The organism is Sphingomonas cellulosilytica (genome assembly GCF_052321755.1).
GTDB lineage: Bacteria > Pseudomonadota > Alphaproteobacteria > Sphingomonadales > Sphingomonadaceae > Sphingomonas.
In genome coordinates, this window is the sequence record NZ_JBQRTT010000005.1 from 165349 (window position 1) to 220728 (window position 55380).

Sequence of the window (55380 nt, forward strand, 5' to 3'; positions counted from 1 at the left end):
GTGGCCTGGTCCGCGCTGTTCCTGCTGTTCGGCGCCGGCGGCCTGCTCGCCGGGCATCCGGCGGCAAGCCCCGAGGAGGGCGTGCCGGTGCTGCGCCGTGCCGACGCCCATCCCGACGCACCGGCGCGCCGGCCGCTGTCCGCGTCCGATCTCGGCGCGCCGCTGCCGCCGCCGCAGGAGCTTGCACCGCCGCCGCCGGTGGAGCAGCCGATCCCCGCCGACCTCGACCTGCCGCTTGCCGCCTTTCATCCGGGTGCGGTGCCGGCGGTGCCGCGCGAACCGGTGCGGGCGGTTGCTTCGCTCCGCACGCCGGTGGCGCTCGCGGCCGGCGAGCGGATCGCCACCGTGCAGCTGCCGCGTTCGCCCGCCGAATCGACCACGGCGCCTTCGATCGAGTCGCTGCTGCGACGCCTGGAGCAGGGCACGCGCCGCCCGCTTCGCGCCTGAGCGAGACACACCCTCGGCAACACTTTAGAATATCGGGTATCGTTTTCGGGCTTACCTGCCCGGCGGCCCTCTGTTAGCCTTCCGCACAACGATACAGCGGAGAGGGCGATGGCCAAGCGTGAAGCGGACGGGCAGCAGGCGTCGCGATATGCCTGGTACGTGCTGTCCATCCTGTTCGTCGTCTATGTGTTGAACTTCGTCGACCGGCAGGTGATCTCGATCCTGGCGGAGGACATCAAGCGCGACCTTCATCTGAAGGACGAGGATCTCGGCTTCCTCTACGGCACGGCGTTCGGCGTCTTCTATGCGCTGTTCGGCATCCCGTTGGGGCGGCTGGCGGACAGCTGGCACCGGGTGCGGCTGATGACCGTCGGCCTGGCGCTCTGGTCGACGATGACCGCCCTGTCCGGCTTCTCGCGCACCGGCGGCCAACTCGCGGCGGCGCGCATCGGCGTCGGGGTCGGGGAGGCGACCGCCAGCCCCGCGGCCTATTCGCTGATCTCCGACTATTTCCCCAAGCGCCTGCGCGCGACGGCGCTGTCGATCTATTCGGCCGGACTGTATGTCGGCGGCGGCTGTTCCCTGTTCATCGGCGGGCTGATCGTGCAGGGCTGGAACCGCGCCTGGCCGGGCGGCGGCCCGCTCGGGCTGGTCGGCTGGCAGGCGGCGTTCCTGGCCGTGGGGCTGCCCGGCCTGTTCGTCGCCGCCTGGATCGCGACGGTGCGGGAGCCGATCCGCGGGCTGGTCGAGGGACTGCCCGAGCCGGACAAGCATCCCGCGCCGTTCCGCGCCTTCTTCGCGGAGCTGCTGACGATCATCCCGCCGCTGACGCTGATCGGCGCGGCACGGGGCGGCACGCGCGCCCTGATGATCAATCTGACCGGCCTTGCGGCGGTGGTGGCGGTGGTCGCCGCGCTGATCGGGCTGGGGGAGCCGGTGCCGCAGTGGCTGGCGATCGGGATCGGCGTCTATGCCGTCTTTTCCTGGGCCTGTGCGCTGAAGCGGCGCGATCCGGCGACCTTCGCACTCATCGTCGGTACGCCCGCATTCCTGTGCACGGTCGTCGCTTATGGCCTCAATTCGTTCCTCAGCTATGCCGCCAGCTTCTGGGGCGCGCCCTATGCGCTGCGCGTGCTGGGCGAGACGCCGGCACGCGCCGGGCTGTTCCTGGGCAGCAGCGGCGCGCTGGCGGGGTTCCTGGGGCTGACGATCGGCGGGATCGTCGCCGACCGGCTGCGCCGCAGCGATCCTGCCGGTCGGCTGATCGTGGTGATCTTCGGCGCCACCGTGCCGGTGCCGTTCCTGATCGGCGCCTTCACCGCCAGCAGCACCTGGGTGTTCTATCCCTGCTTCTTCCTCGCCGGCCTGACCGCGAGCGGCGCGCTGGGATCGGCGGCGGCGACGACGCAGGACCTGGTGCTGCCGCGGATGCGCGGCACGGCGACCGCCACCTTCTTCATCGGCACGACGCTGATGGGGCTGGCGATGGGGCCGTATCTGGCGGGCCGCATCTCGACTCTGTCGGGCAGCCTGTCGGTCGGCATGCTGTCGCTGCTCGCCGTGATGCCGGTGACGCTCGCCTGCGCGATCGCCGCCTACCGTCTGGTGCCGAAGGCCGAAGCGTCACGCGAGGCCCGCGCCCGCGCCGCCGGCGAGGTGATCTGACGCGCCTTAGTCTTCATCAGAACGCCGCAGCAGATCCGTTCTGCGACAGGTCAGGGCAAACGGAGGGGGATCGTGTGACGCCCCCTCCGTTCGCCGATCTCGGGGTCAGGCGGCGGTGAACACGCCGCAGGCGATGCGGCCACCGCTGTTGCCAGAGGGGTCGGTCATCAGGTCGTCGGCACTGGCATGGACGACGATCGCCGAGCCGTCGGTGTCGAGCAGACCGGCCATGGTCGCGCCGGGCACCGTCACGCCCAGCGTGCCGCGGCCGTCGCTGCCGACCATCAGATTGGGCAGGTCGCCTTCGTGCGGACCCTGCGGGTTCATGGTGCCGTGCTTCATCTGCGTCGGGTTCCAGTGCGCGCCCGCGGTGGTGAAGTCGGGGGCGTCGCAGCGGCCGACGGTGTGGATATGGGCGCCGTGCGTGCCGGGCGGCAGGCCCTTCACGTCGAGCGTGTAGCGGATGCCGCCGGCGACCTCCGTCGCGGTGGCGCGGCCGGCCTCGGCGCCGGCGGATGTCTTCAGCATCGCGGTCGCGCGGGCGCCGCCGGGCGTCGGGCTGCCGACGGCGATGTCATCCTTTTTCTGGCAGGCGGCGAGCGCCAACGTGGACAGACCGGCGAGGACGAAGATGGCGCGCATGATGAATCTCCCTGGAAGTCCTTACGAACCCGGCACGACTGCCCGAGGTTCCGCAGGCGGCGCAAGCGGCCAGCGCGCGACCGGTTCGTAGGATGCGCCGCCGCGGCCGAGGTGGCTTTCGTACAGCAGCAGGTGCGGCATCGTGAAGGCAGGGCTGGCGAGGCCCGCATGCACCGCCAGCCACCCGTCGATCTCCGGCCCGGCGCCCGCACTGCGCGGCAGCCGCGCGAGCGTGACGTGCGGCAGATAGGCGCGGCGTTCCGGCGGCAGCCCGGCGCGCACGCACGCCTGCTCCACCTTGCGTGCGACATGGTGCAGCGCCTCGCTGGGGGCGAAGCCCGCCCACAGGGTGTCGGTCCGCCCCTTGTGCGCGAAGCGGCCGGCCCCGGCGATGCGGACGAGCGGGGCAGGCGCGTAGATGCCGGCGAGCGCGGCGGCGATATCCTCCCCCTGCGGCCGGTCGACCTCGCCGATGAAGCGCAGCGTGCAATGCAGCTGCGCATCGTCCTGCCAGCGCGCGGCGGGCACGCCGCCCGTCGTCGCGAGCAGCGACTCGCGGATGGCAGGCGGCGGACGAAGCGCGACGAACAGGCGGGGCATCGGGAGCGAAACGACCTATTGTAATGTTCTGTTGCGTGTTCGCCGCAGCTTAGCCGGTTTCGCTTGAAAACGCGCGGGCAGGCGCCGATATTTCGATCAACCGACATCATGTCGGCAAAGGAGTTTGGGATACCATGGCAAACTGGTCTGACCCCCGGCCGAGCGCCGCGCCGTTCGGAGCCACGCGCGCCGATGCGGCGCGCAGCGGCGCCTATGACGCGGGTCTGCGCTCGTACATGCTGTCGGTCTACAATTACATGTCGTCGGGCGTGCTGCTCACCGGCATCGTCGCCCTGCTGTTCGCGGCGAGCGGCGCGGTCAACGCGCTGGTCGGCCCGACCGGGCGCACCAATGCGCTGGGCCTGATCGTCGCGCTGTCGCCGCTGGCGATCGTGTTCGCGATGAGCTTCGGCCAGGGGCGCATGAAGACGCAGACGATGCAGCTGCTGTTCTGGGCGTTCGCCGTGCTGATGGGCGTGTCGCTGTCGACGATCTTCCTCGTCTATAGCGGGACTTCGATCGCGGGTGCGTTCTTCGCCACGGCGGCGGGCTTCGCCGGCCTCAGCCTGTACGGCTATACGACGAAGCGCGATCTGTCGGCGTTCGGCACGTTCCTGGTGATCGGCCTCGTCGGCCTGATCGTTGCCAGCCTCATCAACCTGTTCCTGCAGTCGGGCGTGATGAGCCTGGTCATCAGCGCGGTCGGCGTGCTGATCTTCGCCGGCCTCACCGCCTATGACACGCAGCGTACCAAGAGCCTGTATTTCCAGGTCGCGGGCACGGACATGGTCGGCAAGGCGGTCATCATGTCGGCGCTGTCGCTCTACCTCGACTTCATCAACATGTTCCTGTTCGTGCTGCGTCTGTTCGGTTCGCAGCGTAACTGAGCCGCAGCCGATACGTTCATCATGCGAGCCCGGTGGCCGATGCCGCCGGGCTCTTTCTTTTGCGCCGAAGGGATGGCCGCCATGCGGGTGCGGATCGCCGTGGACCTGGACTATGCGATCACGGGGCCGCCGTGCGACGTGCTGTTGCAGATCGAGGCGGCGGCGATGGCCGACCAGCATATCGTCGCCGAGGCGCTGACCGTCTGGGGCGATACGCCGATCACCGCGGTGCGCGGCGAGGACGGCATCGGCCAGCGCTGCTGGGTCCGCGCCGATGGCTGGCTGAAGGCGGAATATCGCGCGACCGTCGCGGTGGCGCGGGCGCCGGTCGATCTTGCGACCTATGGCGCGACGCCGGTGCGGGCGCTCGACGGTGCCCTGGTGCCGTACCTGCTGCCGAGCCGCTATTGCCAGTCCGACCGGCTGGAGGGCTTCGTACGGCGCCGCTTCACCGGACTGGAAGGCGGTGCGCTGGCGGCGACGCTGGCGGAATGGGTGGCGGACAATCTCGACTATCGCGGCAACGCCAGCACCGGCGAGACGACCGCTCTGGACACCTTCGCGAGCCGGTCGGGGGTGTGCCGCGACTATGCGCACCTGCTGGTGGCGCTGGCCCGCGCGGGCGAGATCCCGGCGCGCTGCGTCGCCGCCTACGCCCCCGGCGTCGACCCGCCCGATTTCCACGCGGTGGCGGAACTGTGGCTCGACGGTGCGTGGCGGCTGGTCGATCCGACGCGGATGGCGCGGGCGGATACGATCGCGCGCGTCTGCGTCGGGCGCGATGCGACCGACATCGCCTTCATGACGATCTTCGGAAGCGCGCAACTCGTGCGGCAGACGGTGCGTGTGGTCGAGGACTGAAGGGGTGGAGGAACGGAAACGAGCCAGCAATCGTTGCTAACCTGTAATCACAGGAGGGTGTCACGATGACCGGTATCGACGAAAAGGCGCTGGACAGCCTGTCGGTCGCACCGAACGCCGGCAACCAGGAGCGCGACCCGCGCCAGGACGCCGGGCAGGACAAGTCGATCAACAAGCGCTTGGAAAAGAACCCGGAAAGCTCGGACGCGCGGCTGGATGCCGGGCTGGACGAGTCGATGGATGCCAGCGATCCGCCCGCCTCGACCCAGCCGGTGCACAATCACGGTCCGGCGCCGTCGTCCGGCTATGACGAGGAGGCGGAGCGCGCCCGTCAGGGTTGAGGCTTCCGCTTCCGACACTATCGAACAGGCAAGCGGCGGTCCCGACAAGGGGCCGCCGTTTCGCTGTCACTGCCGATCGGCCGACAGGTCTGTCTCCTGCCCGCGCACGATTGTTGCTCCGGAGCCGCGATGCGCGGCTTTGCGACGAAGCGCACTCGGCTCGCCGCATTCGATGTTGCGGCGCAGCAGGTTTCGTGATGCTTTTGTGACGGCGCTGCCGATGCGCCGTTAAGGTGGCTGTTAACCATCTTGCGGTATCGTCGCAGCCACAGTCACTGGCGGGGCGGGGTAACGATATGGGTGCCAAGATGAGACCGGCCGAAGGCGCGATGACGCTGGCGGAAATGAAGGAATTCGCGAGCTTTCCGGCGGCGACGCAGCGCTATATCCGGCGTAGCCTGGATATCGGGCTGGACCGCGACGACGCCATGGCCCGCTGGTCGCGCGACGTGGTGGAGGCGGCCAGCATCCGGGCGCAGGCGCGGCTGTACCGCTCGCTGCCCGAGCTGCGCCAGCTGGTGCCCGACGACGCCGATCTGGGCGCGGTGGAGCCGTTCCTCGCGCCCCTCGTGACGCTGGCCGGTTTCGATCTGGGGCAGGGGCGGCTGACCAGCTTTTCGGCATTCCGCTTTCTCTACGAACGGCTGATCGGCGCAGAGGCGCGGCCGTGGCTGCCCAGCGCCTTTTGCGCGGCGGCGGCGCTGCCCCATCTGCATCCCGAACTACGCCGCAAGCTGCTCCAGTCGATCAGCGAGGCTGCCGCGACGGCATCGGGCTGGTCCAACCGTCAGCCCGCCTTCTTCCCGCATTGGGTGGAAAAGGTGGATAGCGGCTCGGCGGCGCTGCCGCATTGATCCCGACGGCGTGCCGCCTAACGGCACGCGCGCCAACCGGTGCTGCCGCGGTTCGCCTGGTCGAGGTGCAGGTGATCGCGGTGCGCCGCGTTGTAATCGGGCGATAGCGTCGTCGCGAACAGGCGGCAGGCGCCGTCGCGCACCTCGCGCAGGAACCTCGCCTTGGCGCCATCGCCCTGCCAGTCGCCCGCCACCGTGATGCGGGTGCCGTCCGCCAGGCGAAAACCGGCGATGTCGACGGCATCGGCGGTGGCATGCTCGCTCCACGTTCCGGCATCGCGTCCGTAGATGCGGCGACAGGAATAACTGCCGAAATGATCGATGGCGACGACGCGGCTGCCGAAGCGGGCGAGTGCGGCCGGTTGCACCACGTCCCATTCCCACATCGATAAGGCCGCCGCGACCGGGCAGGCGACGCCGAGCCCCGGCGGGCGGTAGGCGATTGCCTGCGCACCGCCGGTGGCGAAGCGCACGCCATCGGCATAGCCGCAGCGCCCGCCGCCATCGCGCGCCGGCAGCACCGTGTAGCGGACGCCGGCACGGGTGAGCAGCGCCCGGCATTGTGGAAAGTCCTGCGTCAGGCCGGTCAGCTTGCGCCCGGTGAACAGCCCGATCGGCTCGGCGAGGTCGAGCGGCGTCCAGGGCAGATCCTGCGGCCGCCCCTTCGCCAGGCCCCAGAGCAACAGGGCGCCCGCCGCCAGCACGACCAGCGCGACGATCCAGCCGATCGCAAGGCGCAGGCTGCGCATCAGCCGCGCAGCGCCGCGCTCATCGGTTCGGCGGTGACCGGATAGCCGAGATCGTCGGGAATGCAGAGGTGCGGGCGGCCGTCGCGATCCTCGACGACTGGCGTGATCGTGCGCACGGGATGCGCGACCGCCTGCGCCACGGCCGCATCGAAGCTGTCGAACAGCGCCAGCCGTTCCAGGGTCCGGCGCGTCGGGAAGATCACCGTCGTGCGTCCGGCATCCGCATCGGCGAGCGCGGCGGCGGCGCTGCTCCAGGCGAGGCGCACCGTTTCGGTCGCATCGACGCTTGCGATCCCGCTCTCGGGCGCACGCGCCAGGAAGAAGAGCGTGTCGAAGATCCGCATATGGGCATGTGCCGGCCGCCAGCGCGCAAACGGCACCAACCGGTCGAGGCTGAGCGTGGCGCCCTCGTCCGCAAGGATGGCGGCGAAGGCATCACCGGCGTGCAGTCGCGCGCGGATGCGGGCGAGCACCTCGGGCGAGGGCAGGGGATCGATCCCGACGGCGAGGCCCGCCTCCTCGATCGTCTCGCGGATGGCGGCGATGCGGGCGGCGCTATCGTCAGCGGCATCCAGGGTGGCGGCGAGCGCATGGTCGCCCGGATCGATCCGCCCGCCGGGAAAAACCATCGCGCCGCCGGCAAAGGCCATCGCCTTCGCGCGTTCGACCATCAGCACGTCGGGCGGCCCGTCGATCCGGTCCCGCAGGAGGATCAGCGTCGCGGCGGGGATGGCGGTATCGGTCATGCGTGGTTTCAACGCCCGAACAGGCGGTTGGTCGCGACGATGGATGACGGAGCAGGTGCGCGCGGGGTGGTGGTGGAGCTGAGGGGAATCGAACCCCTGACCTCTGCAGTGCGATTGCAGCGCTCTCCCATCTGAGCTACAGCCCCGCACCCCGACCGGGCGATGCCCGGGAGCGACGCCATTAGCCGCCCCGCCGGGGCGATGCAACAGCCCTCGTGTCGCCGCCATTCAAAAATCGTCCTGCGACCGGCCGTTGGATCGCCACGACGCAAAGTCGTTGCGCGTCGGCAACGACAGGAACGAAGCGGCGGCTTGACCTTTATCAAGGGCGGAGCAGAGGCGCGCAGCAACGACGCGCCCCGCACCCGCAGGACTTGCCTCTCAGGAGACGATCATGGGCTACGAACGCTATCCGCGCGGTACCAATCCGCAGGGCGACTATTACGGGCGCACCGATCCGCAGGACTATGGCCGGGATTACGGCTCGGGACGCGATTACAGCTATTCGAGCGCGCGCGATTACCAGGCCGCCGGCCAATCCGATCGCGACGACCGCCAGCGCTATCGCGGCCGCGACGACCGGCAGAGCTACGGTTCGCAGGACTATGGCAACGAGCGCTACGGTCAGCGCGACCAGCAGCAGGGCTATTACCAGTCGGGCCGTGGCGGCTATGATCGCGACGACCGCGGCTATGGCCGGTACGAAGGCCAGTCGGAAAACCGCTATGTCGAGCGCAATCGCTATGGCGCCGATGCCAACCGCGACCAGGGCGGCAGCCGCGAATATCACGGCAGCTATGGCTCGGGCAGCCGCCGTTTCGAGGATTTCGGCCGCACCAAGCATGCCGACGACGACAATTACCGCGGTGGCGGCTACGAGCGCGGCGGCGATCGCGGGCGCCAGTCCTACGGGCGTCAGCCGCAGGGCTATGACTATGAAGACCGCGGCTTCTTCGCCCGCGCGGGGGACGAGGTCCGCTCGTGGTTCGGCGACGAGGACGCGGAGCGCCGCCGCGAATATGATTCGCGAATGGATGAGCGCGCGTACAACGACCGCGACGATGACTATCACAGCTGGCGTCGTGGCCAGATCCAGTCGCTCGACCGCGACTATGACGAATATCGCCGCGAGAACCGGTCGAAATTCCACAACGAATTCGGCACGTGGCGCACCAACCGCCAGGGTCAGCGCGATGCGCTGAACAAGGTCGAGGAGCATATGGACGTCGTCGGGTCCGATGGCGAACATGTCGGCACCGTCGACAAGGTGCGTGGCGATCGCATCCTCCTGACCAAGAACGATGCCGATGCCGGCGGCCGCCACCATTCGATCCCGTCGAGCTGGTTGCAGACCGTCGACAGCAAGGTGACGCTGAGCAAGTCGGCCGCCGACGCCAAGGCGGCGTGGCGCGACGAGGAGCGCAGCCAGGCGCTGTTCGGCGATGACAGCGACGACGGTTCGCAGCGCAGGTCGCAGACCGGCACGTCGCAATCGGGGCAATCCGGCGCATCGGCAAGCGGGCAGGCGAGCAGCCAGGCCGGCAGCCAGAGCGACGGCAAGGCGCTGGGCCGGAGCTTCTCGGGCACCTATTGAGCCCGATAGAGCACAGGCAGGAAGAGGCCCGGACGGCATGTCCGGGCCTTTTTCGTTGCTATTTGCAACTGATGCCCGCAGATTGCCGGTGGAATGGATCAGGAGAGTGACATGGCGCGTGCGTGGACCCTCAAATCGCGGCCGCAGGGGCTGCCGACCGCGGACAATTTCGAGCTGGTCGATCTCGGCCGTCGCGACCTCGGCGAGGGAGAGGTGCGCATCGCCAACAGCTGGCTGTCGGTCGATCCGTACATGCGCGGCCGCATGAACGACGTCAAAAGCTATACGCCGCCGTTCGAGCTCGGCGCCCCGATGCAGGGCGGCGCGATCGGCACCGTGGTGGAAAGCCGCTCCGACCGGTTCAAGGAGGGCGAAACCGTTCAGCATTTCGCCGGCTGGCGCGACGAAGCGGTGTTGCCCGCCGATCAGGTCCAGCCGCTGCCGCAGATCGATGTCGATCCGCAGGCCTATCTCGGCCAGTTCGGCATGCCCGGCATGACCGCCTATTTCGGCCTGATCGAGGTGGCGGGCGCGCAGGAGGGCGATACGGTGTTCGTCTCGGCCGCGGCCGGCGCCGTCGGATCGACCGTGGTGCAGATCGCCAAGGCGAAGGGATGCCGCGTCATCGGCTCGGCAGGCGGGGCGGAGAAATGCGCTTGGGTCGAATCGCTGGGTGCGGATGCGGTGATCGACTACAAGAGCGGCACGCCGGTGGTGAAGGCGCTGGGCGAAGTCGCACGCAACGGCATCGACGTGTATTTCGACAATGTCGGCGGCGAGCATCTCGACGCGGCGCTGGCCCATGGCAAGCAGGGCGCTCGGCTGGCGATCTGCGGCATGATCGACGTCTACAACAGCGGCAAGGCCACCGAATTGCGCTATCTGGCGCGGCTGATCGGCATGCGGATGCGCGTGCAGGGCTTTATCGTCAGCGACTATATGGATCGCGCCGCCGAATTCTACCGCGACATGGGCGGGTGGTTGAAGGACGGCAAGCTCCAGCGCCACGAGACGGTGCGCGACGGGCTGGAGGCGACGCCGGACGCGTTCCTCGGCCTGTTCTCGGGCGGAAACACCGGCAAGATGCTGGTGCGCCTCTGACCGAACGCCCTGCCCGGCAATCGGGCAGGGCGCTTCCCGTCATCAATTGCGCAGCGAATCCGGCACGATGCCGCCGTTTTCGGCCAGTTTGGCCATCACCGCCTTGTGCAGGGCGATATTCTGTTCGGCGCTCCCAGCCTCACCCGCATGCACGCCCAGTTCGTCGGCCAGTTCCTTGCGCGCGGCGAGGCTGGAATCGAGGTCGAGCAGCTTCAGCAGGTCGACGATCGAGGTCTGGTAATTGCCGCCGCCGTTCTTGAGCGACGCCATTTCGCCGAGCACCGCGCCGACGTCGACGGTCTGCGGCGGTGCGGCCGGCGTCGGGGCGGCGGCGGGAGCGGCAGGCGCTGCAGGTTGGGCCGGGGCAGCGGCGGGGGCGGCGGGTGCCGGCTGCGCCTGAGCGGCGTCCTGCTTGTGGTGAAAGATCTTGCCCATGATGTTGCCGAAGATGCTCATCGTATCCCATGTCCTCTGCTGGAACGACCGCCGGTGCGGTGCCCGCCACCAACGATGCGGGCGGGCGAACGGGTCCGCGATGGGAACGCGGCGGCGCGACAAGCGCTTATCCCCCTCAGGCGCGCCGATGCGCTATCGAGGGAAGCTGCTATGATCCTGCGCAAGACCATCATCACCTCCGCCGCACTGCTGGCGCTCGCCGCCTGCGGGCGCAACAACCAGGCCGATCAGACCAACACGGCGGCGATGACCAACGGCATGGAGGCGACTAACGTCGCCGACACCGCGCCGATGGCCACCCCGGCGAGCGGGGCGCAGAGCTTCGCCAACACCGCCGCGGCGAGCGATGCGTTCGAGATCGCGACCTCCAAGCTCGCGCTGACCAACGGCGCCTCGCCCGCGGTCAAGGCCTTTGCCCAGAAGATGATCGATGCGCACACCGCATCGACCGCCAAGCTCAAGACCACCGCCGCCGCCCTGACCCCGCCGATCACGCCCGATCCGACGCTGAATGCCGAGCAGCAGCAGAAGGTGGACGCGCTGAAGGCGCTGAACGGGGCCGCCTTCGATCAGGCGTACAAGGCCGAGCAGACGGCGGCGCACCAGCAGACGCTCGACATGCTGAGCGGCTATGCGGCGACGGGCGACGTGCCGGCGCTCAAGACCTTTGCGAGCGGACTGGTGCCGATCGTCACCGCGCACCTCAACATGGCCAAGGGCCTGAAGGGCTGAACCTGACCATCGGGGCGGCGCATCGGCTGGTGTGATCGCCGCCCGCACTCAACAGGCGTCGCCTTGCCCGGCCTATGGGGGATCGATGGCAACGAAGCCGGTGAGGGCAGGGCGCTATAAAGTCGAACTTACCCTGATCCGCTGGCCCTGAGCCTGTCGAAAGGCACCGTGCCGCAAGCGTGCGGCCTGTGGCGATCCGCCCTTCGACAGGCTCAGGGCGAACGGGAATTACAGTGAGCCGGTTTTTCAACTCGACGCCCTAGCAGCGAGCCTTCACCCCTCTCAGTGCACGCTGAGGTGCTTTCGCTCTTTGGCGCCAAGCCGCTGCTTTAAGGATCAAGGCCGAGCCTCGCTCGGCGTCACGAATCGAAGGAAAGCCGTTGCGTCATTCGGCAGATTAAGAAGATCATGCAGGCGCACCGATATATCCAACCTGCCGAGCTGTCGGGTTCGTCCCTCATGAGCCCTGTCCGATCAGGGCGTCGCCACGAACGTGCAGATCGGCGTTCTCCGCGCCGTCGCGCGACCGTCTTTGCATGTAGCAGCGACGCTGCCGCATAAGAAAAACCCCTCCCGCACCGGTGTGCGGGAGGGGTTCGTCGTCACGCGCCGAAGGTGCGCTGCCACCAGCCGCGGCGGGGCGGTTCGCCATCGGTGGCCTCGGAAGCGTCCCCGGCCTCGGCAGCTTCGGCGGGCGCCGTGCCGTCCTGGGCCACGGCGAGGGTCGCCTCCGGCTGCGGTGCCGGCTCCTCGGCGGGCGCGGCGTCCTCCGCTACGGGCGCTGCTGCAGGCGCCTTGCGCGTGCGGCGGCGCTTGGGCTTCTCCTCGGCAGCGGCCGTGTCCGCCGGGGCGTCGACCGGAGCCGGAGCGCTCGCCGCAGCCTCTTCGGCGGGGGCGGGCGTCGCCTTCTTGCGGGTGCGCTTGGGCTTGGGCGCAGGCTCGGCGACAGGCGCTTCCGCCTCCACCACCGGCGCTTCCACCGGCTGCGGGGCCGGCTCCGCGATCGGCTCGGCGACCGGTGCCGCAGCGCGCGCGCGCGGGCGGCGGCGGGTACGCGGCGCCTCGACCGGAGCGGCCTCCGGCGCTGCGGGCTCGGGCGCATCGAGGCCGGTGGTCACCGGCCCTGCATCGCCCGCTTCGGCGATCGGCTCGAGTTCGGCCACAGGCTGGCCTTCTTCCGCCTCGCTGCCGGCGGCATCGCCCGGTGCTTCGGTCGTGCCCTCCGCCTGGCGACGACCGCCACGACGACCGCGGCGACCGCGACGGCGGCGCCCTTCGCCCTGCGGCTGCTCCTCGGACGGCTCGCCCGCCTCGACGGCGGCACCCTCGTCCTCGTCGTCGCTCTCGCTGTCTACCGGCTCTGCGGCAGGTGCGGCGTCCGCCTCGTCGTGCGAGGCCTCGCCGGCCTCTTCGTCACGGTTGCGACCGCGGCGACCGCGACGGCGGCGACGGCGGCCACGACCGCGACCCTCGCCGTCGTCCTCGCCACGCTCTTCGCGCGGACGGGCGTCGCGACGCGGCTCGTCCTCGGCCTCGACGACCTCCTCTTCTTCGTCCTCGTCCTCGATCTCCTCGGGGACGTCGTCATAGTCTTCTTCGATCAGCGCCTCGATCTTGGGCGCATAGGCCGGCGGCGGGCCGGACGCCTCGACCGACATGCGGGCGCCTTCTTCCTCGCGATCCGGGATGATCTCGACGGTCACGCCATAGCGGTCCTCGATCTCGGCGATATCGGCGCGCTTGCGGTTGAGGACATAGATCGTCGCTTCCTGGCTGGCGCGCAGCGTCAGCAGCGAGCCGCGGCCGCGTGCCGCCTCGTCCTCGATCAGGCGCAGCGCGGAGAGGCCGGCCGACGAGGCGGTGCGGACCAGGCCGGTGCCCTCGCAATGCGGGCAGGCGCGGGTGGAGGCTTCGAGCACGCCGGTGCGCAGCCGCTGGCGGCTCATCTCCATCAGACCGAACGACGAGATGCGGCCGACCTGGATGCGGGCGCGATCGTCCTTCAGCGCCTCCTTCATCGCCTTCTCGACCTTCCGGACATTGGAATTGTTGTCCATGTCGATGAAGTCGATGACGACGAGGCCGGCCATGTCGCGCAGGCGCAGCTGGCGGGCGATTTCCTTGGCCGCTTCGAGGTTGGTCGCGGTCGCGGTCTGCTCGATATTGTGTTCGCGCGTCGAGCGGCCGGAGTTGATGTCGATCGACACCAGCGCCTCGGTCGGGTTGATGACCAGGTAGCCACCCGATTTCAGCTGCACCACCGGATGGTACATCGCGGCGAGCTGGTCCTCGACATGGGCGCGCTGGAACAGCGGCACGGCGTCGGCGTACTGCTTCACCCGTCGGGCGTGGCTGGGCATCAGCAGCTTCATGAATTCGCGGGCGTGGCGATAGCCTTCCTCGCCCTCGACCAGCACCTCGTCGACGTCCTTGTTGTAGATGTCGCGGATCGCGCGCTTGATGAGGTCGCTGTCGCCGTAGACGAGCGCGGGCGCCGCCGAACTCAGCGTCGCTTCGCGGATGCCGTCCCACAGGCGGGCAAGATAGTCGAAGTCGCGCTTGATCTCGACCTTGGTACGCTGGAGGCCGGCGGTGCGGACGATGCAGCCCATCGATGGCGGCAGCTGCATGTCGGCCATGATCGACTTCAGCCGCTTGCGATCGGCGGCGTTGCTGATCTTGCGCGAGATGCCGCCGCCGTGGCTGGTGTTGGGCATCAGCACGCAATAGCGGCCGGCAAGGCTCAGATAGGTGGTGAGGGCCGCGCCCTTGTTGCCGCGCTCTTCCTTGACGACCTGGACCAGCAGCACCTGGCGGCGGCGGATCACGTCCTGGATCTTGTAGCGGCGACGCAGGTTCATGCGGCGCTGGCGCAGCGCCTCGACCTGATCGTCGTTGCCGCCCCGCGGCTTCTTCGACGTGCCGTCGGACGTGCCGGTGTCGCTGTCGCCCTCGTGCGCCTCGTCGTGCTCGCCCTCGTCGGCATCGTCGAAGTCGTCGTGGTCGCCGTCCTCGGCGTCATGCTCGTGGTCGTCCTCGTCGGCATCCTGCTCGGCGCGCAGCGCGGCCTCTTCGGCGGCATGCTCCGCCTCTTCGCGCAGCAGCGCGTCGCGGTCTTCCTTGGGGATCTGATAATAATCGGGATGGATTTCGCTAAAGGCGAGGAAGCCGTGGCGATTGCCGCCGTAATCCACGAACGCCGCCTGCAGCGACGGCTCGACGCGCGTCACCTTGGCAAGATAGATGTTCCCCTTGAGCTGCTTGCGCTCGGCGCTTTCGAAATCGAACTCTTCGATCCGGTTACCCTTGACGACTGCGACGCGGGTCTCTTCCCGGTGGCGTGCGTCGATCAGCATACGCGTGGTCATTGAAATGTCTCCGCGCGCGTGGCGCTCCGCCGGCCGGTCCCGAAGGGAGGGGGCGGGAGGGCGCGCATGCGCGTTGATAGATGGCGCCGGGCGGACCGGCGCGATGGTGTGGCAAAGATGCGTCTGCTCGCCCGGCACGTCGGGGGGCACGGCCCGCCCACACGTCCGACACGCCGCCGGCCGAGGCCGGGCGGTGTCGAACGTGGGAAAAGTGCGTCATGCGAGCGTCAACCTGGTTAAGGCCGCGCCGGGAAGGCGCGGGGACCCGCCGCGTCGCCTTAGCCAAAAGGGGCGACGCACGGGTGCACGGCATGACTAGCATCGCTCCCGGCGCATCGCAACTGGCAGGAACTTGCCGCGGCGGCGGCAAAACCATGCCGAACGGCGGATTAACCTTGCCGGGCAACCGGGCGTTCGCACCCCCCGGCTATGACGGTCACCGGCGATGCAGCGGACACGGGCCGCGGGCAGGGTTCGCCAAAGGGGTAGAGTATGGCTTTTCGCTGGACCCGCGCACCCTTTGCGCGGCAAGGACGGCGCGTGTTCGCGCTGTTCGCCTTGATCGCCGGCTGGTGCACGAGCGTTCCCGCCTGGGCGGAGACCGCGATCCGCAGCATCGCGGTGCAGGACGGACGGATCGTGATCCGCTTCGACGGCCGCATCGCCGCCGCCACGGGTGAGGTGCTGGAGCGCAGCCGCCAGATCGCCGTCGATATCGCCGATGCGGCGCCGGGTGCGCGCGTCGCGGCGGGCGGCCCGATCCGCGGCGTGCGCCAGATCCGCTCCGGCACGGGCACGCGCCTGCTGTTCGATCTCGCCGCCCCGGCCGTCATCGGCGATGGCGGCTTCGACGCGGATGGGCGCGGCCTTACCCTGTCGCTGGAGCCGGCGAGCGCCGCGCGGTTCGCCGCGGCGGGGCTGGCCGGGCCGCTCAGCTTCATGGCGTTCGACTTCGGCGACTGGACGGCGAAGCCGCGCTACAAGGTGTCCATCCCGGTGCCGCCGCCGGCGCGCGCGGCGCTGCCCAAGGTGCGCGGCGATGACAGCCGGCCGCTGGTGGTGATCGATGCGGGCCATGGCGGCGTCGATCCCGGCGCGATCAATCCCACCACGGGGCTGCGCGAAAAGGACGTGACGCTGCGCATCGCCAGGGCGATCCGCGACGACCTGCTCGCCACCGGCCGGGTGCGCGTGGCGCTGACCCGCGACGACGACCGCTATCTGGTGCTGCGCGAACGCTATGGCATCGCGCGCCGGCTGAAGGCGAACCTGTTCATCTCGATCCACTGCGACAGCGTCGGCAGCGAGGAGGCGAGCGGCGCCTCCGTCTATACCCTGTCGGAGGTCGCATCCGACAAGGAGGCCGCGCGCCTCGCCACGCGCGAGAACAAGGCGGACGTGATCTCCGGCGTCAACCTGGGCGACGCTGGCGCCGACGTGTCGTCGATCCTGATCGACCTCACCCAGCGCGAAACGATGAACTCCTCGGCCAGCTTCGCCCGCCTGCTCGGCCGCGAGGCGAAGCCGCTGATCCCGACCAAGCCGGTGTTCCACCGCATGGCCTCGCTGATGGTGCTGAAGGCGCCCGACATGCCCTCCATCCTGTTCGAGACGGGCTATATCTCCAACCCCGGCGATGCCGCCTTCCTCGACAGCCGCGAAGGGCGGGAGCGGATCGCAGAGAGCGTCACCAAGGCGGTCGAGGTGCATTTCGCGCGGCAACTGGCGAGTCGTTGAGGTCAGCTACAAGGCTGAATGCGCGGCATCGGACGGTGCGTGCCGAGCTTGTCGAATTGTGGGCAGCCCGGTCATCCCGCTGCAGCGATCCAACGGAACCGCCGTCATCCCCGCGCAGGCGGGGATCCATAATCACTGCGGCGTGTAAGGAACCGCATCGTCAGCCAGTATGGATCCTCGCCTGCGCGGGGATGACGGGGGAGGGCCGTGTACCCCCTTCCCGAACAGAACCTCAGATCGCGCCGGAGAAGGTGTCGCATTGCGCCGGATCGCCCGTCTCGATGCCGCGCTGCAGCCAATAGGCGCGCTGCGCGGAGGTGCCGTGGGTGAAGCTGTCCGGCACCACGCGGCCCTGCGTTTCCTTTTGCAGCGTGTCGTCGCCGATCGCGCGGGCGGCGGTGAGGCCTTCCTGGAGATCGCCCGGCTCCATCCGGTCGCGGTTGTGCGCCGCCCAGACGCCGGCATAGCAATCGGCCTGCAATTCGAGCCGGACGGAGGCGGCATTGCCCGCCGTCTCGCCGCTGCTGCGCTGGATCTGCTGCACCTTGTCCGAGGTGCCGAGCAGGTTCTGGATGTGGTGGCCGAATTCGTGCGCGATCACATAGTCCTGCGCGAAATCGCCCTTGGCCCCGAAGCGGTTGGCGAGTTCGTTGAAGAAGCTGGTGTCGAGATAGATGCGGCTGTCGGTCGGGCAGTAGAAGGGGCCCATCGCCGATTGCGCGGCGCCGCAGCCCGAACGGCCGTTCTGAGAGAAGAAGCTGAGGCCCGGCGCGCGGAACCGCTGGCCGCTTTGCGCGAAGATCGCTTCCCAGGTCTTGTCCGCCGAGCTGAATGCGTTGCAGGCGACGCGCTTGTCGGGATCGGACGAGCAGATCGCCGTCGCGCCGCGTCCTTCGGAGGGAGCGCTGCGGGTCACCTGCGTGCCGCTGCCGCCACCGCCGATCAGGCCGCCGAGATTGCCGAGCCCGCCGAACACCGCGAACAGCAGCAGCACGACGACGATGCCGCCGCACCCGAAGCGGCTGCCGATCAGCGGCAGCAGGCCGAAGAGCAGCCCGCCGCCACCGCCTCCGCCACCGAAGCCCCCGCCGGTATTGCCCTGATCCTCGACGTCAATGTTAGGATCGAAATCGTCGAGACGCATGGCAGGCTCCCTTTGGCTTGTCAGCCGAATGCCCGAACCCTCCCCCCGGTTGCAACCACGCGCCCGCCGACGCAGGACGGCAGGCGACAGCAGGAGAGCCAAGCGCCATGTTCCTTCAAGGCAAGACCGCAATCGTCACCGGTTCGACCTCCGGCATCGGCCTCGCTTATGCCCGTGCCTTTGCGGCGGAAGGCGCCGCGGTGGTCATCAACGGCTTCGGCGACGCCGATGCGATCGAGGCGATCCGCGCCGAACTCACCGCGACGAGCGGCGCGCCGGCGTTGTACGATGCCGCCGACATGACCCGGCCGGACGCGATCGCGGCGCTGGTCGAGCGCGCCCATCGCGAGACGGGCCGCGTCGACATCGCGGTCAACAATGCCGGCATCCAGCACGTCGCCCCGATCGAGGATTTCCCCGACGAGAAGATGGAGGCGATCGTCCGCATCAACCTGCTGAGCGCCTGGTACGTCGCCAAGGCGGCGGTGCCGCATATGAAGCGCCAGGGCTGGGGGCGGATCATCACCACCGCATCGGCCCACAGCCTGGTCGCGAGTCCCAACAAATCCGCTTATGTCATGGCCAAGCACGGCATCGCCGGCCTGACCAAGACGCTGGCGCTGGAGACGGCGCAGGCGGGGATCACCGTCAACTGCATCTCGCCCGGCTATGTCTGGACGCCGCTGGTCGAGGCGCAGATCCCCGATACGATGAAGGCGCGCGGCCTGACGCGCGAGCAGGTGATGAACGACGTGCTGCTCGCCGCACAGCCGACCAAGGAATTCGTCACGCCCGAACAGGTCGCCGCGCTCGCCGTGTTCCTGTGCCGCGATGAGGCGAAGGCGATCACCGGCGCCAATCTGTCGGTCGACGGCGGCTGGACGGCGGCATGAGGGCGGCGCGCTTCGCCATGCTCGGCCTTGCCGCGGCGCTGGTCGCGACCGCGGCGGTCGCGCGCAGCGACGATCCGCGCGAGGTGGATTGGCGCAAGGCGGCGACGGCGCAGGACCGTGCCCGCCTGCGCAACTGGCGCGATGCGTGGATCGCCGCGCTGGCCAAGGTGCGCGCGGCGCCCGGCGGGGCATCGGCGCTCGCCGCGGATGCCGCGCTGTTCGATCCCGATCGGGTGATCCAGGGCGCGGCGCTCGGTCCCGGTGCCTATCGCTGCCGCAGCTATCGGCTCGGCGGCGTGGGGCCGGCCAGCCGCGCGCTGCTGGCCGGGGGGTGGCGGACCTGCCGGGTCACCGAAGAGGACGGGGTGCTGCGCTTCGCCACCGACGGCGACCAGCGCGAAAGCGGCACGCTGTACGACAGCACCGATTCGCGCACCGTGTTCCTCGGCACGCTGGCGCTCGGCGACGAGCGGCGGCCGACGCCCTACGGGCGGGACCTGCGGCGCGACATGGCCGGATTGGTCGAGCGGATCGGGCCCGATCGCTGGCGGCTGGTGCTGCCGTTCCCGGGCTTCCAGTCGACGCTGGATGTGGTGGAGATCGTGCGCGGCTGAGCTATTGCGCCGGGACGGTCTGCACCATCTGTACTGGAGCAGGGGCGGGGGCAGGGGCTGGCGGCAGCGCAGTCACTGGCGCGACCGGCGCCGTGAGCGGAGAGGCGACGACCACTGCCGGCCCCAGCGGGGGCAGCGAGGCGAGATACGCCTTGCCGTGCATCGCGACCAGCGTGACGTGGCCCTCGTTCGCCGCCGCCACCGCCTTCAGATAGGATCGCGGCTTCTTCATCAGCCGGGGCTGGTCGAGGCCGGTGAGCCCGGCGATGCGCGCCGCCTCCTTGACGAAATGGATGCAGTTGCGCGTGCCGAGATTGTAGCGGGCGTCGCCGGTCTTCTCGTCCCATGCCGCGATCAGCGCCAGCACCTCGGCATATTGCGCATCGCTCAGTGTGACGGAAAATTGCGCATCGCTGCCGGCGATGTAGAAGGGCTTGGAGATGTCGAGCCGGCCCGCCACGGTGCCCATCAGGATCTTGGGGCTGACCGATTTGGCGGTGAAGCCGTAATTGACGTCCACCGGTGTGCCGCCCGCATCGGGCACGCCGCGCAGCGTGAAGAAGGCGTGCGGGAAGCTGTTGCCGAGTTCGTGGCTCCAGAAGGTGATCGTCACCGCCGCCAGCGCAGGCGCCGCCCCGAAGAGTGTCGTCAGGACGAGCAGGGCGGCAAGCAGCGGGCGCAGGACGAAGCGGTGCATGGCCCGTATGTTAGCTGCAAAGCCGCGGGCTCGCAAAGCCGATCAGCTGCTCCCGCCGTGCGGTTCCCCATGCTCGTTGGCCGCGGCGGCGGCCGTCGCCAGCGTCGCGGCATTCTCGCTTTTCTCTGGCCGGATGTAGATTGAGCTCAGCGTCGGCACGGCGGCGCGCAGCTGATCCTCCATCTCCTCGATGATCGTCTCGCCGGCGCCCATGGTCAGCTGATCCTCGAAGTCGGCGCTGACCGCGACGAAGATCGCATCGGGTGCGGTGTGGATGGTGCGGACGTGGTTGACCGCGGTCACCGCCGGATGTGCGGCGACGATCTGGCGGACGCGCTCGACCACCTCCGGATTGGCGCGCTCGCCGATCAGCAGCCCCTTGGCCTCGCGCGCGAGCAGGATCGCGACCAGCCCCAAAATCAGTCCGATGGCGATCGACGCGATGCCGTCGATGCGCGGATCAAGGAAATAATGGCTCGCCCACACGCCGATCGCGGCGATGCTCAGCCCCGCGAGTGCCGCCGAATCTTCGAACAGGACGATGAAGCCCGCCGGATCCTTGCTCTGCCGGATCGCGCGCCACCAGCCGGTCGTCCCCTTCGACTTGGCGAATTCACGCATCGCGATGAACCAGGACGATCCCTCCAGCGCTGCGGCGATGGCGAGGACGATGTAATTGACCAGCGGGTCGGTCAGCTCCTCGGGCTCGATGATGTGCAGATAGCCTTCGTAGATCGACACGCCCGCGCCGACCGCGAAGATCAGGATCGCGACCACGAACGCCCAGAAATACAGTTCGCGGCCATAGCCGAACGGATGCACCGCATCCGGCGCGCGCTTGGCGCGATGCTGGCCATAGAGCAGCAGGATCTGGTTGCCGCTGTCGACGCAGCTGTGCACCCCCTCAGTCAGCATCGACGACGATCCGGTGATCCCCGCGGCGACGAACTTGGCGACGCCGATGCCCAGGTTGGCCGCCAACGCGCCGTAGAGGACGATGTTGTCGCGAATCCGTGCGGTCAGGCTGTCGGTCATGCTGGCTCCCCGTCGCGTCTTGCCGCGGCGCGGGCAGGGATACGCGCGAAGGGGTGGAACGGCTCCCGCCGCGATGTTATAACCGGTGTATGAACAAGCCAGCCGACATCAAGCCCGCCCAGGAACTGCGCGTCATCAAGATTGGCAATTCGCAGGGCGTCATCCTCAGCAAGGACCTGCTCGCCAAGCTGGGCGTCGAGCAGGGCGGCACGATCGATGTCGTCGCCAAGCCCGACGGCTTGTTCCTGCGCAAGCATGATGCGGGATTCGCCGAGCAGATGGCCGTGGCCCGCGACGTCATGCGGCGACGGCGTGACGCGTTGCGCGAACTTGCCAAATGACCGCATGGATCTGGGTCGATATCGAGGTGGCGCTTGCCGCCCATGACGAACAGCTTGCCGAACATGGCGGCGCTGCTGGGTTGCGCGATCGATCGATGTTGGAGAGTGCGCTTGCCCGTCCGCTCAACCTGCTGGCCTATGGCGAACCGGATGTGGCCGACCTTGCGGCCAGCTACGCATTCGGGATCGCGCGAAATCATCCCTTCGTCGACGGTAACAAGCGTACCGCGCTGGTGGTGAGCGAAACGTTCCTGCTGCTCAACGGCTATGTGCTGAACGCATCCAATGTCGAATTGGTCGTGACGTTCCTGGCGCTGGCTGCGGGGGACATGGATACGGAAGCACTCGCCGCCTGGTTCCGCGCGCACGTTGCGTGAGCTCGGAACGGGAATGGCCGCCGGCGTACAGGACGCCGACGGCCACCTTTCCTCCCCAGGAAACTCTCTGGCCATCGGTTAGCGGCTGTCCGCAGCCGTCGTCAGCAGCGCGGTGCCACCGGGTGAAGTCACCGTGTCCACACGCTGACACTCCGTTCCGTCATGCTGTAAGGAATTGACAAGCCGCCCCGTACCGGACATTCGAACGGGCGGGGAGACAGTGATGGCGGAGCGTAAATTGTTTGCCGGCCATGCCGTGCGCCGGCTGCGGCGGCAGGCGGGCCTGACCCAGGCGGCGATGGCGGAGGCGCTGGCGATCTCGTCGAGCTACCTCAACCTCGTCGAGCGCAACCAGCGGCCGCTGTCCGCGGCCTTGCTCGTCAAGCTGGCTGAATCGTTCGACTTCGATCCGCGGGCGCTGACCGCCGGCGAACCCGGCGGCGGCGAGGCGGCGATGCGGCGGCGGCTGGCGGACCCGATGTTCGCCGACCTGGAGATCGATCGCAACGAAGTGGGCGAATGGCTCGCCGGCGCGCCGGGCGGGGTGGAGGCGTTCGCGCGGACCTACGACCGGCTCGGCGCGGGCGGCGGCGGCAGCGGGGCGGACCATGTCGATCCGGTGGCCGAGGTGCGGCGCGAGATCGAGCGCTGGCGCGGCCATTTCGCCGACCTCGACGGCATGGCGGAGGCCTTGGCCGACGAACTGCGGCTGGGGGCGGGCGACCTCTATGGCGCGATCGCCGAGCGGCTGCGCGTCAAGCACCAGCTGACCATCCGCATCCTGCCCGTCGACGTGATGCCCGACCTGTTGCGCCGGCTCGACCTGCATGCGCGGCAGTTGCAGCTGAGCGAAACGCTCGATTCCGCCTCGCGCACCTTTGCCGCCGCCTATCAACTGGCGCAGATCGAGGCGCGGGCGGAGATCGAGGCGTTGGCCAAGGGCGCGGGTTTCGCCGATCGTTCGTCGGAGCGGCTGTTCCGCCGCCACCTCGCCAGCTATTTCGCCGCGGCGGTGATGATGCCCTACGCGCGCTTCCTGCGGGCGTGCGAGACGACGGGCTATGATTTCGAGCTGCTGCAACGCCGCTTCGGCGCGGGCTTCGAACAGGTGGCGCATCGGCTGACGACGCTGCACCGCGTCGGCGCACGCGGCCTGCCGTTCTTCCTCATCCGGATCGACCGCGCCGGGCAATGTTCGAAGCGCTTTTCCGGCGCGAGCGCCTCGCCGCTTGCCGAGGCGGAGGGGCGGTGCCCCTTGTGGCGGCTGCATCACGCCTTCGACCGGCCCGGTGCGCTGGCGGTGCAACTGGTCGAGCTGGAGGATGGCGCGCGCTGGCTGACGATCGCGCGCACGGTGACGCCGCAGCGGCGGCGCTATGGCGGCGTGCTGGCGGAGTTCGCCGTGGGGCTCGGCGTGGCGGCGGACCTGGGCGGTGCGCTGGCGGTGGCGCGCGGCGTCGACCTGCGGGGCGATGCGACGCCGATCGGCCTCGGCTGCCGCGCCTGCCACCGGACCGACTGCCCGCAACGTTCGGCGCCCCCCACCGGCCGCGCCCTGCTCATCAACGAGCGCGACCGCGGCGTGTCCGGCTTCACCTTCGCCGGCGATTGATTGTAGTAAAAGTTACAACCGCACAGAGATAAAGCCGGTAGTGTGACAAGTGCACTCCGATTATCGGCGGCGCACCGTGGAATCGGCTGTCATTTTCTATACACCGCCTCGCATCGGAACCAGCGAGGGACGTGACCATGACCTACCAGCAGCAGATCGGCGGCGCCCACCAGCTCATCGGCGGGCAGCCGACATGGGGCGGCATCGATGCGGAGGCCGTCGCGCGCATGCAGCTTCAGAACCGCTTCCGCACCGGCCTGGATATCGCGCGCTATACCGCGGCGATCATGCGGCGGGACATGGCGGCCTATGACGCCGATCCCGCGGCCTACACCCAGTCGCTCGGCTGCTGGCACGGCTTCATCGGCCAGCAGAAGATGATCGCGATCAAGAAGCATTTCGGCACCACGCAGGGCCGCTACCTGTACCTGTCGGGCTGGATGGTCGCTGCGCTGCGCAGCCAGTTCGGGCCGCTGCCCGATCAATCGATGCACGAAAAGACGAGCGTGCCCGCGCTGATCGAGGAACTCTACACCTTCCTTCGTCAGGCCGATGCGCGCGAACTCGGCTTGCTGTTCCGCGATCTCGACAGGGCGCGCGAGGCAGGCAATGAGGTCGAGGCGCAGCGGATCAGCCACGCCATCGATACCCACCAAACCCATGTCGTGCCGATCATCGCCGATATCGACGCGGGCTTTGGCAATGCCGAGGCGACCTACCTGCTGGCCAGGAAGATGATCGAGGCAGGCGCCTGCGCCTTGCAGATCGAGAACCAGGTCAGCGACGAAAAGCAATGCGGCCATCAGGACGGCAAGGTCACCGTGCCGCACGAGGACTTCCTCGCCAAGGTGCGCGCCTGCCGCTACGCCTTCCTCGAACTGGGCGTGGAGGACGGCATCATCGTCACCCGCACCGATTCGCTGGGTGCGGGCCTGACCAAGCAGATCGCCTATTCCAGGGAACCGGGCGACCTTGGCGACCAGTATAACGCCTTCCTCGACTGTGAACCCGTCGAGGCGACCGATATCGGCAGCGGCGACGTGCTGATCGCGCGCGAGGGCCGGTTGCTGCGACCCAAGCGCCTGCCGTCGAACCTGTTCCAGTTCCGCGAGGGCACGGGGGCGGACCGCTGCGTGCTCGACTGCATCACCAGCCTGCAGAACGGCGCCGACCTGCTGTGGATCGAGACGGAAAAGCCGCACATCGAACAGATCGCCAGCATGGTCGATCGCATCCGCGCGGTCGTGCCGAACGCCAAGCTCGTCTACAACAACTCACCCAGCTTCAACTGGACGCTCAACTTCCGCCAGCAGGTGTATGACGCCTGGACCGAGGCGGGGCAGGACGTGTCGGGCTATGATCGCGCGCGGCTGATGAGCGCCGACTATGACGGCACGCCGCTGGCGGACGAAGCCGACGAGCGCATCCGCACCTTCCAGAAGGATGCGAGCGCGCGTGCCGGCATCTTCCACCATCTCATCACCCTGCCGACCTATCATACGGCGGCGCTGTCCACCGACACGCTGGCGCGCGACTATTTCGGCGAGGCGGGCATGCTCGGTTATGTGAAGGAGGTGCAGCGCCGCGAGATCCGCGAAGGCATCGCCTGCGTGAAGCACCAGAACATGTCCGGCTCCGACATCGGCGACGACCACAAGGACTATTTCGCCGGCGAGGCTGCGTTGAAGGCGGGCGGCGCGCACAACACGATGAACCAGTTCGCGGCCTGAAGGGGGAGGGGCGCTTTCCTCCCCGCGGTCATCCCCGTGCAGGCGGGGATGACCGCGGCCGAGGATCAGGCCCCCGCGGCGTCGAGCCGGTCGAGCTGCTCCTTGCTCAGCGCCAGCGTCATCGCGGGCAGCAGGTCCTCGACCTGCTCCACCCGCGTCGCGCTGGCGATCGGCGCGGTGACTCCCGGCTGGGTGATCAGCCAGGCGAGCGCGATCTGGGCATGGGTGGCGCCGGTGTCGTCGGCGACATCGTCCATCGCGGCGAGAACCGCCGCGCCCTTGCCCTCCAGCAGGTCGCCCATGCGGCCGCCGCGAACGCTCTGGTTCAGGTCGTCGCGGCTGCGATACTTGCCGGTGAGGAAGCCGGAGGCGAGGCCGTAATAGGGCAGCACGCCGATATTCTCGGTAACGCAATAATCCTGCAACTCGCCTTCGAACGTGTGGCGGCTGACCAGGTTATATTCGGGTTGCAGCACATGGTAGCGCGGCAGGCCGCTCGCCTTGGCGGCATCGACCGCCGATTTGAGGCGGCCGGCGTGGAAGTTGGAGGCGCCGATCACCCGCACCTTGCCGGCGTCGATCAGCCGGCCGAACGCGTCCAGCACCGCCTCCTGCGGCACCGACTCATCATCCTGATGGGCGTAATAGAGGTCGATCCGATCGGTGCCGAGGCGGCGCAGCGATGCTTCCGCGGCGGCGGCGATGCGGGCGGGGGCCAGTTTCTCGCCGCCCTCGCCGGGCAGCATGCCGACCTTGGTCGCGATCAGCACCTGATCGCGCTTGCCGCTCGCCTTCAGCCATTCGCCGATCATCGTTTCCGATTCGCCGCCGCGATGGCCATCGACCCAGGCCGAATAGACGTCCGCGGTGTCGATCATCGTGCCGCCGCCGGCGACGAAGGCGTCGAGCACGGCAAAGCTCGCCTGCCGGTCGGCGGTCCAGCCGAACACGTTGCCGCCGAGCACCAGCGGCGCGATGCGAAGGTCGGTGGAGCCCAGGCGGCGCAGGTAGGTCATCGGTCGTCCGTATCGTTGGAGGTGACGGCATCGAGGTCGATGCTGTTGGCATCGAGCATCGCGGCCGCGTCGTTCAGTTGCGCCGCCTCATCGGCGGAGACGGCGCCGGGATCGTCGCTGCGCCCCGGCGAACAGGCGGGCAGGGTGGCGAGGAGCATCAGGGGAAGGCCCAGTGCGGCGATGACACGTTGCATGGCCACGGACCTTCCCCCGATCGATCCGAAGATCAATCCTTCAGCGCACGTCCGGCGCGTTCGAGCGTGTTGCCCGTCGCGTCGGCGGCGCGATCGGCGGCGTTGGAGATCGCCGCCCCGGCGCGGTCGGCGCCGCGATCGATCCGGGCACCGGCATTGTCGCTCGCCCGCGCGATATCGTCGCCGGCATTGTCGAGGTGGCGTTCGGCCGAACCGAAGGCGCGATCGGTGGCGGCATCGACGTCGCTCACCGCGTTACGGGTCGTCGCCTCGGTGTCGGCGGCGATCGCATTGCCTGCCTGCGCCGTCTGGTCCTGGGCATTCTGGCTGCACGCGGCAAGGCTGATGGCCAGCGGCGCGGCGAGGATCAGCAGGCGTTTCATAGGTTTCTCCCTTGATGACTCAACCTCGCGCAAACGCAGGATAAGCGCTTCGGGTCCGCGTTGACCCCATATAAAGATATCTTTATATGTTGAAGCGCGATGACCCTGGCGCTCGACATCTTCCGTGCTCTTGCCGATGCGACGCGGCTGCGCATCTTCTCGCTGCTGCGCTCGATGGAGCTGTCGGTGGGCGAATTGGCGCAGGTGCTCGGCCAGAGCCAGCCGCGCGTCAGCCGGCATGTGAAGATCCTGTGCGATGCCGGCCTTGCCGAACGCCGCAAGGAAGGCAGCTGGGTGTTCGTCGCGCTCGGCCGAGCGGCGGCGACCGCTCCCGTCGCCGCGGCGATCGACCAGTGGAGCAGGGCCGAACCCGATCACTGGGCGCTCGCCGATGTCGCGCGGCTCGCCGCGGTGCGCGCCGATCGGGCCGCCAGCGCCGCCGCCTGGTTCGAAGGGCACGCCGACGAATGGGATGCGATCCGCTCGCTGCACGTCGCCGAGAGCGAGGTGGAGGCGGCGATGGCCGGCGTGCTGGGGGCAGGGCCGCTCGGCAGCCTGATCGATATCGGCACCGGCACCGGGCGGATGCTCGAACTGTTCGGCGGGCAGGCGGACAGCGCGCTCGGCATCGATCGCTCGTCGGAGATGCTGCGTCTCGCCCGCGCCAAGCTGCACGACCGGCCCAATACCGAATTGCGCCAGGCGGACCTGTACGCGCTGCCGATGGCGGATGGCGCGGCGGACGTCGCGATCCTGCATCACGTCCTCCACTTCGCGCAGCAGCCGGGTGCGGCGATCGCCGAGGCGGCGCGGGTGCTGGCGCCGGGCGGGCGGCTGCTGATCGCGGATTTCGCCCCGCACGATCGCGAGGACCTGCGCCAGCGCGATGCGCATACGCGGCTGGGCTTCGCCGACGAGCAGATCGCGGGCTGGTTCGGCAATGCCGGTCTTGCCCTTGCCCGGACCGAGACGTTGCAGGGTGGAGAGTTGACGGTGACCCTGTGGCTCGGCGTGAAGCCCGTCCTGAACCGGGTCGAAGGGCCGGGTATCAATTTGCGTGAGGTGAAAGCGGCATGACGATCTCGGTGAACCAGCTGGAAGAGGCGCAGATCGCCCTCAAGGCGCCGCTCTATGCGGACGTGGCCGGCGACCTCGACGTGTCGTTCGAATTCTTCCCGCCCAAGAGCGAGAAGATGGAGGAGCAATTGTGGGACGCGGTGCGCACGCTCGAACCGCTCGCCCCCAGCTTCGTCTCGGTCACCTATGGCGCGGCCGGATCGACGCGCGAACGCACGCATGCGACGGTGGCGCGCATCCAGCGCGAAACCAGCCTTGCCGCCGCCGCGCACCTCACCTGCGTCGAGGCGACCAAGGCGGAGATCGACCAGGTGGCCGAGGAATATTGGGCGGCGGGCGTGCGCCACATCGTCGCGCTGCGCGGCGATCCGCCGGCGCAGGGGCAGACGTTCGCCAGCCACCCCGGCGGCTATGAGAATGCGGCGGCGCTGGTCGCCGGCCTCAAGCGGCTGCACCCGTTCGAGATCTCGGTCGCGGCCTATCCCGAATGCCATCCGGATTCGCTCAGCGTCGATGCCGACCTCGACAATCTCAAGGCGAAGCTGGATGCGGGCGCGACCCGCGCGATCACGCAGTTCTTCCACGAGCCCGAAACCTTCTTCCGCTATCGCGACAAGGTGGCGGCGGCGGGGATCACCGCGGAGATCGTGCCGGGGATCATGCCGGTCACCAATTTCGCCAGCGTCGTGCGGATGAGCGCGATGTGCGGCACCGAGGTGCCGGCGTGGATGGCGCGGCTGTTCGACGGGCTGGAGGATCATCCCGCCGCGCGCCAGCTGATCGCCGCGACGCTGGCGGCGGAGCTGAGCCGCAAGCTGTATGCGGGCGGCGTCAAGTCGCTCCATTTCTACACGTTGAACAAGGCCGAACTGTCCTTCGCGATCTGCCACCTGCTGGGCGTACGCGCGAAGCCGGTGAGTGCGGTCGCGGCGGCGTAAGGCAGGTAAGCCCCTCCCCTTCAGGGGAGGGGTTGGGGGTGGGGGAGTCTCGCAGAGACCGTCGCCCGCGTCCCCCACCCCAACCCCTCCCCTGAAGGGGAGGGGCTTTGAAGGACAAGACATGACCATTCGCGACACCTTCCTGGCCGAAGCCGCCAAGCGCATCCTCATCACCGACGGCGCGTTCGGCACGGAAATCCAGAACTGGAAACTGACCGAGGCGGATTACGCCGGCAGCCTCGGGCTGACCCACGACCAGAAGGGCAACAACGACATTCTGGCGCTGACCAAGCCGGAGGTGCCGGCCGCCATCCATCGCGCCTATTTCGAGGCGGGGGCGGATATCGCCGAAACCAACACCTTCTCGGCCAACCGCATCAGCCAGGCCGATTACGGCGCCGAGCATCTGGTGCGCGAGATCAACGTCGAGAGCGCGGCGATGGCGCGCCGGATCGCCGACGAATATGCCGCGCGCGATGGCCGCCCCCGCTTCGTCGCCGGCGCGATCGGCCCGACCAACAAGACGCTGTCGCTCTCCCCCGACGTCAACGATCCCGGCTACCGCGAGATCGATTTCGATTACCTAAAGGACGTGTATCGCGAACAGATCGACGCCCTGGTCGAGGGCGGCGCTGACTTCATCCTGATCGAAACCGTCTTCGACACCCTGAACGCCAAGGCGGGGATCATGGCGACGCTGGAGGCCGCCGACGCGCTCGGCCGCGACCTGCCGCTGATGCTGTCGATGACGCTGACCGACCTTTCCGGGCGTAACCTGTCGGGTCATACCGTGGAGGCGTTCTGGCACGCGGTGCGGCATGCGCGGCCGGTAACGATCGGGCTCAACTGTTCGTTCGGCGCGGAGCAGCTGCGCCCGCACGTCAAGACGCTGTCGGATATCTGCGACACGCTCATCATGGTCTACCCCAACGCCGGCCTCCCCAACGAGCTGGGCGCCTATGACGAGGAACCGGCGACGACCGCCGGCCTCGTCGGCGAATGGGCGAAAGGGGGCCAAGTCAATGTGCTCGGCGGCTGCTGCGGATCGACGCCCGCGCATATCCGGGCGATCGCCGACATGGCGCGCGGGATCGCACCGCGCAGCATCCCGACGCCGCCGGTGCGCACGCGGCTCGCCGGACTGGAGCCGTTCACGATGGCGGCCTAGCCTTTGCAATCCTCCCCGGAACGGGGAGGGGGACCATGCGCAGCATGGTGGAGGGGGTTCTCCACATCCGATATCGCTGGTGGAGAGCCCCCTCCACCCCTCGGCTTCGCCGAGCGGTCCCCCTCCCCGTACCGGGGAGGATTCGAAGAAGAAACGATGACCAACTCCTCCGCCCAGTTCGTCAACATCGGCGAGCGCACCAACGTCACCGGTTCGGCAGCGTTCAAGAAGCTCATCATGGCCGGCGACTATACCCGCGCGGTCGAGGTCGCGCGCAGCCAGGTCGAGAACGGCGCGCAGGTGGTCGACGTCAACATGGACGAAGGGCTGCTCGACGCCGAGCATGCGATGACCACCTTCCTCAAGCTGATCGCTGCCGAGCCCGATATCGCGCGCGTGCCGATCATGATCGACAGCTCGAAATGGAGCGTGATCGAGGCGGGGCTGAAATGCGTCAGCGGCAAGCCGATCGTCAATTCGATCAGCATGAAGGAAGGCGAGGAATTGTTCCTCCATTACGCCAGGCGCTGCATGGCCTATGGCGCTGCGGTCGTCGTGATGGCGTTCGACGAGATCGGGCAGGCGGACACGCAGGCGCGCAAGGTGGAGATCTGCGCGCGCGCCTACGATCTCCTGATGGGCATCGGCTTCCCGCCCGAAGACATCATCTTCGACCCCAACATCTTCGCGGTGGCGACGGGGATCGAAGAGCACAACAATTACGGCGTCGACTTCATCGAGGCGTGCCGGGAGATCAAGGCGCGCTGCCCTCACGTCCATATCTCGGGCGGCCTTTCCAACCTGTCGTTCAGCTTCCGCGGCAACGAGCCGGTGCGCCGCGCGATGCATTCGGTGTTCCTCTACCACGCCATCCCTGCGGGCATGGACATGGGGATCGTCAACGCTGGCCAGCTCGACGTCTATGACACGATCGATCCCGAGCTGCGCACGGCGTGCGAGGACGTCATCCTCAACCGCGATCCCGAGGCGGGCGACCGGCTGGTCGCGCTCGCCGAACGCTTCCGTGGCACCGATGCGGTGGCGGAGAAGGCGGCGGCGGAATGGCGTGGGCTCGATGTCGTCAAGCGGCTCGAATATGCGCTGGTCAAGGGCATCGATGCGCATGTCGTCGAGGATACCGAGGAATGCCGCCAGGCCTTCGCCCGGCCGATCGAGGTGATCGAAGGGCCGCTGATGGACGGCATGAACGTCGTCGGCGACCTGTTCGGCAGCGGCAAGATGTTCCTGCCGCAGGTGGTGAAATCGGCACGCGTGATGAAGAAGGCGGTGGCGCACCTGCTGCCGTTCATCGAGGCGGCGAAGGAGCCGGGCGCGAAGGGCAAGGGCCGCATCGTGCTCGCCACCGTCAAGGGCGACGTGCACGATATCGGCAAGAACATCGTCGGCGTGGTGCTGCAGTGCAACGGGTTCGAGGTGGTCGACCTGGGCGTGATGGTCCCCTGGTCGAAGATCCTCGATGCGGCGAACGAGAACGATGCCGACATGATCGGCCTGTCGGGGCTCATCACGCCGAGCCTCGACGAGATGGTCACCGTTGCCGAGGAGATGAAGCGGGCGGGCATGACGATGCCGCTGCTGATCGGCGGCGCGACCACGTCCAAGGTGCATACCGCGCTGCGCATCTCGCCCGCTTATGACGGGCCGATCGTCCATGTGCTCGACGCGAGCCGCGCGGTCGGCGTCGCGACCACCCTGGTCAGCGACACGCAGCGCGATGCCTATGTCGAGGGCGTCGCCGCCGATTACCAGAAGGTGCGCGATGCGCGCGCGGGCAAGGGGCAGAACGACCTGCTGCCGCTCGCCGAGGCGCGCGCACGCGGCTTCACGGCGGACATGGCGCTGAAGGCACCGCCGGTGGCGCAGCCCGGCATCCACGTGTTCGACGACTGGGACCTTGCCGACCTGCGCCAGTATATCGACTGGACGCCGTTCTTTCGGGCGTGGGAGCTTGCCGGCAACTTCCCCGCCATCCTCACCGACGACGTGGTCGGCGCCAGCGCGAGCGGCCTGTACGAGGATGCGCAGGCGATGCTCGACCGCATCGTCGCGGAGAAATGGCTGACCGCGCGCGGCGTCGCCGGGCTGTGGCCGTGCCATCGTCACGACGACGATGTGTGGGTCCACACCCGCCACCACGAAGCGCATCGCAGCCCCGACGGCGCGAGCATTCCGGAAGGCTTCCATATCCCCAGCCTCGATCGGGCCGGCGAGGAGAGCGTCCGCCTGCCGTTCCTGCGCCAGCAGATCGCCAAGCGTGAAGGGCGGGCCAATATGTGCCTCGCCGACTTCATCGATCCGGCCGGCGACTGGATGGGCGGCTTCGCGGTCGGCATCCACGGCATCGAGCCGCATCTCGCGCGCTACAAGGCCGATAACGACGACTACAACGATATCCTGCTGAAGGCGCTCGCCGACCGCCTGGCTGAGGCCTTCGCGGAAGCGCTGCACGCGCACGTCCGCCGCGTGCTGTGGGGCTATGCCCCGGACGAGCAGCTGACAAACGAGGCGCTGATCCGCGAACAGTATCGCGGCATCCGCCCGGCGCCGGGCTATCCCGCGTGTCCCGAGCATTCGCTGAAGCGCACGCTGTTCGCGATGCTCGATGCGGAAGCCAACGCGGGGCTGGAGCTCACCGAAAGCTTCGCGATGCTGCCGACCGCGGCGGTCAGCGGCTTCTACTTCGGTCACGGGCAGGCGGAATATTTCGGCGTCGCGCGGATCGGGCAGGACCAGGTGGCCGATTATGCGGCGCGCCGCGGCGTCGACGTCCAGCAGGCGGAGCGCTGGCTGAGGCCGAACCTGGATTGAATGGGGCAATAGCGCCCTCTCCAGTTCGTCATTGCGAGCGTAGCGCGGCAATCCAGGGCCGGATCAGGACGCCCTGGATTGCCGCGCTACGCTCGCAATGACGGCGGGGCGTTCAGAACCCCCGCTTCGCCAGTCCCGGATCGCGCCGCAGGATCGGCGCGACGACGGGGATCGTCATCATCGTGCTGGCGATCGCCATCAGCAGCAGCGCGGTGAACGTCTCGTTGGTGATGATCTTCTTGTCCAACAGGATGTTGACGAAGATGATCATGATGAGCGCCTTGGTCTGGAGCAGCCAGCCGATCGCCTTGATGTCGCTCCTGGGCCATTTGAGGATGCGACCGGCGATGCCGATCCCGGCGAGCTTGCCGCCGACCGAGGCAGCGAGCAGCAGCGCGGCGGCGGCGAATACCGTGGCACCGCCGACGCCCCATTGGGTCTTGAGCCCGGTCGACAGGAAATAGACCGGCATCACGGCCAGCAGCAGCATCTGCCGGAAACGGTCCATGCGGTCCTCGCCGAACCAATGCGCATCGAGCACCGCGCCCGCCAGGAACGCGCCGACCATGAAGTGCAGCCCGGCCCAATCCGCCGCGAAGCCGCACAGCGCCAGCCAGATCAGCCCGACATACCAGCGGTCGTTCTCGGCCAGCATGCGCATCAGCTTGCGGATCGCCCAGGTGGCGATGGCGAAGCCGACCAGGAAGCCGCCCTGCCGGCTGACGCGTTCCCAATCGAGCAGGATCAGCGCCAGCACGCCCCAGATCGCGATATCGTCGAGGCTCGCATAGCGCAGCACGCGCTGGCCGAGCGGCTCGCGCAGGATGACGAGCTTTTCCATCAGCAGCACGAGGATGGGGAGCGCGGTGACCGCGCACGCCATGCCGATGCCGAGCACCACCTGCCATGCCGCGCCCTCCGGCCCGCGCCAGCCGGGATAGCGGAGCATGACCAGCGCGGCGAGGCTGCCGGCGACCAGCGGCACGCCGAGTGCGAGGCCGGCGGTGACCCCCGTCTCGCGCCGCCGCTTCCATGCCTCGCCCACGTCGAGCTCGAGCCCGGCCACCCACACGAACAGCATCACCGCCCACCAGGCGATACCGTTCAGCGCGGAGAGCGTCGCCGGTGCGAAGACGAAGGCGTAATAATCGGGAAAGATGGCGCCGAGCACGCCCGGCCCGAGCAGGATGCCGCCCATGATCTGCACGACGACCAGCGGCGCCCAGTAATCGGTCCGCCCGACCCGCCAGATCAGCCAGGGAACGGTGAAGATGATGAGAATGGCGAGGAGGAACACCTCCGTCGCGGACATGGCGTGCATCGTGTGTCGATCCCCCCCCGGGCGTTTTCGGCGCCGAGCCTAGCCGAGCGTCAGGCGGGCGCGCAATCGGCGGAATGGCTCATACCGGGACACAGGGCAGGGCCGGTAAGGCCTTGGCGCCAGGCCAGGCCGCATTAACCGCGAATCCGGCTGGCCCGGCGGCGGCGGGCGGGGGCAGGACGGGCCATGACCCGCGCGCTCCTCGCCCTTGCCCTCATCGCCGCTCCTGCCTTTGCGCAAAGCGGCATGCCCTTCACCATCGCCGAAACCGGGCAGGGCTTTTCCGACCTGCAGGAGGCGGTGTCGTCGGTCAGGATGGGGACGGCGACGATCCTGATCGCGCCCGGCGTCTATCGCCAGTGCGCGGTGCAGCAGGGCGGCCGCATCACCTTCAAGGCGGTGCAGCCGGGCACCGCGATCTTCGAGAAGGAAACGTGCGAGGACAAGGCGGCGCTGGTGCTGCGCGGCCAGGGATCGGCGGTCGATGGCCTCGTCTTCCGCGGCTACAGCGTCTCCGACGGCAACGGCGCCGGCATTCGCGCCGAGATGGGCGACCTCACCGTCACCAACGCGATGTTCCTCGACAGCCAGGAAGGCATCCTCGGCGGCGAGCCGACCGGCCAGCGGATCACCATCGATCATTCGACCTTCTCGGGCCTCGGCCAGTGCGACGAGGCGGTGAACTGCTCGCACGCCGTCTACCTCGGCAACAAGGGGCAGGTGACGATCACCAATTCCCGCTTCGAGCGCGGCACCGGCGGCCATTACGTCAAGCTGCGCGTCCCCAACGTGACGATCACCGACAACAGCTTCGACGATACCGCCGGCCGCAAGACCAATTACATGATCGACCTGCCCGACGGCGCCCGCGGCCTGATCGCGCGCAACACCTTCGTGCAAGGCAAGGGCAAGGAGAACGCCAGCGGCCTGATCGTCGTCGCCGCCGAAAACCGCACCTTTCCCTCGGCAGGCCTGCGCATTGAGGACAATGACGCGCGCATGGCCCCCGGCGCCCCCGGCAACCCCGCCTTCGTCGCCGACCTCAGCCACCAGCGCCTGGCGGTCGGCGCGAACCGGCTGGGGCCGGGCATCCGGATGTTCGAGACGCGGTAGGGACGAGCCGTGCTCGTCACTTAGGCTCCCCAGGGCGGTGCGAAGAACGGCCTAGCGCAGCCGCCGTGGGTCGATCACCACGTGGCGGATGCGCGTGCGATTCCAGGTGTAGGTGACGTGGACGAGCCCGTCCCGCGTCTGGATCACGGCGGGATAGGCGTAGCCGTCCGGCATCGGCCTGGCCTCCAGCGTCAGCACGTTGCGCCAGCGGATGCCGTCATCGGAAAGCCCGACGTTGAGTGGATAGCGCGGGCCGTTGCCGGGCGTATCCGGTCGATGCGCGCTATGGTTGTAGACGATCAGCTGCCGCCCGTCCTTCAGCGTCACCGCGTCGGTGCCACTGTTGGGATTGGGCAGGTCGATCGCGGCGAGCGGCGACCATGTCCGTCCATCGTCGCGCGACCAGCTCATCGCCAGTGCGCCCTGCCGCGTGCGCGCGACGAGTTCGAGGCGGCCGTCGGGAAAGGTCAGCACGCTCGGCTGGATCGCCTCGATCCCCATCGGCGAGGCGATGGGGGCGCCCGCCTGCCACGTCGCGCCGCCGTCCGTGGAGCGTTCCATGCGCAGGAACCAGTGGTTGCGCTCCGGCGTCCCTTCCTCGCGGCTCGACGGCGACAGCCAGGTGCCGCCGGGCGTCACCACCGGCTTGTTCTTGATCGGGCCGAGGATGCCGTCGGGCAGACGGCGCGGCGGACTCCAGTGTCGGCCGCCATCGCTCGAGGTGATGACCATGCCCCACCAATCGCGCGGAGACGGACCGACCTTGTAGAACAGCTGCAGCGGCGCGCCCGGCGGCGCGAACAACACCGGGTTCCACGTCGGGTAGACCTTGCCGTCGGGGCTGCGCCCGTCGGCGACCGGCACCGGCCTGTCCCAGCCGGCCTTGCCGCGCCGGGCGAACCAGATGCGGACATCGGGCCGGCTTTCGCCGCTGCCGCCGAACCATGCCGCCGCGAGCGTGCCGTCGCCGAATTCGACCAGCGTCGAGGCATGCGCCTGCGGATAGGGCGGGGCAGGATCGACGAACTCGGACGTGACGACTGCCGCAGGCCTTTGCGCGAGCGCAGGGACACCGGCGATGCACGACACCGCGAGGACGCAAGACAGAAAGGTCTGCGCGGTTCTCACCGCGTTGCCGCGCACGTGTCGCCCGCACCGGGATCGAGGTCGAGACAGCGGCCGTCCAGCCCCTTCACCGGCAGTCCGATCTGCGCGGCGAGCGTCGGTGCGATGTCGACCGTCTCTACCGACAGCGGCTGTTCGAACCCCGCCATCCCCTTGCGCCAGAACAGGATCGGCACGCGGCGGTCATAATCCCACGGCGAGCCGTGCGTCTCGACATAGCCGGGCTTCGGCGTCTCGATCGTCGTCACCCGCGGTTTCAGCAGGACGAGCAGGTCGCCCGACACCTGCGGGTTGAACGAGGCGCGGGCGCGTTCCAGCAGCGTCCAGGTTTCCGGCGGCGTGGTGGCGATCGGCTGCGCGGCGATCTGCGCCTTGGTGAAGGCGGCGGCGACCTGCGGCATGGCGGCGAAGCGCTTCTGCGCCTCGGCGAGCACGCGCGGGCGCAAGCGCGCCGGCAAGTCCTTCGCCAGATAGACGTCGCCCTCGGCACCGACCAGCGCCGGCCCCTTGATGCCGAGTGCCGCGGTGATCTGCGCGTCGATCGCCGTGATCGACGTATCGGCGTGGACGTGTTCCTCCATCGGCATCGCGCGCTGCTGCTGCCGCTCGGTCATGTCGTGCGCGCCGTGGTCGGCGGTCAGCACCACCTCGTAATCGAGGCCCCAGCTGTCCAGCGTCGCGAAGAAGCTGCCGAGCGTCTGGTCGAGCTGATCCATCTGGATGCACATCTCGGTGCCCTGCGTGCCGAGCGAATGGCCGATATAGTCGGTCGCCGACGCACCGATATCGATGATGTCGGTTTCCGGCCCCCGGCCCAGCTTCATGTCCTGGATCAGCCCGGCGGCGATCGCGAACACCGCGGCGTCGCTCGCCGGCGAGGCGCGGAAGCCCTTGAGGTCGCCGGCCTCGCGCGCGAAGCGGCCCTGGCCGAACACCTTGCCCGCCACCGTGATCGGCCGGTCGAGCGCCTGGCAATAGCCGGGCAGCGGCAGCGGCTCCTGCGGGCGGGCGATCAACGCGGCGACCGCGTCGCGCCCGCGCTGCACCGCGCGCGGCACGACCCGGCCGGCGTAGGACGAATAGGTCTTGCCATCCCACCACCACAGTTCGTCGACCTTGTGGCCGCCCATCATCACCGCGGCGCGATCCTTGCCCGCCACCGATACGACGCGTGTCGCGGGGCGCGCGGTCTTCATCATCTCGCCCAGCGTCGGCACCTTCAGATGCTTGTCGCTGACCACGTAATGTTCGTGGTCGGTGCCCGGAACGGTTTCGTCCTCGCTGCAATAGACCGTCTTGTCGGCCCGCGCGACCGACTGGTCGATCCAGTTGTTGGCGACGATGCCGGTATGCGCCGGACGCATGCCGGTGAGGATGGTCGAATGGCCGGGGCAGGTCTCGGTCGCGGCATGACTCTGATAGCCCGAGGGGAACACGGCGCCGCCCAGCAAGCGGGTGAAGCCGCCGGTGAAGCGGTTGCGATATTGCTGGAACAGATCGGCGGAGAACTGGTCCACCGAAATGACGACGATCAGCCGGGGCGGCGTGGTCGGGGCCGGGGCGGGAGCGGCGGGGGTCGGAGCCGGGGCCTGTTGTGCGGATGCTGCTGATGCGGCGGAGGCGAGCAGGAGGGCGGCGATCAGCGCTTTCATCGGGGACACTCGTGTTGCGGGGCCGCGGTCGCTATGACGGCGGGCGATGGAACGGGCAAGGACGGCAAATCGGATGGCGTATCGGACGATCGAGGCGATGCGCGTGCTGTGTTGCGTGGTGATGACGCTGGTCGCGGCGCTGTGGGCACAGGCGGCGGCGGCCGACCTTGCGCCGGCGAATGGCCCCAGGCACCTCGCCATGCGGCTGGTCGCCGACACAGATGCGCCGCGCCCGGGGCAGGCGGTGACGCTGGCGATCGATACCCGGCCGGAACAGGGCTGGCACGGCTATTGGCGCAATCCCGGCGATGCCGGCTTCGCGCCGTCCTTCGCCTGGACGCTGCCCAGGGGCGCGCGCGTCGATGCCGAGCCGCAATGGCCCGTACCGACGACATTGCTCGTCGCCGGCCTGATGAACTACGTCTACGAGGCGCCTTATGCGCCGCTGGTGACACTGCACGTGCCCGATGGACTGGCCAGGGGCACGCCGCTGCCGGTCCGGCTGGCGATCAACTATCTGGTCTGCACCGACACGATCTGCGTGCCCGAAACGCAGGATCTCAGCCTCGACCTGACGATCGGCGACGGTATGCCCGCGCACCGCGCCGATTTCGATCGCTGGCGTGCGGCCATTCCCAAACCGCTCGATGCGGCTGGCACCTATCAGGTAAAGGACGGCAAGCTCGTCATCGCCGTGCCGCTGCCGGCGGCGGCAAAGGTCGACAACCCGGCCTTCTTCCCGTTCGGCCCCGACATGGTCCGCTATGCCGCGCCGCAGACCGTGACGCGCGACGGCGACCGCCTGCTGATCGCCACCGATGGCACGCCGAAAGGACCGATCGCCGGCGTGCTGCGCATCGGCCCCGATCTCGGCCTGACGATCAAGGCCACGGCCGGCGCCGTGACGCTGCCGACCGATCGCAGCGGCTGGCAGGCGGCGCTGCTCGCTTTCGCGGGGGCGGTGCTCGGCGGGTTGATCCTCAACATCATGCCCTGCGTCTTTCCGATCCTCAGCCTGAAGGCATTGCACCTCGCGCGTGGTGGCGGCGACAGCGAACGGACCGCGCGGATCGATGCCCTCGGCTACGCACTGGGCGCGGTGCTGATGTGCGTTGGGCTTGGCGCGCTGATCCTGGCGTTGCGGGCGGGCGGATCGGCGGTCGGCTGGGCGTTCCAGTTGCAGGACCCGCGCATCGTCGTGCTGCTGATCGCGCTGACGTTCGCGATCACGCTCAACCTCGCCGGGCGGTTCGAGGTGCCGGTGCCGGCCTTCGCCAGCCACGGCGGTGCGGCGGGATCGGTGGCGACCGGCGCGCTCGCCGCCTTCGTCGCGACGCCGTGCAGCGGCCCGTTCATGGGCGCGGCCCTGGGGGCGGCGCTGGTGCTGCCATGGCCGGCGGCGCTGGCGGTGTTCGCCGGGCTGGGGCTGGGGCTCGCGCTGCCGTTCATCGCCATCGGCTTCGTGCCGGCGCTGCGGCGGCGGCTGCCCCGGCCGGGGCTGTGGATGGAGCGTTTCCGCCGCATCCTCGCCGTGCCGATGGCGCTGACCGTGCTGGCGCTGCTCTGGCTGGCGTGGCGGCAGGCGGGGACGACCGGCCTGATCGTCGGTCTGCTGACGCTGGTCGCCACCGGCCTGCTGCTGAGCCTCGGCGGCCGTCGCCAGCGCCGTGGAGCGGGCTTCGGCTGGGCGGTGGCGCTGGCCGTGCTGCTGGCGCCGGCGGCGCTTGCCGCGACCCTGACCGGCGGCGCCGCCCGTCCCGCAAAGGTAGACGGCACCGCGTTCAGCGAAGCGCGACTCGCCGCGCTGCGCAAGGAAGGGCGGCCGGTGTTCGCCTATTTCACCGCCGACTGGTGCCTGTCGTGCAAGGTCAACGAAGCCTCCTCGATCGACACCGCGGCGACGCGCGCGGCGTTCGCGAAGCACAAGGTGGCGGTGCTGGTCGGCGACTGGACCGATGGCGATCCCGTCCTCGGCCGATTCATCCAGGCGCACAATCGCGCCGGCGTCCCGCTGTACCTCTATTATGCGCCGGGAGCCGCGGAGCCGCAGGTACTGCCGCAGGTGCTGACGCCGGGGATGCTGGCGGGTCTGAAATAGCCCCCTTGGCGGGGATTGCTTGCCACGCTGTCCCGAAATGAACCCTTGTGCAGTGCAGCGATTGCCCGCAGCATGGAACTTGCATCATGCGGGGGGCTTTAACCGTTCCGATGGGGAAACGACCGGCGTTCGACGAGATCATGGGCATGACGGGCGATATACCGCCGCGTCCCGCACTGGCGGCCTTGGGCAAATGGCTCGAGGACACGCCCGACGCCGAACTCCGTCGTCGCCAGGAAGCGGCCGAAGCGACCTTTCGCCAGCTCGGCATCACCTTCGCCGTCTACGGTGATACCGACGCGCGGGAACGGATCATCCCGTTCGACATCGTGCCGCGCGTCTTCCTCGCCGACGAATGGTCGCGCCTGTCCGAAGGACTGGTGCAGCGGGTCGAGGCGATCAACGCCTTCCTCGACGACATCTACGGCGACCGCCGCATCCTCAAGGAGGGCGTGCTGCCGGAGGATCTGATCCTCGGCAATCCGCAGTTCCGCCCGGAGATCGCCGGCATGCGCCCGCCGCACGGAATCTGGGCGCATATCTGCGGAATCGACCTCGTCCGCACCGGACCCGACCAGTTCTTCGTGCTGGAGGACAACGCCCGCACGCCTTCCGGCGTCAGCTACATGCTGGAGAACCGCGAGGCGATGGTGCGGCTCTGCCCCGAACTGTTCCGCGCCTATAGCGTCGAGCCGGTGGACAGCTATCCCGACCGGCTGCTCGCGACGATGAAGTCGGTGGCGCCGCACGGCCGGGGCGCGCAGCCGACCTGCGTCGTGCTGACGCCGGGTCACTACAATTCCGCCTACTACGAACACAGCTTCCTCGCCGATTCGATGGGAATCGAATTGGTCGAGGCGGCCGATCTGGTGGTCGACGACGATCAGGTGTGGATGCGCACCATCGCGGGCCGCGTGCGGGTGGACGTGATCTACCGCCGCGTCGACGACGATTTCCTCGACCCGCTCGTCTTCCGCCCCGATTCGATGCTCGGTGTCCCCGGCCTGATCGCCGCCTACGCCGCCGGCAACGTCGCGATCATCAACGCGCCGGGCAACGGCATCGCCGACGACAAGGCGATCTACAGCTACATGCCCGAAATCGTTCGCTTCTATTCGGGCGGCGAGGCGAAGTTGCCCAACGTCGAGACGTGGCGCTGCCGCGAGCCGGAGGCGCTCCGCTACGTGCTCGATCACCTCGACGACGTGGTGGTGAAGCTGGTCGACGGATCGGGCGGCTACGGCATGCTGGTCGGCCCCACCGCGAGCAAGGCGGAGATCGAGGCATTCCGCGCCGCGCTGGTCGCCGAACCCCATCGCTATATCGCCCAGCCGACGCTGGCGCTGTCCACCGTGCCGACGCTGGCGGACAGCGGCCTTGCGCCGCGCCACGTCGATTTCCGCCCCTTCGTCCTCACTGGATCGAAGGGTGTGGAGGTGGTGCCCGGCGGCCTCACCCGCGTCGCGCTCAAGGAAGGATCGCTGGTCGTCAATTCCAGCCAGGGCGGCGGCACCAAGGACAGCTTCGTCCTGCGCGCCGAAGGCATGCGACAGAGCCAGAGCCTCGGCGGCATGACTCAGAGCCAGGGAGGTGCGGCATGAGGGCGTTCTTGGTCCTCCCCGTGCCGGGGAGGATTTAGCATGATGCTCTCGCGCACCGCGTCGTCGCTCTACTGGCTCGGCCGTTATCTGGAGCGGGCCGATTTCTTCGCGCGGCTGATCGAGGCGACCGTCCGCCTCGACGTCATGTCCGCGCGGCCGGCGGGGGAGGTCGCCTGGTCCTCGGCGATCGCGGTCACCGATACCGAGGCGGATTTCGCGCTGAGCGGTGGCGCGCTGACCCAGGCCGACGTCGTCCGCTTCCTCACCCTCGACACCAGCCATCCCGGCTCGGTGATCCGCTGCCTCGACCGCGCGCGCGACAATGCCAAGGCGGTGCGTACCGCGTTGAGCCGCGAGGCGTGGACCGCGATCAACCGCGCCTGGCTGGTGTTCGAACGGCGCGCCCATGTCGGCGACACCGCGCAGACCCTCCGCTTGGTCGAGGCGGTGAAGAACGAGACGCGCGGCTTCGAGGGTGCCGTCCACCAGATGCTGCGCAACCAGGCGCATTGGTTCATCCGCCTCGGCCAGGCGGTGGAGCGCGCCGACAACACCGCGCGGCTGCTCGACGTCAAATACCATATCCTGCTGCCCGCCGGCGAAGCGGTCGGCGGCGTCGTCGATCGCGACCAGTGGACGACGATCCTGCAGACCGTGTCGGCGGTCACCGCCTATCGCTGGCTCTATTCGGACGGGCTGACCCCGGCGAACGTCATCGACCTGCTCACCGCCAGCCGCGAGCTGCCGCGCAGCCTCGTCGCCTCGGCGGAGACGACGGTGGACGTGCTCGGCCTGCTCGCCGAGCGGACCGGCAGCCATGGCGAGGCGGATCGGATGGCCCGCATGCGTGCCGCCCGCCTGGCGCGCACCCGCTCGGGCGAGGTGATCGCCGGCGGCCTGCACCAGTATCTGCAAGCCTTCATCCGCGAAAACGGCCAGTTGCACGATGCGATCGGCCGCCAGTTCCGGTTCGGCTGATGCGCCTTTCGATCGATCACCGCACCGTCTACCGCTTCAGCGAGGCACAGAGCCGGCTCGTCCAGATGCTGCGCATGACGCCGGAGAACAGCCACGACCAGACGGTGGCGCGCTGGCGGATCGACGTGGATTGCGACGCGACGATGCGCCGCGGCCGCGACGGCTTCGGCAATGCGGTCACCATGCTCTATGCCGAAGGGCCGATCCACGACATCGAGATCGCCGTCCGCGGCGAGGTGCTGACCAGCCATTCGGACGGCGTGGTGCGCGGCGTGAACGAGGCGCTGCCGCCCGCGGTGTTCCTCCGCGCCACCGACGCGACGCCGCGCGATGCCGCCATCGCCGCGTTCGCGCACGAGGTTGCGGCGGCCGCGGACGGCACGATCGGTGCGCTCCATCGGCTCAACCAGGCGCTCAACGGCCGCTTCACCCTCGATCGCGCGCGGCCGCAGCCCGGCCTGTCCGCTGCCGACGCGTTCCACCGTCCCGCCGCGACGTCGCGCGACCTCGCGCAGATCTTCGCGGTGGCTGCCCGCTCGCTCGGCGTGCCCGCGCGCTACGTGTCGGGCTACAGTATCGTCGAGGGATCCTTGCGCCCGACGCCGCACGGCTGGGCGGAGGCGCATGTCGACGGACTCGGCTGGGTCGGCTTCGATCCCTGCACCGGCCGTTCGCCGCAGGAGGAAAGCGTCCGCGTCGCCGCCGCCCTCGATGCGTCGGGCGCTGCGCCGGTGGCGGGATCGCGGCTGGGCGAGGGCGAGGAGGAACTGGACGTCGCGGTCAAGGTGTCGGCGGCGCGTTGAACGGCGTGCCCCCGCCGGGCCGCGGTTAACCAGATCATAAGCCGTCCGCCCTAGATCCGGCGGCGTGGGGCATCATCGCACAAACCTGATCGCCAGCATGACGCTCGGCCTCGCCTTGCTCGGCGCGTCATCCTGCGCGCCGCAGGGCAGCGCCGGCTCGCACATCACCCAGGCGGTGCCGCCGCCGACACCGCGGCAGCTGCTGCGCGATCTGGCGCTCGACGTGCCGGGCGACTTGCCCGGGCTGGCGGGGTTGCCGTCGTCGCTGCGCGCCTCGCTCGCCGACGAGGCCGCTCCGACGGACCTCACCGCGGCGCCGCCGTTCCTCGCGCAGGCGCAGAGCGCCGACGACGGCGCCCGCGCCGCCGATTGCCTGACCGCCGCCGTCTATTACGAGGCGCGCTCGGAGCCGATCGAGGGCCAGCGCGCCGTCGCGCAGGTGGTGCTCAACCGCGTCCGCGACCGTGCCTTTCCGCACAGCGTCTGCGGCGTGGTGTTCCAGGGCGCGAACCGCCGCACCGGCTGCCAATTCTCCTTTACCTGCGACGGATCGATGCTGCGCCGCCGCGATCCCTTGTCCTGGGCGCGGGCGCGCACGGTGGCGGAGGCGGCGCTCGCCGGCAGCGTCTATGCACCGGTGGGGCCGGCGACATTCTTTCACACCAATGCGATCCTGCCGTGGTGGGCGTCCAGCATGACGCGGATCGGCGCGGTCGGTGCGCATATCTTCTATCGCTGGCGCGGTGCGATGCAGGGGGCGTTGAGCTTCCGCGCGGCGTATGCCGGGATCGAGCCGGGAGCGACGGCCTGGGCCGGGGAGGGCGCGCAGACCGCCGCCGTCTACCGCGACAGCGCGGATGTGGCCGGCGTGACCGTCCATCGCGGCCGGCTGGACGCTGCCACAGGGGGTACCGCCGCCGCACTGGCGTCCGCACCGGCCGCCGCTCCTGTGGCGCGTGCGGCCCGCATGATGATGGCGGGCGGCGTCCGCGTCCATCTCGGTCGCGAGGCGACGCAGACGATCGTTACCGACGGTGCCACGGTGGGCGAGGAATCCGACCCGATCTGAAAGCGGTTCAGGCGGGGATGAGCGTCGGCGCCGACACGGTGGCCTCGTCCTCCAGCAGGCGCCAGCCGTTCGGCCCGAGCACTTCCAGCGGGCGATAGCGGGTCTTGTACGCCATCCGCGCCGAGCCCTTCACCCAATAGCCGAGATAGACATAGGGCAGGCCGGCGTCGCGGGCGCGGGTGATATGGTCCATGATGATGACGTTGCCCAACCCCGGGCGGCCGCCGCCCGGCGCGTCGTCATCCGCGGCGAAGAAGCTGTAGATCATCGACAATCCGTCCGCCTGCCGATCGGTCAGGCAGGCGCCGACCAGCCGCCCGCGCTCGCCGTTGATCGACGGGGTGCGATATTCGATGATGAGCGAATTGACCGGCGAATGCTCGATCATGTCGGCGTAATCGTCTTCGTCCATGCCGGCCATGCCGCCGCCGGGATGGCGTGCGGCGAGGTAGCGGCGCAGCAGCTGGAACTGTTCGTCCGTCGCCCAGGGACGACAGGCCGTCACCTCCAGGTCATCGTTCCGGCGCAGCAATTTGCGCTGCGTGGCGTTGGGCACGAAATCCTGCGTCACGACGCGCACCGATACGCAGGCGGTGCAGCCCGCGCAGGACGGCCGATAGGCGACGCCCTGCGACCGGCGAAAGCCGATTCGGCCCAGCGCGTCGTTCAGCTCGGCGGCATGTGGGCCGCTCAGTTCGGTGAAGACCTTCCGCTCCTGCCGGCCGGGCAGATACGGGCAGGGCGCGGGCGTGGTGACGAAGAAGCGCGGAAAACGGAAGGGCGCAGTCACCGCCGGCAAATCCCCATTGAATGCGATCCACGACGCGGCGCCGCAGAATGCACCTATGAATCACCGCGTGTCGCCTGGGAAGCGTCATTGCAGCGAAAGAGCGTTAATAGCCGGAAGAGAATCTTTCCGACTCCGACCACAGTACCGCTGCGGGACAATGTTGCGCTGCGGGAACAAAGCCTCGGATCGATCGTTCCGGCCGTTCCTTTAGCGTGGAGTGTACCTATGCCCAAGACGTTTGCCGGCTCGCTGGCCGCCATGGCGATGATCGCCGCCCCGATCGCCGCCACCCCCGCCTTCGCCGCGCCGACCAACCCGGCCGCGTCGCTCTCGGTTGCCAAGTCCGTGCGCGCCAGCGCGCCGACCGACGGCAAGAGCAAGCTCGCCGGTGGCGGTCTGCTCGCCGCCCTGATCGCAGCCGGCGTGGTTGCGATCGGCGTGGTCGCGATCGTCAACGACGGCGACTCCGACAGCAACTGATCCGCTGTCATCGTAAGACGGGCGTCGTGCGAAAGCACGGCGCCCGTTTTCGTGTGCGGCGCCATCCCGCCGGCCCGGGGGTCCCAGGCCCGGAGATTACGCCTGTTCGACCAGGCTCGTCTCGTACCCGCCTTCGCGCAGCGCGGCGATCAGGCGGTTGAGGTGGTCGCGGTCGCGCGCTTCGCATTCGATATCGGTCACCAGCCCCTTGGCGGGCAGCGAGGTGAAGATGCGCTGGTGGTAGACCTCGATGATGTTGACCCGCTGCGCATCGAAGATACGCGCGACGTTGAACAATGCGCCCGGTTGGTCCTGCAACCGCACGCGCAGGCGGGCGAGCCGCCCGGAGCGCGCCAGGTCGCGCAGCAGGACGTTGGCGAGCAGGCGGGTGTCGATATTGCCGCCGCACAGCACGATGCCGACGGTGCGGCCCTTGAAGCGTTCGGGATAGGCCATCAGCGCGGCGAGCCCGGCGGCGCCGGCGCCCTCCACCACCGTCTTCTCGATCTGGAGCAGCAGGCTCACCGCCTCCTCCAGGTTGCGCTCGCCGACCAGCACGATGTCGTCGACCAGTTCGGCGACGAGGCCGGAGGTGATGCCGCCCGGCTCCTTCACCGCGATGCCCTCGGCCAGCGTATCGCCGGCGCAGGGGAGGGTGGTGCCGCGGATGCGATTGTACATGGAGGGGAACAGCTCAGCCTGCACGCCGACTACCTCGATCGGATGGCCGGCGGCGCGTGCGACGATCGCCGATCCGGAGATAAGCCCGCCGCCGCCGATCGGGATCAGCAGCGTGTCGATCCCCGGCACGTCTTCCAGCATCTCGACCACCGCCGTCCCCTGCCCGGCGATGACGCGCGGATCGTCGAACGGGTGGACGAAGGTGTAGCCGCACTGCGCCTCCAGCACGCGGGCATGGGCATAAGCGGCGTCGAACGTCTCGCCCTCCAGCACCACGGTCGCCTTGTGCCCTTCGGTCTGGGTCACCTTCACCGTCGGCGTGGTCCGCGGCATTACGATCGTCGCCGGGATGCCAAGCCGGTTGGCATGATAGGCGAGGCCCTGGGCATGATTGCCCGCCGATGCGGCGATCACGCCCTTGGCCCGCGCCTCCGGCGACAGCTGCAGCAACGTGTTGAGCGCGCCACGCTCCTTGTAGGCGGCGGTGAACTGCAGGTTCTCGAACTTGAGATAGACGGTCGCGCCGGTCATCTCGCTCAGCGTCTTGCTGACCAGCGTCGGCGTTCGCACGATCGCATCGCGGATGCGGGCATGGGCGGCACGGACATCGTCGATCGAGACGGGCAGGGCGGTTGCTGCGGCGCGTTGGGTAGCCATGGCGAGCCGCTAGACCATCTGGTGCGGCGGGGAAACACCGCTTATGCGCGGCAGCCATGGTGAAGAGGGTTTTGAAAGCAGCGCGGCTGCTGGCGATGGCAGCGACGGTCGTTCCGGCCGCAGCATCCGCCGATGGTCTGGTCGACAACGTCAACGGCATCACGCTGGACAAGGACGGCCGCGTCGTGCGCTTCCAGGCATTGCTGGTGACGCCGGAGGGCAAGGTCGCCAAACTGTTGTCCACAAAGGATAAACGGCCGGAGAAGCTTGATTGGCGCGCGGACATGAAGGGGCGCGTGCTGCTGCCCGGCATGATCGATGCGCATGGCCATGTCATGGAGCTGGGCTTCCGCGCGATCGAACTCGACCTGTCGGATACGAAGAGCCTGGCGGAGGCGCAGCAGAAGATCGCCGAATATGCCCGCGCGAATCCCGAAAAGGCGTGGATCATCGGCGGCGGCTGGAACCAGGAGGCCTGGGGGCTCGGCCGCTTCCCGACTGCCGCGGACCTCGATTCGGCGGTCGCCGATCGTCCGGTGTGGCTCGCCCGCGCCGATGGCCATGCCAGCTGGGGCAACAGCGCGGCGCTGAAGGCGGCGGGGGTCACCGCCAAGAGCGTGTCGCCGGCCGGTGGACGGATCGAGAAGGGGGCGGGCGGCCAGCCCGCGGGCGTCTTCGTCGATGCCGCGCAGGGCCTCGTCGCCAAGGTGCTGCCGCAGCCGCTCGGCAAAGACCGCAACGCTGCCTTCCTGAAAGCGCAGGCTATCCTGCTGAGCTATGGCGTCACCGCCACCGCGGACATGGGCACGACCATCGACGATTGGCTGACCTATCGCCGGATCGGTGACCTGGGTGGCCTGCGCGTGCGCATCATGAGCTATGGCATGGGCGTCGATACCGCGATCCAGATCGGCGGCACCGGCCCGACGCCGTGGCTGTACGGCGACCGGCTGAAGCTGGTCGGCGTCAAGCTCTATGCCGATGGCGCGCTGGGGTCGCGCGGGGCATGGCTGAAGGCGCCCTATGCCGATGCGCCGGGCCAGTCGGGCGCGGGCTTCATGAACGACACGGTGATGCGCAACCTGATGAGCCGCGCCGCGATGGACGGCTATCAGGTCGCCGTGCACGCGATCGGCGACCGTGCCAATGCCGAGGCGCTGGATGCGATCGACGAGATGGCGCAGACCTACAAGGGCGATCGTCGCTGGCGCATCGAACATGCGCAGATCGTCGATCCCGTCGACCTGCCCCGCTTCGGCCGCAACGGCATCATCGCCTCGATGCAGCCGACGCACCAGACCGGCGACCGGATGATGGCCGAAGCGCGGCTGGGGCCGCAGCGCCTCGCCGGCGCCTATGCCTGGGCGTCGATGCTGAAGAACGGCGCCAAGCTCGCCTTCGGCTCCGACTATCCGGTCGAAAAGCCCGATCCCTGGGCCGGCTGGGCCGCCGCCTTCACCCGTCAGGACGCCGCGGGCCAGCCCTTCGGCGGCTGGCATCCGGAGGAAGCGGTCAGCCGCGAACAGGCGTGGTGGGCCTTTACCGGCGGCGCGGCCTATGCCGGTTTCGCCGAAGACCGCATCGGTCGGTTATCGCCGGGCCTGCAAGCCGACTTCATCATGGTCGACCGCGATCCGCTGCTCGCATCCCCCACCGACCTGCGCGCGACGAAGGTCGAGGAGACGTGGGTCGGCGGGCGCAAGGTCTGGGAGCGGAAATAGCCGCGGCACCGCCTGCCCGGGCAAGGCAGGGGCGCGTGGATCAGCGTGGGGTTGCCACGCACGACCGCCCTACCGCCGCCACCGCGACAGCGCGAACGCCCACGATCCGCCGCAGCTCGTCGGCCAATCGCTCGCTTGGCAGGTCGCAGTCCGGGATGCGGACCTCGAAACGCAACGAAGCGGGGCGGCGGTGGACCGCGATTTCGGTCGGAAAGCAATCGAGCCGCCGCATCGTATCGAACGCCCGCAACAGCGTATGGGGGCAGGGCATCAGCACGCCTGACACAGTGCGTGATGCGTCGGTCTTGTAAGATTGGTCGCGCAGCGGCGCGGCGGAAGCTTGTTGCATGAAAGGGACACCTGGCAGAGCCTGCTACAGGCCCCGCGCGCGTCCCCATGCAAAGCCGGCGCGGGATCGGGAGCGGGGCGGTGCTATGTGCGGCGGCAACGCAGGGGCACGGCGACAGCGCCGGCACCCACGCGCCGCCCGGTAATCCGCCGTGCCGTCATCCGATCCATTACGGCGGTCTGCCATCGCCGTCAGCGCCGCACAAGATGTCGATACAAAGAAAAGTTCGATTCGAACCGATCGTGTCGCCTGCTGCCGCGCATACCAAAAAGGCCGCGGCACCCCCCGATGCCGCGGCCCTGGCTCCCGATGACTGGGGAGGGAAAATGTAGCGGTCAGGCGACCGCGACGACCTCTTCGGGTTCGCGCAGCACATAGCCGCGGCCCCATACCGTCTCGATGTAATTCTCGCCTTCGCAGGCCAGGCTGAGCTTCTTGCGCAGCTTGCAGATGAACACGTCGATGATCTTCAGTTCGGGCTCGTCCATGCCGCCGTAGAGATGATTGAGGAACATCTCCTTGGTCAGCGTCGTCCCCTTGCGGAGCGACAGCAGCTCCAGCATCGCATATTCCTTGCCGGTCAGGTGGACGCGCGCACCGTCGACCTCCACCGTCTTGGCATCCAGGTTCACCGCCAGCTTGCCGGTGCGGATCACCGACTGGCTGTGCCCCTTCGACCGGCGCACCACGGCGTGGATGCGGGCGATCAGCTCTTCGCGATGGAATGGCTTGGTGACGTAATCGTCGGCGCCGAAGCCGAAGCTGCGCACCTTCGAATCCATCTCGTTGATGCCGCTGAGGATCAGCACCGGCGTCGATACGCGGGCGACGCGCAGCTTCTTCAGCACGTCATAGCCGTGCATGTCCGGCAGGTTGAGATCCAGCAGGATGATGTCGTAATCATACAGCTTGCCCAGATCGAGGCCTTCTTCGCCAAGATCGGTGGTATAGACGTTGAAGCCTTCGGTCCCGAGCATAAGCTCGATCGCCTTGGCCGTGGTCGGCTCGTCCTCGATCAACAACACCCGCATCGCGTCGTCCCCTGCTGGCCAGACCCCTGCGCACCCCTGCTGCACGGCTCGACCCGATTCATTAACCAAAGAACATCTGAAGGCAAAAGGTTAATTCGAGCTTAAGCGCACGCGACGCTTGGGTATTACCGGCGACCGTCCGGTGCCGGTGCCGGTTCCTCGTCGGGGTCCGTGGGCGTCAGGTCGGGGCCGAGCAGCGTCTGGTGGCGGCTGGGCGGAATATCCTCGCCCAGCACCTCGCGCAGGTACAGGCTGCGCACCAGCGTGAAGATGACGACGAGCAGGGCGGCGGAGAAGAACAGGCCGAAGATGCCGAAGATCACGCCGATGCCGATGATCGCGAATACGGTGATCGCCGGCGGGATCGAGATGACGCGCGCCTGCACATAGGGGGTGATGAAATTGGTCTGGATCAGCCGCACGCCGGCATAGGTGGCGAGCGCGCCGAGCACCGGCCCGGTCCCCTGCGTCGCCGCCAGCCCCAGCGCGGGCACCATCGCCGCGGTCGGCCCGACATAGGGAATGAATTCCGACAGGCCGGCGAGCAGCCCCAGCGCCGCGGCGGACGGCACGCCCGACACCCACAGGCCGATGCCGACCAGCACGCCCATGCTGGTCATCAGGATCAGCGACGAACGCAGCCACAGCCGCAGCGTCGACCCGACGTCGAACAGCGCATCTTCGATCGCCGGCCGCTTGGAGGGCGGGATGAGGAACAGGAAACCGCGTTGGTAGATGCCGGGATCGGCGGCGAAGAAGGCGGCGCCGACCAGCAGCAGCAGCGCGTTGAGGATCAGTTCGCCGCCTCCCTGGACGAGGCCGCCGACATCGCGCGCCGCCTTCGATCCGGCATAGGCCTGTTGCACGGCATCGACGATCTTGGCACCGACCGGGCTCTGCGAGGCCCAGGCGGCGAGCTGGTCGAGCAGCGACGGCAATTGCGTGACGAGCACGTTGACCTGTTCGCGGAACTGGACGCCGAACAACCAGACGAGGAAGCCGACGACGCCATAAGCGGTGGCGAGTCCGCAGCCGAGCGCCGCCTTTTCGGGCACGCGCAGGTGGTCGCGATAGAGATCGGCGAGCGCATGGATGGCGATCGCGCCGAGCATCGATCCGAAGGCGAGGATCAGCAGGTCGCCGGCGCGGAACAGCGCGGCGGCGACGGCGGCGATGACGAGGATGTAGAGGACGCGGCGGATGAAGCGCGCGTCGTCGGCGTCCGGCGACAGGCGGTTCACGCGGCGGACGCGCCCGCGGCATCCCGGCCCAGCGCCGCGCCGATCTCCGCCGCGGCGGTGCGCAGCAACGGCACCAGCTGCTGCATGCGATCGGCATCGAGATAGGGCGCGGCGGCGGCGACGTTGATCGCGGCGACGATCCGCCCGGCGGCGTCGCGCACCGGCGCGGCGACCGAATGGATGTGATCGGGGGCGGGGCCGCATTGCAGGATCACGCCGCGCGTCACCGCCGCCTGCATGTCCGCCACCGCGTCGTCGCGCCGATGCGCGGGATCGGCGAGGGCGAAGAACCGCTGCCACGACCGCTCGCCCTCGTCGAGCAACAGCGCCTTGCCGAGGCCGGTTTCCGCCAGCCGCCGCCGCGTGCCCGGCTGGGTGGTGACGGCGACGCGTTCGCGACCCGGCACGCGCAGCATGTGCACCGATTCGTCGCCCTCGCGCCGGCCCATGAAGGCGCTCATCCCGGTTTCCTGCGCCAGCCATTCGAGCTGCGGGCGGGCGAGCGCGACGAGGTCGGTCTGGTCCTGCACCAGGTTGCGCAAGCGGAGCAGCTGGCGGCCGCCGCGGACCTGCCCGTTGGGACCCATCGCCAGGAAACCGCGCGCGGCGAGCGATCCGACCAGGCGATAGGCGATCGCTCGCGACAGCCCGCTGCGCTCGGCGAGCTGGATGACCGTGGCCGATTCGTTCACCGCCATTTCAAGGAGGTCGAGCCCGCGGTCGAGCGTCTGCGTCCCGGCCTTGGCGGCACGCCCCTGCTCCTCGGCGGCATCCTCCGTCGCGGCGGCGCGCAGGCTGGCGGTCGTGGTCACTCCGGTCTCTCTCCGCGATTGGCCGAATCGGCCGGGGAGCATGGATAACTCACAACGGCCGCAAACGGCAGCATGGGCGATATCACGCCGCCAGCCGGATCACGTGCAGAAAACGGGGGCCATGCGCGCCGCGGACATAGGTGCCCTCGATATCCGTGGTGCCGGATACGCCGGTGACCCAGTAATGCGCGCGCGGATGCGTTCCGGTCAGCGCCGCATCCTCCAGATGCGCGACGACCGCCGGCACCAGCACGATATGGTGGAGCGCCAGGAAGTTGGGCAGCATCGGTGCCTCCGGCGCCGTTTCGAACACCAGGCTGCCGGTTTCGGCGACGCCGCAGCGGGCGATGGCGAGCGCGGCGGGTTCGTCGGGCGCAGCGGTGTCGTGCAGCGTGAAGCCCGACCAGTCGCACGCCGCCAGCCGTGGATCGGGCGGCACGCACAACGTGCGTTGCAGGCCCTGGTCGGCGCAATAGCGCGCGATGGCGTCGGGCAGGTCCTCGATCCGGTCGATGCGATCGACCGTCGCCGCGACGCTGGGCAGCGCGAGCTTGGCGACGAACGTCTCGTCCAGCGCATCGACATCGACCGCCGGGCGCTCGGGTGCGATCAGCAGCGCCGCGGCCTCGGCATCGATCGCCGCCGGCGTCGCCGTGCCGCCCAGCCGCGACAGGATGGCATCGCGCGCGCTCATGCCCGTGGCCCCTTCGTGTTCTGGCTCTTCCGGTATTGCGCCATGAAGCTCTCTTCCGCGGGCTTGGGCATGTCGCGATAGCGGGTCCAGCCGCCGGCAAGCGGCAGCTTCGACAGCCAGCCGCCGCGCCCCATCAGCCGCATCGAGCGCAGCGCCGCCGCCGTCGCCGCGCGATACAGCCGCGGTCGCCGGGCGAACCACGCCCAGGTGCCCAGCCCCGAGCGCAGCGAGGTCGGCTCCAGCCCCTCGCGCCAGCTCTTCTCGCGCCAGCCGCGCAGCAGCGTGGGGAGGGGGATGCGCACCGGGCACACCTCCTGGCATTTGCCGTTGAGCGTGCAGGCGTTGGGCAGGTCGCGGTTGGCCTTCAGCCCGTCGAGCGCCGGCGTCAGCACCGCGCCCATCGGCCCCGGATAGGTGCCGCCATAGGCATGGCCGCCGATCTGGCGGAAGACGACGCAATGGTTCATGCACGCGCCGCAGCGGATGCAGCGGAGCATCTCGGCCAAGCCCTCCTCGCGCATGCGCGACCGGCCGTTGTCGACGAGGACGATGTGCATCTCCTCCGGCCCATCGCGGTCGCCCGCACGCTTCGGCCCGGCGTAGAAGGTGGTATATTGGGTCAGCGCCGCCCCCGTCGCCGAGCGCACCAGCATGCGCAGCATGTGCACGGCATGCGCGGTCGACGGCACGATCTTCTCGATCCCCGCGGTGACGATGTGCATCCGTGGCGGCACCAGCGACAGTTCGGCATTGCCCTCGTTGGTGACGGTGCACACCGCGCCGGTATCGGCGACGAGGAAGTTGGCGCCCGAAATGCCGACGTCCGCGGCCAGCATGCCTTCGCGCAGGTGACGCCGTGCGCTTTCCGCCATCGCCGCGATCGTCTCCTCGGTATGCGGATCGCGGTGGCTCGCCTTGAACAGTTCGGACACCTGCTCGCGCGTCTTGTGCATCGCCGGCCAGATGATGTGCGACGGCCGCTCGCCGGAGAGCTGGATGATATGTTCGGCAAGGTCGGTTTCGACGCGGCCGATCCCCGCCTCGGCAAGCGCATGCGGCAGGCCGATCTCCTCGCCCAGCATCGATTTGGAGCGCGCGACGCTCTTCGCCCCCGCCTGCTTGCAGAGGCGAATGACGATGTCGCACGCCTCCTGCGCAGTCGCCGCCCAATGCACGGTGGCGCCGGCGGCGGTGGCATGCGCCTCGAACCGTTCGAGGTAGAAGCCGAGATTGGCGACGACATGGTCCTTGATCGCCGCCGCCCGATCGCGGGCGCGTTCGAAGTCGGGGAAGGCGTCGACCGCTACCGCGCGCTTGGTTTCCGCGGTGGTCGCGGTGCGCTCCACCCCGGTCTTGAGATTGCGGTCGGCCAGCGCCTCGGCGACCCGCGAATCGAAGCTCATGCCTCTTCTCCGATCGCCGGCCCATCGCCCATGCCGGCGACCAGTTCGATGGCGTGGAAGGCGCGTACCGGCGAGCCGTCGCGGTGCAGCTTGCCCGCCATGTTCATCAGGCAGCCGAGGTCGCCGGCCAGCAGCAACTCGGCGCCGGTCGCGTCGATCGCCTTCGCCTTTTCCCCAACGATCGCGTTGGAGATGGCCGGATATTTGACGCAGAAGGTGCCGCCGAAGCCGCAACACGTCTCTGCGCCGGCCAGCGGCGTCAGCGCAAGGCCGTCGATCGCCGACAGCAACCGGCGCGGCTGGCGCTTGATGCCGAGTTCGCGCAGGCCCGAACAGCTGTCGTGATAGGTCGCCGTCGCCGGCAGCGCGACGCCCTGCGGCCGCCAGCCGCGCACCTCGTCGAGATAGGCCATGATCTCCCACGTCTTCGCCGCCAGCGCGCGCGCGCGCGGCCCCCAGGTCGCGTCATGTTCCAGGATCTCGGGATAATGGACGCGCACCGTGGCGGCGCAGGAGCCGGAGGGGATCACCACATGGTCGAACGGCTCCAGCGCGGCGATCGTGCGGCGCGCCAGGTCTTCCGCGGTCGCGCGGTCGCCGGAATTGAGCGCCGGCTGGCCGCAGCAGGTCTGCGCCTCCGGCACGATCACCTCGCACCCCGCCGCCTCCAGCGCGGCGATCGCGGCAAAGCCGATCCGCGGCCGGATCAGGTCGACGAGGCAGGTGACGAACAGGCCGACGCGGGGCGACGCGGTCATGCCCTGGCGTCCAAGGGGGCCGAAGACAGCGGCGGGTGAGCCATATCCAAATTCCTCATCCTGCCGTTTGACGCAGCTTTTCTCATGTCGTAACGAGCTATCTCATAAAGTGGAAAAACTGACAAGCTCGGGAGGATGCTTATCACCGCACTCGGCGGCGGCGGCGGTCCTTCCG

General features: G+C 68.9%; 52 protein-coding genes and 1 tRNA gene (1 of these 53 only partly in view). 28 read left to right on the forward strand and 25 right to left on the reverse strand.

All coding sequences use genetic code 11. From position 1 onward, the window contains the following. Positions 1-447, forward strand: the 3' portion of a protein-coding gene (locus ACTZQ5_RS10275; RefSeq protein ID WP_443585089.1) for a hypothetical protein. 261 nt of this gene lie to the left of the window's left edge; 447 of the gene's 708 nt are visible here — the last part of the coding sequence; its start codon lies beyond the left edge, outside the window; it ends in the stop codon at positions 445-447. 108 nt (positions 448-555) lie between these two features. Beyond that, a complete protein-coding gene (locus tag ACTZQ5_RS10280; RefSeq protein ID WP_443585090.1) occupies positions 556-2112 on the forward strand; it encodes a spinster family MFS transporter in 1557 nt (518 codons plus the stop codon). 105 nt (positions 2113-2217) lie between these two features. Here ACTZQ5_RS10280 and ACTZQ5_RS10285 read toward each other — a convergent pair whose 3' ends face one another. Both ACTZQ5_RS10285 and thpR read right to left on the reverse strand, forming a co-directional pair. Then, positions 2218-2754: a superoxide dismutase family protein gene (locus ACTZQ5_RS10285; protein WP_443585091.1), complete on the reverse strand. Its 537-nt coding sequence runs from the start codon at positions 2752-2754 to the stop codon at positions 2218-2220. Between the two features lie 21 nt (positions 2755-2775). Then, complete coding sequence (thpR, locus tag ACTZQ5_RS10290) at positions 2776-3354, reverse strand: RNA 2',3'-cyclic phosphodiesterase (RefSeq protein WP_443585092.1); 579 nt, start codon at positions 3352-3354, stop codon at positions 2776-2778. 134 nt (positions 3355-3488) lie between these two features. Between thpR and ACTZQ5_RS10295 the strand changes: the two genes are divergently transcribed. The 4 genes from ACTZQ5_RS10295 to ACTZQ5_RS10310 all read left to right on the forward strand — a co-directional run bounded on the left by ACTZQ5_RS10295 (position 3489) and on the right by ACTZQ5_RS10310 (position 6297). Then, positions 3489-4241, forward strand: coding sequence for a Bax inhibitor-1/YccA family protein (locus ACTZQ5_RS10295; RefSeq protein ID WP_443585093.1), 753 nt, complete (start codon positions 3489-3491; stop codon positions 4239-4241). An 81-nt stretch (positions 4242-4322) separates the two neighbouring features. Next, positions 4323-5102: a transglutaminase-like domain-containing protein gene (locus ACTZQ5_RS10300; protein WP_443585094.1), complete on the forward strand. Its 780-nt coding sequence runs from the start codon at positions 4323-4325 to the stop codon at positions 5100-5102. A 65-nt stretch (positions 5103-5167) separates the two neighbouring features. After that, complete coding sequence (locus tag ACTZQ5_RS10305; protein ID WP_443585095.1) at positions 5168-5443, forward strand: hypothetical protein; 276 nt, start codon at positions 5168-5170, stop codon at positions 5441-5443. Between the two features lie 296 nt (positions 5444-5739). Beyond that, on the forward strand, positions 5740-6297 hold the full coding sequence (locus tag ACTZQ5_RS10310; RefSeq protein ID WP_443585096.1) for a hypothetical protein: 558 nt from the start codon (positions 5740-5742) through the stop codon (positions 6295-6297). Between the two features lie 17 nt (positions 6298-6314). Here ACTZQ5_RS10310 and ACTZQ5_RS10315 read toward each other — a convergent pair whose 3' ends face one another. The 3 genes from ACTZQ5_RS10315 to ACTZQ5_RS10325 form a co-directional block, all read right to left on the reverse strand. Continuing rightward, a complete protein-coding gene (locus ACTZQ5_RS10315) occupies positions 6315-7046 on the reverse strand; it encodes an extensin-like domain-containing protein (protein WP_443585097.1) in 732 nt (243 codons plus the stop codon). Continuing rightward, positions 7046-7792 (reverse strand): NUDIX hydrolase, encoded by a 747-nt coding sequence (locus tag ACTZQ5_RS10320; protein ID WP_443585098.1) that lies wholly within the window; start codon positions 7790-7792, stop codon positions 7046-7048. Before ACTZQ5_RS10320 ends, ACTZQ5_RS10315 begins: the two co-directional genes overlap by 1 nt. Before the next feature lie 70 nt (positions 7793-7862). Next, positions 7863-7938: transfer RNA gene (locus ACTZQ5_RS10325), tRNA-Ala, on the reverse strand. A 248-nt stretch (positions 7939-8186) separates the two neighbouring features. On the opposite strand from ACTZQ5_RS10325, the gene ACTZQ5_RS10330 reads away from it, so the two are divergent. Further along, positions 8187-9386, forward strand: coding sequence for a DUF2171 domain-containing protein (locus ACTZQ5_RS10330; protein WP_443585099.1), 1200 nt, complete (start codon positions 8187-8189; stop codon positions 9384-9386). 111 nt (positions 9387-9497) lie between these two features. Continuing rightward, positions 9498-10487, forward strand: coding sequence for an NADP-dependent oxidoreductase (locus tag ACTZQ5_RS10335; RefSeq protein ID WP_443585100.1), 990 nt, complete (start codon positions 9498-9500; stop codon positions 10485-10487). A gap of 42 nt (positions 10488-10529) precedes the next feature. Here ACTZQ5_RS10335 and ACTZQ5_RS10340 read toward each other — a convergent pair whose 3' ends face one another. Continuing rightward, entirely contained in the window at positions 10530-10943 is a 414-nt protein-coding gene (locus tag ACTZQ5_RS10340; protein WP_443585101.1) for a DUF3597 family protein, read from the reverse strand. A gap of 150 nt (positions 10944-11093) precedes the next feature. Here ACTZQ5_RS10340 and ACTZQ5_RS10345 point away from each other — a divergent pair, with 150 nt between their 5' ends. After that, positions 11094-11675 (forward strand): DUF4142 domain-containing protein, encoded by a 582-nt coding sequence (locus tag ACTZQ5_RS10345; RefSeq protein WP_443585102.1) that lies wholly within the window; start codon positions 11094-11096, stop codon positions 11673-11675. 602 nt (positions 11676-12277) lie between these two features. On the opposite strand, the gene ACTZQ5_RS10350 is transcribed toward ACTZQ5_RS10345, so the two are convergent. After that, the gene (locus ACTZQ5_RS10350) at positions 12278-15031 is read right to left on the reverse strand and encodes an Rne/Rng family ribonuclease (RefSeq protein WP_443585178.1); all 2754 of its coding nucleotides are present in this window, start codon (positions 15029-15031) and stop codon (positions 12278-12280) included. A gap of 504 nt (positions 15032-15535) precedes the next feature. Between ACTZQ5_RS10350 and ACTZQ5_RS10355 the strand changes: the two genes are divergently transcribed. Next, on the forward strand, positions 15536-16780 hold the full coding sequence (locus ACTZQ5_RS10355) for an N-acetylmuramoyl-L-alanine amidase family protein (protein WP_443585103.1): 1245 nt from the start codon (positions 15536-15538) through the stop codon (positions 16778-16780). 232 nt (positions 16781-17012) lie between these two features. On the opposite strand, the gene ypfJ is transcribed toward ACTZQ5_RS10355, so the two are convergent. Next, the gene (gene ypfJ / locus ACTZQ5_RS10360) at positions 17013-17924 is read right to left on the reverse strand and encodes a KPN_02809 family neutral zinc metallopeptidase (RefSeq protein ID WP_443585104.1); all 912 of its coding nucleotides are present in this window, start codon (positions 17922-17924) and stop codon (positions 17013-17015) included. A gap of 107 nt (positions 17925-18031) precedes the next feature. Here ypfJ and ACTZQ5_RS10365 point away from each other — a divergent pair, with 107 nt between their 5' ends. Beyond that, positions 18032-18817 (forward strand): 3-hydroxybutyrate dehydrogenase, encoded by a 786-nt coding sequence (locus ACTZQ5_RS10365; protein ID WP_443585105.1) that lies wholly within the window; start codon positions 18032-18034, stop codon positions 18815-18817. Then, a complete protein-coding gene (locus ACTZQ5_RS10370) occupies positions 18814-19431 on the forward strand; it encodes a DUF4893 domain-containing protein (RefSeq protein WP_443585106.1) in 618 nt (205 codons plus the stop codon). Before ACTZQ5_RS10365 ends, ACTZQ5_RS10370 begins: the two co-directional genes overlap by 4 nt. Before the next feature lies 1 nt (position 19432). On the opposite strand, the gene ACTZQ5_RS10375 is transcribed toward ACTZQ5_RS10370, so the two are convergent. Together ACTZQ5_RS10375 and ACTZQ5_RS10380 are read right to left on the reverse strand one after the other, a co-directional pair. Then, entirely contained in the window at positions 19433-20128 is a 696-nt protein-coding gene (locus ACTZQ5_RS10375) for a hypothetical protein (RefSeq protein ID WP_443585107.1), read from the reverse strand. 42 nt (positions 20129-20170) lie between these two features. Next, positions 20171-21163: a cation diffusion facilitator family transporter gene (locus ACTZQ5_RS10380; protein WP_443585108.1), complete on the reverse strand. Its 993-nt coding sequence runs from the start codon at positions 21161-21163 to the stop codon at positions 20171-20173. An 89-nt stretch (positions 21164-21252) separates the two neighbouring features. Here ACTZQ5_RS10380 and ACTZQ5_RS10385 point away from each other — a divergent pair, with 89 nt between their 5' ends. From ACTZQ5_RS10385 to ACTZQ5_RS10400, 4 genes are all read left to right on the forward strand, one after another. Next, the gene (locus ACTZQ5_RS10385; RefSeq protein WP_443585109.1) at positions 21253-21504 is read left to right on the forward strand and encodes an AbrB/MazE/SpoVT family DNA-binding domain-containing protein; all 252 of its coding nucleotides are present in this window, start codon (positions 21253-21255) and stop codon (positions 21502-21504) included. Next, on the forward strand, positions 21501-21881 hold the full coding sequence (locus tag ACTZQ5_RS10390) for a type II toxin-antitoxin system death-on-curing family toxin (RefSeq protein WP_443585110.1): 381 nt from the start codon (positions 21501-21503) through the stop codon (positions 21879-21881). The genes ACTZQ5_RS10385 and ACTZQ5_RS10390 overlap by 4 nt, the downstream gene beginning before the upstream one ends. Positions 21882-22104: 223 nt before the next feature. Further along, complete coding sequence (locus tag ACTZQ5_RS10395) at positions 22105-23493, forward strand: helix-turn-helix domain-containing protein (protein ID WP_443585111.1); 1389 nt, start codon at positions 22105-22107, stop codon at positions 23491-23493. 137 nt (positions 23494-23630) lie between these two features. Continuing rightward, positions 23631-25223: an isocitrate lyase gene (locus tag ACTZQ5_RS10400; RefSeq protein WP_443585112.1), complete on the forward strand. Its 1593-nt coding sequence runs from the start codon at positions 23631-23633 to the stop codon at positions 25221-25223. 65 nt (positions 25224-25288) lie between these two features. On the opposite strand, the gene ACTZQ5_RS10405 is transcribed toward ACTZQ5_RS10400, so the two are convergent. From ACTZQ5_RS10405 to ACTZQ5_RS10415, 3 genes are read right to left on the reverse strand one after another with little or no spacing between them, the layout of a single operon-like run. Next, entirely contained in the window at positions 25289-26239 is a 951-nt protein-coding gene (locus ACTZQ5_RS10405; protein WP_443585113.1) for an aldo/keto reductase, read from the reverse strand. Then, positions 26236-26433: a hypothetical protein gene (locus ACTZQ5_RS10410; protein WP_443585114.1), complete on the reverse strand. Its 198-nt coding sequence runs from the start codon at positions 26431-26433 to the stop codon at positions 26236-26238. The genes ACTZQ5_RS10405 and ACTZQ5_RS10410 overlap by 4 nt, the downstream gene beginning before the upstream one ends. Positions 26434-26465: 32 nt before the next feature. Continuing rightward, on the reverse strand, positions 26466-26816 hold the full coding sequence (locus ACTZQ5_RS10415; RefSeq protein WP_443585115.1) for a hypothetical protein: 351 nt from the start codon (positions 26814-26816) through the stop codon (positions 26466-26468). 99 nt (positions 26817-26915) lie between these two features. Here ACTZQ5_RS10415 and ACTZQ5_RS10420 point away from each other — a divergent pair, with 99 nt between their 5' ends. From ACTZQ5_RS10420 to metH, 4 genes are all read left to right on the forward strand, one after another. Beyond that, complete coding sequence (locus ACTZQ5_RS10420) at positions 26916-27893, forward strand: ArsR/SmtB family transcription factor (protein ID WP_443585116.1); 978 nt, start codon at positions 26916-26918, stop codon at positions 27891-27893. Continuing rightward, positions 27890-28831: a methylenetetrahydrofolate reductase [NAD(P)H] gene (metF, locus tag ACTZQ5_RS10425; protein ID WP_443585117.1), complete on the forward strand. Its 942-nt coding sequence runs from the start codon at positions 27890-27892 to the stop codon at positions 28829-28831. The genes ACTZQ5_RS10420 and metF overlap by 4 nt, the downstream gene beginning before the upstream one ends. A 121-nt stretch (positions 28832-28952) precedes the next feature. Then, entirely contained in the window at positions 28953-29999 is a 1047-nt protein-coding gene (locus tag ACTZQ5_RS10430; protein ID WP_443585118.1) for a homocysteine S-methyltransferase family protein, read from the forward strand. 156 nt (positions 30000-30155) lie between these two features. Beyond that, positions 30156-32828: a methionine synthase gene (metH, locus tag ACTZQ5_RS10435; protein ID WP_443585119.1), complete on the forward strand. Its 2673-nt coding sequence runs from the start codon at positions 30156-30158 to the stop codon at positions 32826-32828. A 112-nt stretch (positions 32829-32940) separates the two neighbouring features. On the opposite strand, the gene ACTZQ5_RS10440 is transcribed toward metH, so the two are convergent. Continuing rightward, complete coding sequence (locus tag ACTZQ5_RS10440) at positions 32941-34149, reverse strand: cation:proton antiporter (protein WP_443585120.1); 1209 nt, start codon at positions 34147-34149, stop codon at positions 32941-32943. Between the two features lie 186 nt (positions 34150-34335). Here ACTZQ5_RS10440 and ACTZQ5_RS10445 point away from each other — a divergent pair, with 186 nt between their 5' ends. Beyond that, complete coding sequence (locus ACTZQ5_RS10445) at positions 34336-35262, forward strand: right-handed parallel beta-helix repeat-containing protein (protein ID WP_443585121.1); 927 nt, start codon at positions 34336-34338, stop codon at positions 35260-35262. Positions 35263-35313: 51 nt separating this feature from the next. On the opposite strand, the gene ACTZQ5_RS10450 is transcribed toward ACTZQ5_RS10445, so the two are convergent. After that, positions 35314-36390 (reverse strand): sialidase family protein, encoded by a 1077-nt coding sequence (locus ACTZQ5_RS10450; RefSeq protein WP_443585122.1) that lies wholly within the window; start codon positions 36388-36390, stop codon positions 35314-35316. After that, positions 36387-38039: an alkaline phosphatase family protein gene (locus tag ACTZQ5_RS10455; protein ID WP_443585123.1), complete on the reverse strand. Its 1653-nt coding sequence runs from the start codon at positions 38037-38039 to the stop codon at positions 36387-36389. The genes ACTZQ5_RS10450 and ACTZQ5_RS10455 overlap by 4 nt, the downstream gene beginning before the upstream one ends. A gap of 46 nt (positions 38040-38085) precedes the next feature. On the opposite strand from ACTZQ5_RS10455, the gene ACTZQ5_RS10460 reads away from it, so the two are divergent. From ACTZQ5_RS10460 to ACTZQ5_RS10480, 5 genes are all read left to right on the forward strand, one after another. Beyond that, positions 38086-40137, forward strand: coding sequence for a protein-disulfide reductase DsbD family protein (locus ACTZQ5_RS10460; RefSeq protein ID WP_443585124.1), 2052 nt, complete (start codon positions 38086-38088; stop codon positions 40135-40137). 110 nt (positions 40138-40247) lie between these two features. Continuing rightward, positions 40248-41738 carry a circularly permuted type 2 ATP-grasp protein gene (locus tag ACTZQ5_RS10465; protein WP_443585125.1) on the forward strand — a complete coding sequence of 497 codons (1491 nt, stop codon included), beginning with the start codon at positions 40248-40250 and terminating at the stop codon, positions 41736-41738. Positions 41739-41780: 42 nt separating this feature from the next. After that, entirely contained in the window at positions 41781-42716 is a 936-nt protein-coding gene (locus ACTZQ5_RS10470; RefSeq protein ID WP_443585179.1) for an alpha-E domain-containing protein, read from the forward strand. Further along, the gene (locus ACTZQ5_RS10475; RefSeq protein ID WP_443585126.1) at positions 42716-43519 is read left to right on the forward strand and encodes a transglutaminase family protein; all 804 of its coding nucleotides are present in this window, start codon (positions 42716-42718) and stop codon (positions 43517-43519) included. Before ACTZQ5_RS10470 ends, ACTZQ5_RS10475 begins: the two co-directional genes overlap by 1 nt. 64 nt (positions 43520-43583) lie before the next feature. Beyond that, positions 43584-44588 (forward strand): cell wall hydrolase, encoded by a 1005-nt coding sequence (locus tag ACTZQ5_RS10480; RefSeq protein WP_443585127.1) that lies wholly within the window; start codon positions 43584-43586, stop codon positions 44586-44588. 7 nt (positions 44589-44595) lie between these two features. Here ACTZQ5_RS10480 and ACTZQ5_RS10485 read toward each other — a convergent pair whose 3' ends face one another. Next, a complete protein-coding gene (locus ACTZQ5_RS10485) occupies positions 44596-45378 on the reverse strand; it encodes an arginyltransferase (RefSeq protein WP_443585128.1) in 783 nt (260 codons plus the stop codon). 225 nt (positions 45379-45603) lie between these two features. Here ACTZQ5_RS10485 and ACTZQ5_RS10490 point away from each other — a divergent pair, with 225 nt between their 5' ends. After that, on the forward strand, positions 45604-45858 hold the full coding sequence (locus ACTZQ5_RS10490; protein WP_443585129.1) for a hypothetical protein: 255 nt from the start codon (positions 45604-45606) through the stop codon (positions 45856-45858). 96 nt (positions 45859-45954) lie between these two features. Here the strand turns inward: ACTZQ5_RS10490 and ACTZQ5_RS10495 are convergent, their stop codons facing one another. Further along, positions 45955-47196, reverse strand: a complete 1242-nt coding sequence (locus tag ACTZQ5_RS10495) for a threonine ammonia-lyase (protein ID WP_443585130.1) — start codon at positions 47194-47196, stop codon at positions 45955-45957. 56 nt (positions 47197-47252) lie between these two features. On the opposite strand from ACTZQ5_RS10495, the gene ACTZQ5_RS10500 reads away from it, so the two are divergent. Beyond that, positions 47253-48917, forward strand: a complete 1665-nt coding sequence (locus tag ACTZQ5_RS10500) for an amidohydrolase (RefSeq protein WP_443585131.1) — start codon at positions 47253-47255, stop codon at positions 48915-48917. A gap of 40 nt (positions 48918-48957) precedes the next feature. On the opposite strand, the gene ACTZQ5_RS10505 is transcribed toward ACTZQ5_RS10500, so the two are convergent. The 7 genes from ACTZQ5_RS10505 to ACTZQ5_RS10535 all read right to left on the reverse strand — a co-directional run bounded on the left by ACTZQ5_RS10505 (position 48958) and on the right by ACTZQ5_RS10535 (position 55205). Next, complete coding sequence (locus ACTZQ5_RS10505) at positions 48958-49266, reverse strand: hypothetical protein (protein ID WP_443585132.1); 309 nt, start codon at positions 49264-49266, stop codon at positions 48958-48960. Between the two features lie 335 nt (positions 49267-49601). Beyond that, positions 49602-50297: a response regulator transcription factor CtrA gene (gene ctrA / locus ACTZQ5_RS10510; RefSeq protein ID WP_443585133.1), complete on the reverse strand. Its 696-nt coding sequence runs from the start codon at positions 50295-50297 to the stop codon at positions 49602-49604. Positions 50298-50422: 125 nt separating this feature from the next. Then, on the reverse strand, positions 50423-51538 hold the full coding sequence (locus tag ACTZQ5_RS10515; RefSeq protein WP_443585134.1) for an AI-2E family transporter: 1116 nt from the start codon (positions 51536-51538) through the stop codon (positions 50423-50425). Then, positions 51535-52350: an IclR family transcriptional regulator gene (locus tag ACTZQ5_RS10520; protein ID WP_443585135.1), complete on the reverse strand. Its 816-nt coding sequence runs from the start codon at positions 52348-52350 to the stop codon at positions 51535-51537. Before ACTZQ5_RS10520 ends, ACTZQ5_RS10515 begins: the two co-directional genes overlap by 4 nt. A gap of 82 nt (positions 52351-52432) precedes the next feature. Continuing rightward, positions 52433-53044 (reverse strand): LutC/YkgG family protein, encoded by a 612-nt coding sequence (locus tag ACTZQ5_RS10525; RefSeq protein WP_443585136.1) that lies wholly within the window; start codon positions 53042-53044, stop codon positions 52433-52435. Then, entirely contained in the window at positions 53041-54447 is a 1407-nt protein-coding gene (locus ACTZQ5_RS10530; RefSeq protein WP_443585137.1) for a lactate utilization protein B, read from the reverse strand. Before ACTZQ5_RS10530 ends, ACTZQ5_RS10525 begins: the two co-directional genes overlap by 4 nt. Next, on the reverse strand, positions 54444-55205 hold the full coding sequence (locus ACTZQ5_RS10535; RefSeq protein WP_443585138.1) for a (Fe-S)-binding protein: 762 nt from the start codon (positions 55203-55205) through the stop codon (positions 54444-54446). Before ACTZQ5_RS10535 ends, ACTZQ5_RS10530 begins: the two co-directional genes overlap by 4 nt. Positions 55206-55380: the final 175 nt, after the last annotated feature.

Coding starts and splice junctions, on each gene's coding strand:
- ACTZQ5_RS10280 (WP_443585090.1), top strand. CDS start 556: ATGGCCAAGCGTGAAGCGGACGGGCAGCAGGCGTCGCGATATGCCTGG.
- ACTZQ5_RS10285 (WP_443585091.1), bottom strand. CDS start 2,754: ATGCGCGCCATCTTCGTCCTCGCCGGTCTGTCCACGTTGGCGCTCGCC.
- thpR (WP_443585092.1), bottom strand. CDS start 3,354: ATGCCCCGCCTGTTCGTCGCGCTTCGTCCGCCGCCTGCCATCCGCGAG.
- ACTZQ5_RS10295 (WP_443585093.1), top strand. CDS start 3,489: ATGGCAAACTGGTCTGACCCCCGGCCGAGCGCCGCGCCGTTCGGAGCC.
- ACTZQ5_RS10300 (WP_443585094.1), top strand. CDS start 4,323: ATGCGGGTGCGGATCGCCGTGGACCTGGACTATGCGATCACGGGGCCG.
- ACTZQ5_RS10305 (WP_443585095.1), top strand. CDS start 5,168: ATGACCGGTATCGACGAAAAGGCGCTGGACAGCCTGTCGGTCGCACCG.
- ACTZQ5_RS10310 (WP_443585096.1), top strand. CDS start 5,740: ATGGGTGCCAAGATGAGACCGGCCGAAGGCGCGATGACGCTGGCGGAA.
- ACTZQ5_RS10315 (WP_443585097.1), bottom strand. CDS start 7,046: ATGCGCAGCCTGCGCCTTGCGATCGGCTGGATCGTCGCGCTGGTCGTG.
- ACTZQ5_RS10320 (WP_443585098.1), bottom strand. CDS start 7,792: ATGACCGATACCGCCATCCCCGCCGCGACGCTGATCCTCCTGCGGGAC.
- ACTZQ5_RS10330 (WP_443585099.1), top strand. CDS start 8,187: ATGGGCTACGAACGCTATCCGCGCGGTACCAATCCGCAGGGCGACTAT.
- ACTZQ5_RS10335 (WP_443585100.1), top strand. CDS start 9,498: ATGGCGCGTGCGTGGACCCTCAAATCGCGGCCGCAGGGGCTGCCGACC.
- ACTZQ5_RS10340 (WP_443585101.1), bottom strand. CDS start 10,943: ATGAGCATCTTCGGCAACATCATGGGCAAGATCTTTCACCACAAGCAG.
- ACTZQ5_RS10345 (WP_443585102.1), top strand. CDS start 11,094: ATGATCCTGCGCAAGACCATCATCACCTCCGCCGCACTGCTGGCGCTC.
- ACTZQ5_RS10350 (WP_443585178.1), bottom strand. CDS start 15,031: ATGCTGATCGACGCACGCCACCGGGAAGAGACCCGCGTCGCAGTCGTC.
- ACTZQ5_RS10355 (WP_443585103.1), top strand. CDS start 15,536: ATGGCTTTTCGCTGGACCCGCGCACCCTTTGCGCGGCAAGGACGGCGC.
- ypfJ (WP_443585104.1), bottom strand. CDS start 17,924: ATGCGTCTCGACGATTTCGATCCTAACATTGACGTCGAGGATCAGGGC.
- ACTZQ5_RS10365 (WP_443585105.1), top strand. CDS start 18,032: ATGTTCCTTCAAGGCAAGACCGCAATCGTCACCGGTTCGACCTCCGGC.
- ACTZQ5_RS10370 (WP_443585106.1), top strand. CDS start 18,814: ATGAGGGCGGCGCGCTTCGCCATGCTCGGCCTTGCCGCGGCGCTGGTC.
- ACTZQ5_RS10375 (WP_443585107.1), bottom strand. CDS start 20,128: ATGCACCGCTTCGTCCTGCGCCCGCTGCTTGCCGCCCTGCTCGTCCTG.
- ACTZQ5_RS10380 (WP_443585108.1), bottom strand. CDS start 21,163: ATGACCGACAGCCTGACCGCACGGATTCGCGACAACATCGTCCTCTAC.
- ACTZQ5_RS10385 (WP_443585109.1), top strand. CDS start 21,253: ATGAACAAGCCAGCCGACATCAAGCCCGCCCAGGAACTGCGCGTCATC.
- ACTZQ5_RS10390 (WP_443585110.1), top strand. CDS start 21,501: ATGACCGCATGGATCTGGGTCGATATCGAGGTGGCGCTTGCCGCCCAT.
- ACTZQ5_RS10395 (WP_443585111.1), top strand. CDS start 22,105: ATGGCGGAGCGTAAATTGTTTGCCGGCCATGCCGTGCGCCGGCTGCGG.
- ACTZQ5_RS10400 (WP_443585112.1), top strand. CDS start 23,631: ATGACCTACCAGCAGCAGATCGGCGGCGCCCACCAGCTCATCGGCGGG.
- ACTZQ5_RS10405 (WP_443585113.1), bottom strand. CDS start 26,239: ATGACCTACCTGCGCCGCCTGGGCTCCACCGACCTTCGCATCGCGCCG.
- ACTZQ5_RS10410 (WP_443585114.1), bottom strand. CDS start 26,433: ATGCAACGTGTCATCGCCGCACTGGGCCTTCCCCTGATGCTCCTCGCC.
- ACTZQ5_RS10415 (WP_443585115.1), bottom strand. CDS start 26,816: ATGAAACGCCTGCTGATCCTCGCCGCGCCGCTGGCCATCAGCCTTGCC.
- ACTZQ5_RS10420 (WP_443585116.1), top strand. CDS start 26,916: ATGACCCTGGCGCTCGACATCTTCCGTGCTCTTGCCGATGCGACGCGG.
- metF (WP_443585117.1), top strand. CDS start 27,890: ATGACGATCTCGGTGAACCAGCTGGAAGAGGCGCAGATCGCCCTCAAG.
- ACTZQ5_RS10430 (WP_443585118.1), top strand. CDS start 28,953: ATGACCATTCGCGACACCTTCCTGGCCGAAGCCGCCAAGCGCATCCTC.
- metH (WP_443585119.1), top strand. CDS start 30,156: ATGACCAACTCCTCCGCCCAGTTCGTCAACATCGGCGAGCGCACCAAC.
- ACTZQ5_RS10440 (WP_443585120.1), bottom strand. CDS start 34,149: ATGCACGCCATGTCCGCGACGGAGGTGTTCCTCCTCGCCATTCTCATC.
- ACTZQ5_RS10445 (WP_443585121.1), top strand. CDS start 34,336: ATGACCCGCGCGCTCCTCGCCCTTGCCCTCATCGCCGCTCCTGCCTTT.
- ACTZQ5_RS10455 (WP_443585123.1), bottom strand. CDS start 38,039: ATGAAAGCGCTGATCGCCGCCCTCCTGCTCGCCTCCGCCGCATCAGCA.
- ACTZQ5_RS10460 (WP_443585124.1), top strand. CDS start 38,086: ATGGAACGGGCAAGGACGGCAAATCGGATGGCGTATCGGACGATCGAG.
- ACTZQ5_RS10465 (WP_443585125.1), top strand. CDS start 40,248: ATGGGGAAACGACCGGCGTTCGACGAGATCATGGGCATGACGGGCGAT.
- ACTZQ5_RS10470 (WP_443585179.1), top strand. CDS start 41,781: ATGCTCTCGCGCACCGCGTCGTCGCTCTACTGGCTCGGCCGTTATCTG.
- ACTZQ5_RS10475 (WP_443585126.1), top strand. CDS start 42,716: ATGCGCCTTTCGATCGATCACCGCACCGTCTACCGCTTCAGCGAGGCA.
- ACTZQ5_RS10490 (WP_443585129.1), top strand. CDS start 45,604: ATGCCCAAGACGTTTGCCGGCTCGCTGGCCGCCATGGCGATGATCGCC.
- ACTZQ5_RS10495 (WP_443585130.1), bottom strand. CDS start 47,196: ATGGCTACCCAACGCGCCGCAGCAACCGCCCTGCCCGTCTCGATCGAC.
- ACTZQ5_RS10500 (WP_443585131.1), top strand. CDS start 47,253: ATGGTGAAGAGGGTTTTGAAAGCAGCGCGGCTGCTGGCGATGGCAGCG.
- ACTZQ5_RS10505 (WP_443585132.1), bottom strand. CDS start 49,266: ATGCAACAAGCTTCCGCCGCGCCGCTGCGCGACCAATCTTACAAGACC.
- ctrA (WP_443585133.1), bottom strand. CDS start 50,297: ATGCGGGTGTTGTTGATCGAGGACGAGCCGACCACGGCCAAGGCGATC.
- ACTZQ5_RS10525 (WP_443585136.1), bottom strand. CDS start 53,044: ATGAGCGCGCGCGATGCCATCCTGTCGCGGCTGGGCGGCACGGCGACG.
- ACTZQ5_RS10530 (WP_443585137.1), bottom strand. CDS start 54,447: ATGAGCTTCGATTCGCGGGTCGCCGAGGCGCTGGCCGACCGCAATCTC.
- ACTZQ5_RS10535 (WP_443585138.1), bottom strand. CDS start 55,205: ATGACCGCGTCGCCCCGCGTCGGCCTGTTCGTCACCTGCCTCGTCGAC.